The sequence below is a fragment of the Hymenobacter sp. BT559 genome (assembly GCF_016427535.1).
Lineage (GTDB): Bacteria > Bacteroidota > Bacteroidia > Cytophagales > Hymenobacteraceae > Hymenobacter.
Window position 1 is genome coordinate 223105 of the sequence record NZ_JAELXV010000007.1, and the last position, 43667, is coordinate 266771.

38 protein-coding genes (1 of these 38 running past the window's edge) are annotated in these 43667 nt (G+C 59.7%); 15 read left to right on the forward strand and 23 right to left on the reverse strand.

Translation table 11 applies throughout. The annotated features are described in order from the left end of the window. Nucleotides 1-1590 carry the end of an FG-GAP-like repeat-containing protein gene (locus tag JAO77_RS20925; protein ID WP_198992384.1) on the forward strand. It extends 2805 nt beyond the left edge of the window, so 1590 of the gene's 4395 nt are visible here — the last part of the coding sequence; its start codon lies beyond the left edge, outside the window; it ends in the stop codon at nt 1588-1590. 53 nt (nt 1591-1643) lie between these two features. Further along, nucleotides 1644-1856, forward strand: coding sequence for a PID-CTERM protein-sorting domain-containing protein (locus JAO77_RS20930; RefSeq protein WP_198992385.1), 213 nt, complete (start codon nt 1644-1646; stop codon nt 1854-1856). An 85-nt stretch (nt 1857-1941) separates the two neighbouring features. Here the strand turns inward: JAO77_RS20930 and JAO77_RS20935 are convergent, their stop codons facing one another. The 6 genes from JAO77_RS20935 to pheS all read right to left on the reverse strand — a co-directional run bounded on the left by JAO77_RS20935 (nt 1942) and on the right by pheS (nt 9278). Further along, a complete protein-coding gene (locus JAO77_RS20935; protein ID WP_198992386.1) occupies nt 1942-2988 on the reverse strand; it encodes a UDP-glucose--hexose-1-phosphate uridylyltransferase in 1047 nt (348 codons plus the stop codon). A gap of 23 nt (nt 2989-3011) precedes the next feature. Beyond that, the gene (locus JAO77_RS20940) at nt 3012-3950 is read right to left on the reverse strand and encodes a hypothetical protein (RefSeq protein WP_198992387.1); all 939 of its coding nucleotides are present in this window, start codon (nt 3948-3950) and stop codon (nt 3012-3014) included. A 42-nt stretch (nt 3951-3992) separates the two neighbouring features. Next, complete coding sequence (gene bshC, locus JAO77_RS20945; protein WP_198992388.1) at nt 3993-5612, reverse strand: bacillithiol biosynthesis cysteine-adding enzyme BshC; 1620 nt, start codon at nt 5610-5612, stop codon at nt 3993-3995. Nucleotides 5613-5802: 190 nt separating this feature from the next. Beyond that, nucleotides 5803-6615: a phytanoyl-CoA dioxygenase family protein gene (locus JAO77_RS20950; RefSeq protein ID WP_198992389.1), complete on the reverse strand. Its 813-nt coding sequence runs from the start codon at nt 6613-6615 to the stop codon at nt 5803-5805. 143 nt (nt 6616-6758) lie between these two features. Next, nucleotides 6759-8075: a 30S ribosomal protein S12 methylthiotransferase RimO gene (gene rimO, locus JAO77_RS20955; protein ID WP_198992390.1), complete on the reverse strand. Its 1317-nt coding sequence runs from the start codon at nt 8073-8075 to the stop codon at nt 6759-6761. Nucleotides 8076-8234: 159 nt separating this feature from the next. Next, on the reverse strand, nt 8235-9278 hold the full coding sequence (gene pheS, locus JAO77_RS20960; RefSeq protein WP_198992391.1) for a phenylalanine--tRNA ligase subunit alpha: 1044 nt from the start codon (nt 9276-9278) through the stop codon (nt 8235-8237). Between the two features lie 152 nt (nt 9279-9430). Here pheS and JAO77_RS20965 point away from each other — a divergent pair, with 152 nt between their 5' ends. Both JAO77_RS20965 and JAO77_RS20970 read left to right on the forward strand, forming a co-directional pair. After that, entirely contained in the window at nt 9431-9865 is a 435-nt protein-coding gene (locus JAO77_RS20965; protein ID WP_198992392.1) for a hypothetical protein, read from the forward strand. Between the two features lie 125 nt (nt 9866-9990). Further along, nucleotides 9991-10293 (forward strand): hypothetical protein, encoded by a 303-nt coding sequence (locus JAO77_RS20970; RefSeq protein ID WP_198992393.1) that lies wholly within the window; start codon nt 9991-9993, stop codon nt 10291-10293. Nucleotides 10294-10374: 81 nt separating this feature from the next. Here JAO77_RS20970 and JAO77_RS20975 read toward each other — a convergent pair whose 3' ends face one another. After that, entirely contained in the window at nt 10375-11658 is a 1284-nt protein-coding gene (locus JAO77_RS20975; RefSeq protein WP_198992394.1) for a M16 family metallopeptidase, read from the reverse strand. Nucleotides 11659-11870: 212 nt separating this feature from the next. Between JAO77_RS20975 and JAO77_RS20980 the strand changes: the two genes are divergently transcribed. From JAO77_RS20980 to ytxJ, 4 genes are all read left to right on the forward strand, one after another. Beyond that, complete coding sequence (locus tag JAO77_RS20980) at nt 11871-13916, forward strand: alpha-ketoacid dehydrogenase subunit alpha/beta (protein ID WP_198992395.1); 2046 nt, start codon at nt 11871-11873, stop codon at nt 13914-13916. A gap of 139 nt (nt 13917-14055) precedes the next feature. Beyond that, on the forward strand, nt 14056-14724 hold the full coding sequence (locus tag JAO77_RS20985; RefSeq protein WP_198992396.1) for a hypothetical protein: 669 nt from the start codon (nt 14056-14058) through the stop codon (nt 14722-14724). Nucleotides 14725-14745: 21 nt separating this feature from the next. Further along, on the forward strand, nt 14746-15033 hold the full coding sequence (locus tag JAO77_RS20990) for a hypothetical protein (RefSeq protein ID WP_198992397.1): 288 nt from the start codon (nt 14746-14748) through the stop codon (nt 15031-15033). Nucleotides 15034-15057: 24 nt separating this feature from the next. After that, the gene (gene ytxJ, locus JAO77_RS20995; RefSeq protein WP_198992398.1) at nt 15058-15405 is read left to right on the forward strand and encodes a bacillithiol system redox-active protein YtxJ; all 348 of its coding nucleotides are present in this window, start codon (nt 15058-15060) and stop codon (nt 15403-15405) included. A gap of 81 nt (nt 15406-15486) precedes the next feature. Here ytxJ and JAO77_RS21000 read toward each other — a convergent pair whose 3' ends face one another. Further along, nucleotides 15487-15903: an OsmC family protein gene (locus JAO77_RS21000; RefSeq protein WP_235998535.1), complete on the reverse strand. Its 417-nt coding sequence runs from the start codon at nt 15901-15903 to the stop codon at nt 15487-15489. A gap of 104 nt (nt 15904-16007) precedes the next feature. On the opposite strand from JAO77_RS21000, the gene JAO77_RS21005 reads away from it, so the two are divergent. Next, nucleotides 16008-16853, forward strand: a complete 846-nt coding sequence (locus JAO77_RS21005) for a hypothetical protein (protein WP_198992399.1) — start codon at nt 16008-16010, stop codon at nt 16851-16853. Between the two features lie 93 nt (nt 16854-16946). Continuing rightward, on the forward strand, nt 16947-17846 hold the full coding sequence (gene lipA / locus JAO77_RS21010; RefSeq protein WP_370550318.1) for a lipoyl synthase: 900 nt from the start codon (nt 16947-16949) through the stop codon (nt 17844-17846). Between the two features lie 147 nt (nt 17847-17993). Here lipA and JAO77_RS21015 read toward each other — a convergent pair whose 3' ends face one another. Then, nucleotides 17994-18617: a DUF4136 domain-containing protein gene (locus JAO77_RS21015; protein WP_198992401.1), complete on the reverse strand. Its 624-nt coding sequence runs from the start codon at nt 18615-18617 to the stop codon at nt 17994-17996. Between the two features lie 280 nt (nt 18618-18897). Next, complete coding sequence (gene gcvP / locus JAO77_RS21020) at nt 18898-21822, reverse strand: aminomethyl-transferring glycine dehydrogenase (RefSeq protein WP_198992402.1); 2925 nt, start codon at nt 21820-21822, stop codon at nt 18898-18900. A 215-nt stretch (nt 21823-22037) separates the two neighbouring features. On the opposite strand from gcvP, the gene JAO77_RS21025 reads away from it, so the two are divergent. After that, nucleotides 22038-23534: a nicotinate phosphoribosyltransferase gene (locus JAO77_RS21025; RefSeq protein ID WP_198992403.1), complete on the forward strand. Its 1497-nt coding sequence runs from the start codon at nt 22038-22040 to the stop codon at nt 23532-23534. A gap of 8 nt (nt 23535-23542) precedes the next feature. Here the strand turns inward: JAO77_RS21025 and JAO77_RS21030 are convergent, their stop codons facing one another. The 13 genes from JAO77_RS21030 to JAO77_RS21090 form a co-directional block, all read right to left on the reverse strand. After that, nucleotides 23543-24121, reverse strand: coding sequence for a DUF4240 domain-containing protein (locus JAO77_RS21030; RefSeq protein ID WP_198992404.1), 579 nt, complete (start codon nt 24119-24121; stop codon nt 23543-23545). 98 nt (nt 24122-24219) lie between these two features. Continuing rightward, entirely contained in the window at nt 24220-25317 is a 1098-nt protein-coding gene (locus JAO77_RS21035) for an AIR synthase-related protein (RefSeq protein WP_198992405.1), read from the reverse strand. 175 nt (nt 25318-25492) lie between these two features. Beyond that, on the reverse strand, nt 25493-26989 hold the full coding sequence (purF, locus tag JAO77_RS21040; protein ID WP_198992406.1) for an amidophosphoribosyltransferase: 1497 nt from the start codon (nt 26987-26989) through the stop codon (nt 25493-25495). An 85-nt stretch (nt 26990-27074) separates the two neighbouring features. Next, a complete protein-coding gene (gene purN / locus JAO77_RS21045; RefSeq protein WP_198992407.1) occupies nt 27075-27674 on the reverse strand; it encodes a phosphoribosylglycinamide formyltransferase in 600 nt (199 codons plus the stop codon). After that, nucleotides 27675-28967, reverse strand: a complete 1293-nt coding sequence (purD, locus tag JAO77_RS21050) for a phosphoribosylamine--glycine ligase (protein ID WP_198992408.1) — start codon at nt 28965-28967, stop codon at nt 27675-27677. It lies immediately after the preceding gene. A gap of 92 nt (nt 28968-29059) precedes the next feature. Further along, a complete protein-coding gene (locus JAO77_RS21055; RefSeq protein ID WP_198992409.1) occupies nt 29060-29977 on the reverse strand; it encodes a phosphoribosylaminoimidazolesuccinocarboxamide synthase in 918 nt (305 codons plus the stop codon). Nucleotides 29978-29987: 10 nt separating this feature from the next. Beyond that, nucleotides 29988-30860: a phosphoribosylformylglycinamidine synthase subunit PurQ gene (locus JAO77_RS21060; RefSeq protein ID WP_198992410.1), complete on the reverse strand. Its 873-nt coding sequence runs from the start codon at nt 30858-30860 to the stop codon at nt 29988-29990. Nucleotides 30861-30896: 36 nt separating this feature from the next. Beyond that, nucleotides 30897-33965, reverse strand: coding sequence for a phosphoribosylformylglycinamidine synthase subunit PurL (locus tag JAO77_RS21065; RefSeq protein ID WP_235998536.1), 3069 nt, complete (start codon nt 33963-33965; stop codon nt 30897-30899). 119 nt (nt 33966-34084) lie between these two features. Next, a complete protein-coding gene (pyrE, locus tag JAO77_RS21070) occupies nt 34085-34708 on the reverse strand; it encodes an orotate phosphoribosyltransferase (protein ID WP_198992411.1) in 624 nt (207 codons plus the stop codon). Nucleotides 34709-34836: 128 nt separating this feature from the next. Then, on the reverse strand, nt 34837-35592 hold the full coding sequence (pyrF, locus tag JAO77_RS21075) for an orotidine-5'-phosphate decarboxylase (protein WP_198992412.1): 756 nt from the start codon (nt 35590-35592) through the stop codon (nt 34837-34839). A 717-nt stretch (nt 35593-36309) separates the two neighbouring features. Beyond that, on the reverse strand, nt 36310-37098 hold the full coding sequence (locus tag JAO77_RS21080) for a S1/P1 nuclease (protein ID WP_198992413.1): 789 nt from the start codon (nt 37096-37098) through the stop codon (nt 36310-36312). Nucleotides 37099-37351: 253 nt separating this feature from the next. Continuing rightward, nucleotides 37352-38758 (reverse strand): carbohydrate porin, encoded by a 1407-nt coding sequence (locus JAO77_RS21085; RefSeq protein ID WP_198992414.1) that lies wholly within the window; start codon nt 38756-38758, stop codon nt 37352-37354. Nucleotides 38759-38874: 116 nt separating this feature from the next. Further along, a complete protein-coding gene (locus tag JAO77_RS21090) occupies nt 38875-40923 on the reverse strand; it encodes a M13 family metallopeptidase (RefSeq protein ID WP_198992415.1) in 2049 nt (682 codons plus the stop codon). Nucleotides 40924-41061: 138 nt separating this feature from the next. On the opposite strand from JAO77_RS21090, the gene JAO77_RS21095 reads away from it, so the two are divergent. The 4 genes from JAO77_RS21095 (at nt 41062) to JAO77_RS24420 (ending at nt 43068) form a co-directional block, all read left to right on the forward strand. Beyond that, nucleotides 41062-41502 carry a hypothetical protein gene (locus tag JAO77_RS21095; protein ID WP_198992416.1) on the forward strand — a complete coding sequence of 147 codons (441 nt, stop codon included), beginning with the start codon at nt 41062-41064 and terminating at the stop codon, nt 41500-41502. A 122-nt stretch (nt 41503-41624) separates the two neighbouring features. Further along, the gene (locus JAO77_RS21100; protein ID WP_198992417.1) at nt 41625-41873 is read left to right on the forward strand and encodes a hypothetical protein; all 249 of its coding nucleotides are present in this window, start codon (nt 41625-41627) and stop codon (nt 41871-41873) included. Between the two features lie 118 nt (nt 41874-41991). Then, nucleotides 41992-42495 (forward strand): GNAT family N-acetyltransferase, encoded by a 504-nt coding sequence (locus JAO77_RS21105; RefSeq protein ID WP_198992418.1) that lies wholly within the window; start codon nt 41992-41994, stop codon nt 42493-42495. 141 nt (nt 42496-42636) lie between these two features. Then, nucleotides 42637-43068, forward strand: a complete 432-nt coding sequence (locus JAO77_RS24420) for a carboxypeptidase-like regulatory domain-containing protein (protein WP_198992419.1) — start codon at nt 42637-42639, stop codon at nt 43066-43068. Nucleotides 43069-43667: the final 599 nt, after the last annotated feature.

A 43667-nucleotide genomic window follows, 5' to 3' on the forward strand; every position in this document is an offset into this window, starting at 1 on the left:
AGCACCGTGCGCTTGAGCAATCCGCTGAGCATAAGCCAGGTGCTGACCGTGGCGGGCCGCGGCAACTTCGACCTCAATGGCCAGGCGCTCACGCTGCTTTCCGGCAGTGCCGGCTCGGCCCTGGTTGTCAACTCGGGCACGGGCATTGTGAGCGGCGGCACGGCTACTGTGCAGCGCTACCTCGACCCCGCTTTTAACACGGGCATGGGCTACCGCCACTACAGTGCGCCGGTAAGTGGCTCGACGGTGGCCGACCTAGCCACTACCACGGGCTTTGCGCCGGCTGTAAACGAAGCTTATAACCTGTCGGCCACGCCGGGCATGGTTATGCCGTTCCCCACTGTATATGGCTACGACCAAAGCCGCTTGGCGTCTACCACCAGCAACTACTCCGCATTTGACAAGGGCTTTTATTCGCCCAGCGACTTAACCGACCTGCTTGCCGTAGGCCAAGGCTACGCCGTGCAGATTGGGGCCGACCAGCTCGTGGACTTCACGGGTCAGCTTAACTCCGGTACTAAAACACTGACCCTAGGTCGCAACAACGACGCCACGGCGGCCGATGCGGGCTGGGCGCTGGTGGGCAACCCCTACCCGGCTCCGCTCGACTGGAGCCAAGTGGACGCCGCCGACCGCACCAACCTCGATGGCAGCATCTACGTGGTGCAAAGCACCGGGCCCTACACCGGCTCGTACCGTGCGTATGTCAACAACGTATCGACCAGCGGCACTAATAGCCCGCTCATCGGCACCTGTCAGGGCTTCTTTGTGCGGGTGAGCAGCGGCCAAACCAGCGGCACGCTCACCTTCCGCAACAGCCAACGCGTGACCGACTACGCCAGCCAAGCGCCTGTGTACCGCCCCACCGCCGACCTGCGCCCCCTGGTGCAGCTCGAGCTGCGCACCAGCACCGGCCAGGCCGACGGCCTAGCTGTGTACGCCGAGGCCGGCGCCACGCCCGGCTTCGATACTCAGTACGATGCCGGTAAACTCGTGAACTCGACGGGCCTGAACCTGGCCAGCGTATCGGCCGCTAACGAGTCGCTTGCTATCGATGGCCGCCCCGCCTTCACCGCCGCTACAGTAGTGCCGCTCACGGTAGGCGTGCCCGCCGCCGGCACCTACACGCTGGCCGCCGCGGCCCTCCACAACCTACCCGCCGGCCTCGATGCCTACCTCACCGATGCCCACACCGGCCAAACAGTGCGCCTAGGTCAGCAAAATAGCTATTCTTTCAGCGTTACGGCCACGGAGGCTACAGCCCTGCTCACGGGTCGCTTCACGCTCACCTTCAAGGGTGCTGCGCCGCTCGCCAGCACCCCCGCGGTGCCTGCCGTGACCGAAGTAGCCGTTTACCCCAACCCCGCCAGCGAGCGATTTAAGGTGTCGATGCCCGCGGTAGCTGGGGCCAGCCAGGTGCAGGCCACGCTGCTCAACACACTAGGGCAGGTGGTACGCCGCCAGGCGGCTGCACTGCCGGCCACCGGCGCCACCCTCACGGTTGAGGCTGCTGGCCTGCCCACCGGGGTGTACACCCTGCGCCTACAAGCCGGGGCTACCACTATCGCTAAGCGCGTTATCATCAAGTAACTTATCTCGTGAGCTGGCTCCGGCAGGGGCCGGCTCTTTAGCCAATCTTTTCTATGCGCAAGTTTATTTTTACGGTAGTAATCCTCATCACCTTCACGGGCTTGCTTAGCTCTGTGGTGCGGGCCCAGGCGCCTACTACCACCGGCCCCGCTCCGACTACCCCCGCGCCCGCGGCGGTACCGCTCGACGGTGGTTCGTCGCTGCTGCTCGCGAGCGGCGTCGCTTATGGCCTGCGCCGCTTGCGGCAGCGCCGCCAGCGGGCCTAGGTTGCCAGCTTCTTATCCTTCACTAAAAAGCCCCTCGCCAGTTTATGGCGGGGGGCTTTTTGGTAGGCTTTAGGCCAAGGCGCTCTTACTGGGCAGCCTGCTTGTAGTGCACGGCTGGTAGGGCGCGCAGGCGCTCGGCGGCCTGCTCGGGCGTGATGTCGCGCTGGGCATTGGCCAGCAGCTCGTAGCCCACCATAAATTTCTTGACCGTGGCCGAGCGCAGCAGGGGCGGCAAAAAGTGCATGTGCAGGTGCCACTCGGGGTACTCGCAGCCATCGGTGGGCCGCTGGTGGAAGCCAGCCGAGTACGGGAAACTCACCTCAAACAGGTTATCGTACTTGATGGTGAGCTGGCTCAGGATGTCGGCCAGGCCGTCGCGCTCGGCTTCAGTGAGCTGAGTGAGGTCTTGCACGGCGCGGCGCGGCAGCACCAGCGTTTCGAAGGGCCACACCGCCCAAAAGGGCACCAGCACCACCCAGGTGTCGTTTTCGACCACGAAGCGGGTTTTGGTTTTCTCCTCAATGGCGAGGTAGTCGGCCAGCAGGGTGCGGCCGTGCTCGTCGAAATAAGCCTTCTGGGCGCGGGCCTCCCTGGCGGGCAGGTCGGGCACGGTGCGCTCGCTCCAGACTTGGCCGTGCGGGTGTGGGTTCGAGCACCCCATCACGAAGCCTTTGTTCTCGAAAATCTGTACGTAGTTGATGGCCGGGTCGGCCCCTAGGGTCCGAAACTCGTCAGTCCAGGTATCGACTACGCGGCGGATTTCTGACACTGGCATTTCGGGCAGGGTCAGGTCGTGGCGCGGTGAAAAGCAGATAACGCGGCAGTGGCCGGTTTCGGCCTCGGCGCGCAGCAGGCCACCTTCCTCGTAGGTGCCGGTCTCGCCCTGTGGCAGCAGCGCCGCAAAGTCGTTGTCGAACACGAACTGGTGCTCGTACTTGGGGTTCACGTCGCCGCTGGTGCGGGTATTGCCGGGGCAGAGGTAGCAGGTGGGGTCGTAGGCGGGGCGGGCGTCGGCCTCGTCTTTTTCCTGCTGGCCCTGCCAGGGGCGCTTGGCGCGGTGCGGCGATACCAGTACCCACTCATCGAGCAGGGGGTTGAAGCGGCGGTGGGGTTGCTCCGTGAAGTCGAACATGAAGGTGGGGCGTTGAGCGGTAGTTAACTAACAGAAGGATTGAGTTTTCTGACGGCTTGCGGCGTAAGCCCGAAATAGGCCCAAGGATAAATAGTTATTCGATTTCCCAGTGCCTGTAAAAATTGGTTTCGGATGGCTGTCTGCTCCAAGTTCTCACTCAGGCAGGCAACGTAATTGTTAAAATAGATACTGGGAAGCGTATCGTCAATTCGTGGATTTTTAGCTAGTAGCTCTTTGATACGATGCTGGTTCTTGCTTCGCATCTCCTGCTTAACAATGTTGGTTTCCTCATCTACTATAAACTGCAGCTCAACCAAATACATGACCTGTAATAAACTGCGCAGATTTGGGTCAGAGGCTTCATCGACAAAATCCTCTAGCGCCTCCTCATCACCAAACCACTTTGGAGTGAGAACATTGAAGTAAAAAATATGCGCCAGTAAATTGGTGGGCTGCATTGCGACGCACTGCTCATAGGCTGCCCGAGCTAGTTCGGGGTTGCCCAAACCCATTGCTACCCGCACAAGCCGGGCTGCCGCCTGCGCCTGCAATACCGGGGTAGCAAACGGCTGCATCAATTGCGCATGCGCCTGCGCTAGGTAGTGCGAAAACCCATCTATCTGCTGCTGCGACAATTCTCGCGCGTAAGCACCGCTTCTAGCTTCCCAGGCTCGAAATGTAGCGTGTACGGCCGCTACCAATCTGCGCAGTTCAGATGTTCCACTTTTTTGGTACTGCCCCAATAGGGGGTCGTAGTAATCGCTCAGGCACAGGCCATCGAGTAGGCGCGTTAACTCATCGGGCGCTAATCCAAGGGCTACTTTTTCGAAAGCCTGCCACTGCTTTTGCTCAAGCATTGGTTTAACAGCCAACGCATCAACGAGCCCAAATGACAAATCATTAGTCGCGGCAGCTGAACCGGAGCCTGTGAAAAGCGCACGCAGAGACTGGAAGAAAGCCAAGAGATGGGAACGAAATAGGGTATACTCTGGCCCAAAACTAGGTTATTCCTCCTCCACCACCGCAAATACCAGCGCTAACGGCTCGAAGCACTGCATTAGCTGGTCGATGAAGCCGGGGTTGTTGAGGAGCACGCTCAGCACATTGTCGGTGCGTTCCTGAAGGCCGCCTTCAGGGAAAAGCTTGTCTTTGAGCGCGGTAAGTTGCGAGTAAGCGGTTTCGTGCTTGGCTTCCGACGCCTTGGCGAGGCGCTTTTCGAGGCCGGCGAGGCTGCCGGCGGCTTTTTGGGCTTCGGCAGCCACGGCTTTTACCAGCGTAGGGTCGAGGCGCTGGGCTAGGTCCTGCACTTGCTGGTAGGCGGCGGCGAGGGCCGTTTGCTGGTCAGCGAGATTTACTTCTTCTTGGCCGAGTTGGGCGCCGACTTGCTTCTTTAGCTCACCTAGGGGCTTAAAAATATCGAGCGTGCCCAGGCCCAGCTTACGCAGCTTACCGGCGTTGGCGCGGCTTAGGTACATGGCCGAGTTGCGGGGCAGCACAATGGGGTACGGCACGCCTAGCTGTTCAAACACGCCTTTCAACTGGAACCAGTACGCCACCTCGGCCCCGCCGCCGATGTAGGCGAGGTTGGGCATCAGGATTTCCTGGTACACCGGGCGCAGCACCACGTTGGGGCTAAAGCGCTCGGGCTCGCTATCGGCCAAGGCTAGTAGCTCGGCCTGCGAGTGGCAGCGGCTGGTGCCGCGCACGGTTACTTGGGTGCAGTCGGCACCGGGGGTGGCGTCGGGCTCCAGGCGCTCGCGCTTGCCTTCGTCGGTGAGGAAGAATAGGTTGAGCGGGCGCGAATACACCTGCGGCTTGTAGCCGGCGGCCGTGAGCGGGGCGTTGGTAGCCTGCACCGCTTGGTTGGAAAGCTGGCCCTGAATCTCTTGCTTCAGCAGCGGCTTCAGCGCCTGCTTGAGGGCGGGACGGTCGGCATCGAGGCAGACGAGACCATAGTCGCCAAAGAGACTGGTAGCTAGCTTGCGGGTGGCTTCGCTGAGCGTGGCGCTGCTGGCGTAGGCATCTTTAAACGCGGCCGGTACCTCGGGCGGTAGCTGGTTCAGGATTTCCTCAGCTAGGCCATCGAGCGGCAGGCGGCCCACCGGGCCACCTAGGCTGCCTTCGCCGGGCCCAGCCCAGCTCAGCGTTTTGCCAAACAGCTGGAAGTGGTTGATTTCGGCAAAGTCGTGGTCTTCGGTGGCCAGCCAGTACACGGGCACAAAGTCGTACTGCGGGTATTCGGCCTTGAGCTGCTGGCTAAGTTTTATGGCCGTAATTATCTTGTATACAAAATATAGCGGCCCTGTAAACAGGTTGAGCTGGTGCCCGGTGGTGATGGTAAAGGTCGTGTCCTTCGCCAGCAGGGCGAGGTTAGTGGCCACGGCAGGTGGCACTTCGCCGCCTAACTCAGCGTACTGCGCCCCTAGGTCGGCTACCAGGCGCTGCCGGGCTTCGGGCGAATAGGCAGCTTGTTTTTCTTCTAGCTGCGCCCGAAAAGCAGCCAGTTCAGGCCGGCGATTATAAAAAGGAGCCAAGGCCGGCGAAGCGGCAATGTAGTCAGTGAGGAGGCCCGAAAAGGCGCCGGTAGCGGCGTAGGGCAGGGTAATACAATCGGCAGCAGCCATGAGCGCGAGGAAAAAAGGGCGCGAAATTCTGCCAAGAACCCGGCACGGCCCGAAAAGTTAGTTGCGCCCAATTGTAGCGTGGACTTTGTAGCCCGCGCACGAGTGCGATGAGTAGCTATGTTAGCACCCTCCTACTTGGCGCCGATACTCGCTGTGCTTGTGCGCGGACTATAAAGTTTACGCTACTTCTTTAAGCGCCCCAGAAGCGCATTTCCAGTGAGATGCGCGTTTCATCTTCGTTTAAATTCACCGCCCCGCCGTGCAGCAGGTACGGCGAAAACAGTAGTACTTCGCTCGGCTCTGGGTTGGGCCGAATAATATCGAGCGGCTCAGCGCTGCCCAGCACGCCCGGCACCGTGAAGCGTACTCCGTTGCTGACGGCCCCGCCGGCTGTGCGCAGGGTGCGGTTTTCGGGCCAATGATGCGAGCCCGGTACCAGTGTCAGCGACGATTGTGCCGTGCTACCGGCTACGGGCACGTAGATATTCAGGCAGTTGTGATAGTCGGGTATCCACACATCGCGGTGCAGCGGGTTATTATCGGCCCGGCCTGGCCGGATAATGCGCAAGTGGAAAAATCGCTCGTTATCCCAGGGGTTGAGCGCCCGCACGGGCCGGCCGCACAGCTCGCCCACACGCTGCTCGAGCACGCTGGCGGGCAGCGGCAGAAAATCGGCCTGCTGGTACTCCTTGGTGCGATTTACCACGGCCAAGTGCAGGTCGCGGTCGTCGCCCACCACGCGGTGGTAGTGCGCCACGTCGAAATCGGCGGGTACCGGTCGGCCTGCATCGGCTAGGGCTTGGCGCACTAGCTGAGCGAGTCCTTCGCGCAGGGCGACTTGCTCAGCGGCGGGCAGAAAATCGGCTACGGTATAGCCGTCGGCGGCCCAAGTGGTACCGGCCGAAAGGTCTTCGTCTGAGGCCAGTAGCACCCGGTCGTCGGTGAGGCCGGCCTCGCCCTGCACATCGTAGGTAAAGGTTTGCTGATTGATTCTGACCTGCATAAAACCTTGTTTACTTACTTATAAAAAAGATTGTCATGCTGACGAAGGAAGCATTATCTACAAGCCAGTGCTGCCGTGATAAGATGCTTCCTTCGTCAGCATGACAAACGTAGGAACAGATGCAAAAAGTAGTGGTGCGATGACTAGCGCACTACCTCGCCATAGAGGTCAAAGTCAGACGCGCCGGTTATGTGCACATTGGCGAAGCTGCCCTGCGGGATATGCAGGTCGTTGGTAGCTAGCACCAGCACTTCATTGTCCACTTCAGGCGAGTCGAACTCGGTGCGGCCTACGTAGTAGCCGCCTTCGAGCCGGTCGAAGAGCACCTTATAGGTCTGGCCCACGCGCGACTCGTTGTAATCCAGCGAAATCTGCTGCTGAATCTCCATGATGCGGTCGGCGCGCTCTTGCTTCACTTCGGCGGGCACGTCGTCTACTAGGGTGTGCGAGTGGGTATTCTCTTCGTGCGAGTAGGTGAAGATACCTAGGCGCTCAAACTTCGATTCCTGCACAAACTCGCACAGTTCCTCGAAGTCGGCCTCCGTTTCGCCGGGGTGGCCGGCGATGAGCGTGGTGCGTAGCGCGATGCCTGGCACCCGGTCACGAATCTCGCGCACCAGCTCCTTGGTGCGGCGGCTGGTGATGCCCCGACGCATGGTTTTCAGCATGTTATCCGAAATGTGCTGCAAGGGCATGTCTAGGTAGCGGCAGATGTTGTCGCGCTCGCGCATCACGTCCAGCGCCGCCAGCGGAAACTGCGAGGGGTAGGCGTATTGCAGGCGTATCCAATCCACGCCGCTCACGTCGCTGAGGCGCTCCAGCAGCTCGGGCAGCTTGCGCTCGCCGTAGGCTTGCAGGCCATAGTAGGTGAGGTCCTGGGCGATGAGAATCAGCTCTTTGGTGCCCATACCTACCAAGCGTTTAGCCTCGGTTACGAGGTCTTCCATGGGACGGTCTACGTGCTTGCCGCGCATCAGCGGAATGGCGCAGAACGAGCACGGGCGGTTGCAGCCCTCGGCTATTTTGAAGTAGGCGTAGTGCTTGGGCGTGGTCAGCAGGCGCTCGCCTACTAGCTCTTTCTTGTAGTCGGCCTCCAGCACTTTCAGCATCTGAGGCAGCTCTAGGGTGCCGAAATAGGCATCTACCTGCGGAATCTCCTCCTCTAGCTCGTCTTTGTAGCGCTGCGAGAGGCAGCCTGTTACGTACAGCTTTTCGAGCTTGCCAGCTTCTTTCTCATCCGCGTAGCGCAGGATAGTGTCGATGCTTTCCTGCTTGGCGTTGTCTATAAAGCCACAGGTATTGATAATGACGATGTTAGCATCCGGCTTCTTGGCTTCGTGCGTTACCTGGAAGTCGTTGGCCCGCAGCTGGCCCATGAGCACTTCCGAGTCCACGAGGTTCTTGGAGCAACCTAGGGTGATAACGTTGACCTTGTTTTGTTTAAGCGTTCTAACTTTCATAAAGCACGGAAGTCTGCCCGGTTCAGTGCGGGCAACATTGAAATAACTAGCGAAAAGAGCCTGCAAATTTACGACTCCCAAACAGTTAAAGCCTCGAACCAACCACGCTAGGTAGTTAGTTCGAGGCTTTTAGAAAGTAACTGTAGCGACTTAGGTGCTTTATAGCGCCTCAAACTGGCGCAGGAAGCGTACGTCGTTCTCGGTGAAGAGGCGTAAATCTTTTATCTGGTACTTGAGCATAGTGATGCGCTCGATGCCCATACCCCAGGCGTAACCGGTGTATTTCTCCGAGTCGATGCCGCAGTTTTCGAGCACGTTGGGGTCTACCATGCCGCTGCCGCCGATTTCGACCCAGCCGCTGCCTTTGCAGATGTTGCAGCCCGCGCCCTTGCAAATGAGGCAGGTGATATCAATCTCGGCGCTGGGCTCGGTGAAGGGGAAGTAGCTGGGGCGGAACCGGATGTTGATGTCCTCGCCAAACATCTCGCGCACGAAGTAATAAATCGTTTGCTTGAGGTCGGCAAAGCTCACGTTCTCATCAATATACAAGCCCTCAATCTGATGAAAGAGCATGTGCGCCCGCGCCGAAATGGCTTCGTTACGGTACACGCGGCCGGGCATCACGCGGCGGATGGGCAGCGGCTCGTTTTCCATCACGCGCACCTGCACGGTGCTGGTGTGCGTGCGCAGCAGGTGCGGCTGGGCTACCTCGGCGCCCGGCGCGGGCTCCACGAAAAACGTGTCCTGCATGTCGCGGGCCGGGTGGTTTTCGGGGAAGTTGAGGGCCGTGAAGTTGTGCCAATCGTCCTCAATCTCGGGGCCTTCGGCCACCGCAAAGCCGATGCGGGCGAAGATGCGCAGCATCTGCTCGCGCACCAGCATCAGCGGGTGGCGGGTACCTAGGGCGTTGGGCACCGTGGGCAGCGTGTAGTCGAAGGTGGCGTCGGCGGGCTGGTTGGCCGTGGCGGCTTCGAGGGCGGCCTGGGCCTCGTCGAAGCGGGCCTGGGCCTGCTGCTTGAGGCCGTTGAGTTGCTGGCCCACGGCGCGCTTCTGCTCGTTGGGCACGGTTTTGAGCTGGTCGAAGAGGTCGGCCAGGCGGCCTTTACGGCCTAGGTAGAGTAGGCGAAACTGGTCGAGGGCAGCGGCGCTGCTCACGTCGGCGGCGGCCACCTCGGCGGCCAGGCTCGAAATAGATTCCTGCATGATGCTGGCAAAGGTACGGCGGCCCGCGCCGGCCTAGGAAGGCCCCGGCGGCAATACCAATTTATCCGTATAGCACGTTGGCTGAAAACTGGCATTGCCTTTGCAAAAGGGTAATCAGTTCCCTTCTCCCCACACTTATTTTTCTTTTCACTATGGTACGCCAACTGCTCCTCCCCTTGCTCGGCCTGGCTCTGCTCACCGCCGAAACCGCTGCGGCCCAATCGCAGCCTGTCAACTCGGCTTCGCCCGCGTCGGCCGCCAAAACGGCTCGCACCACGCCCCGCGCCGGCCGCACCCTCACGGCCCGCGAGCGCAAGCAAGCCGAGGCCGCTGCCAAAGCTGCCGCCAAAAACCAGGTTGTAGCTATGGCTACCCCCGCCGAACAAGCCAACTGGAGCGGCTGGAGCAATGACCCCGTAAACCTGCCCGATGACGGCACGCTGTACCACCCCCACAACAACGTGTCGGCGGCCCCCGGCATGCCCCTCAACCAAGTAAGCCACGGAGTATCTACCGATTACCATGGCCGCCCCCTGCGTCGCCCCACCACTACTGCGTCGGGCACTACGCTTCCCACATCACGCTAAAGCGCACCTAGCTGCCAGTAAGTTACAACGGCCACGGACTTAGCCTTCCGTGGCCGTTTTGCGTACAGAGGGGCCTAGGCAGCTGGTTAAGCTGGCTTAGCAATTCGCCTTATTTCCTCTTGTTTATGCTTCGCTCTTTTTGTTTTGCATTGCTGGGCCTAGGCCTACTTGCCGCGCCAGCAATGGCCCAAACCACGCCCACCAAGGCTAAAGCCTCGACAGCCAGTGCGGCGAAGACCAAAGCGGCCGCTACCGTGCGGCGCACCAACCGGCTGAACGACGCCGCCGAAAGCGACAAAGGCCAGTCGGGCTACGCAGCCCCCGGCGAGCCCATCACACCGCCCGGTGTTAATGGCAAGAATACGCCACCCTACGATGGCCCCGCCGCGCCTACCAAAAAAGGCACTACGCTGGCTACGCCCAAGTAGTCTTTCGCCCAACTAAAAAGCCTACCCTTCCGACGTCCTAGGGCATCGGAAGGGTAGGCTCTTTAGTTGGGTGCCTAGCGATTACACAGCCGCCGCTTCGGCATCCTCTTCTACCTCAACAGACTCCGGATTAGCCGAGCGGTAGTAAAGCGTGCTGCAGTTTTCGGGGCGCAGCACCAGCTCCGCCGCTTGCCGAATGTCGGTCGGCGTCACGGCTTGCAGCAGCGCGGGCTCCTCGTTTACGAGGTTGGCATTGCCGAGCAGCTTGCCGATGGCCAAGGCCAAGGCGCGATTCAGCAATTCTATTTCGCCGAAGACTAGGCCGGTTTCAGCTTGATTTTTTACTTTGTCTAGCTCGGCAGCGGGCACTTCGGCTTGCAGCAGCTCGGCCACTACGGCCTCTACGGCGCGGTCGGCGTCTTCGAGCGCCACCCCAGCATTGAGCTTGCCGCTGATGACGAACAAGCCCGGGTCGAGGGCGCCCGTGAGCGAAGCTGAAATATTGTTGAACAAGGCCTGCTCTTTCACAAGCCTCTGGTGCAAGCGGCTCGACTTACCCCGCCCTAGAAGGTCGCTCAGCAAGTCTACGGCGTGGTAGCGCGAGTCGAGGCGGGCGGGCATGTGGTAGGCCTTGTACAGGGCCGACAGCGGCACAGCGGCCGTGGTTTCGGCGCGGCGCGCTTCCGTTTGGATGGGCTCCTGGGGCAGTTGGCGCTCGTAGCGCGGGCCACCTTCGATGGGACCAAACCACTTCTCGGCTAGGCGCTTCACTTCGTCAAAGGCTACGGCCCCGGCCACCACCAGCACCGCATTTTGCGGGGCATAGTGCTTGCGAAAGAAGGCGCGCACATCAGCCATTTCGGCTTCTTCGATGTGGCTTATTTCCTTGCCAATGGTGTTCCACTGATACGGGTGCGTATTGTAGGCCAGGGGCTTAAGTTTCAGCCACACGTCGCCGTAGGGCTGGTTGAGGTAGCTCTGCTTAAACTCTTCTACTACCACTTTGCGCTGCACGTCGAGGCCGTTTTGCGAGAACGCCAGGTCGAGCATGCGGTCGCTTTCGAGCCAAAAGCCCGTTTCGATGTTAGCAGCCGGCAGCGAGAGGTAGTAGTTGGTGATGTCTTGCGAGGTGAAGGCGTTGTTTTCGCCGCCCACTTTTTGCAGCGGCTCGTCGTAGCTAGGCACGTTCACGGACCCGCTAAACATCAGATGCTCAAATAGGTGGGCAAAGCCCGTACGGCTGGGGTTTTCGTCGCGCGAGCCTACGTCGTAGAGCACGTTGAGCACGGCCAGCGGCGTCGTAAAGTCTTCGTGCACCAAACAGCGCAGGCCGTTGGCTAGGGTAAACTCTTGGTGGTGTATCATTTACAAGATAATAGATAGCGTGTCGGAAGGCACCTAGGGAAGTCGCGAAAAGATAATAACAGCGCCTGCGGGCGACTAGTTGCGCGAGCGCGGCCACTTAGCCGCTCCCCGCTGCCCGAACTTACGGCGTACCCCTCAATCCTGGTCGCCTTAGGTGCAAGGAAAATGCAGCCGTTACCTTCGCGCTGGCTAATTGCCCCCTGCCTCCTCCCATGACGTCTGCCCCCGCCACCCTCACCTTCGACCGCCGCGATTATTCCAACGACGTGCTCAAGCAGCTCTACCGCGAGTTGCTGCGCCCGCGCCTCATCGAGGAGAAAATGCTGATACTGCTGCGCCAGGGCCGAGTCAGCAAGTGGTTTTCGGGCATTGGGCAAGAGGCAGTGTCGGTGGGTAGCACCCTGGCTCTTCAGGAGGATGAGTATATTTTGCCGCTGCACCGTAACCTAGGCGTGTTTACGAGCCGCGGGGTGCCCCTGGGGCAGCTGTTTGCGCAGTGGCAAGGCAAGAAAACGGGCTTCACGAAGGGCCGAGACCGCAGCTTTCACTTCGGCAGCCACGCCCACCACATCGTGGGCATGATTTCGCACCTAGGGCCGCAGCTGGCCGTGGCCGACGGCATTGCGCTGGCCGACCTGCTCGATGAAAAGCCCCGCGTGACGCTCACCTACTCGGGTGATGGTGGGGCTAGCGAGGGCGATTTTCATGAGGCGCTGAACGTGGCAGCCGTGTGGCAGCTGCCCGTCATTTTTCTGGTCGAAAACAACGGCTACGGGCTTAGCACGCCCAGCAGCGAGCAGTTCCGGGTTAAGTCGTTCATCGACAAAGGCCCCGCCTACGGCATCGAGGCTGTGCAAGTCGATGGCAACAACGTGCTGGAGGTGTACCACCTTATCAAAACGCTGGCCGAAGACCTACGCCAGCGCCCGCGCCCGGTGCTGGTCGAAGCCCTCACGTTCCGGATGCGCGGCCACGAAGAAGCCAGTGGCACCAAGTACGTGCCCGCCGAGCTGCTGCAAGAATGGTCCCAAAAAGACCCGGTTGAGGCCTACGAAAAATGGGTGCTGGCCGAAGGCATCGTGAGCGAAACGGCCCGCATGCAACTCCGCGAAAGCATCAGGCAGGAAATAGAAGACGCGCTGCAAGAAGCCGATACGGCCCCATTGCCCCTCCCCGACCCCGCCGAAGAACTGGCCGATATGTACGCGCCAGTATCAATTAACAATGAGCAATTAACAATTAACAGCAGCCAGCCGCTCGTTACCGGCGACCAGGAGCCTGCTACTGCAGACCAAGCACCATCTCTGCGTTTCCTCGACGCTATTTCGGACGGGCTGCGGCAGAGCATGCAGCGCTACCCCGAGCTGGTGCTCATGGGCCAGGACATTGCCGAGTATGGCGGGGTCTTTAAGATTACCGAAGGCTTTGTGCAGGAGTTTGGCAAAGGCCGTGTGCGCAACACGCCGCTTTGCGAGTCGGCCATTGTGGGGGCGGGCCTAGGGCTCAGCATCCGGGGCAAGAAGGCGATGGTCGAGATGCAGTTTGCCGACTTCGTGACTTGCGGCTTCAATCAGATAGTCAACAACCTAGCTAAGAGCTACTACCGCTGGGGCCAGAATGCCGATGTGGTGGTGCGCTTGCCTACTGGCGCGGGCACCGCCGCGGGGCCCTTCCACTCGCAAAGCACCGAGGCGTGGTTTACGCACGTGCCGGGCCTGAAAGTGGTGTACCCCAGTAACCCGCACGATGCCAAGGGGCTACTGTGCGCCGCCTTCGAAGACCCTAACCCCGTGCTGTACTTCGAGCACAAGCTGCTGTACCGCGGCCTGAGCGGGCCAGTGCCAGCTGCGTACTACACCACGCCCATCGGGCAGGCCGCACTGGTTACGGAGGGCCACGAGTTGAGCATTATCACCTACGGCCTGGGTGTGCACTGGGCCAAGGCTGCCTGCGACGAGCTCGGCATTATGGCCGATATCCTAGACCTGCGCACGCTGCTGCCCTGGGACACTGAGGCCGTGGCCCGCACCACCCGCAAAACTGGCCGCGTGCTCATCCTGCACGAAGACACCCTCACGGGTGGCCTAGGTGGCGAAATTGCGGCCTGGCTGGCCGAGCACTGCTTCAGCAGCCTCGATGCGCCCGTGCGCCGCGTGGCCTCGCTCGATACGGCCGTGCCTTTTGCGCCCCTACTAGAAGCCAGCTTCTTGCCGCAGCAGCGGCTGCGCGAGCAGCTGCGCGCCCTGCGCGCGTACTAGGGTGTTAGTGAGTGCCTAGTTGTTAGTACTTGGTGCTTAGCGATAGTTACGCATACCAACAACCAGGCACTAAGCACTAATAACTATCTATTACCCGTTGCGCTTCGTACCTTCCAGCTCACGCACTTTCTTTGCTTCCGTGAAATCGCTTCTACGCTCGGTATTACCGCTTTTGCTCGGCTTACTGGCGAGCTGCTCGGTGTACGATAATGTCTTCCATCCGCGTCGCCTTCCCTCGCCCAGCATGACGGCCGAGGCCAAGGCCAAGTACCGTGCGGCCGAAAAAGCGCGCCACAAAGGCCAGGTGCTGAAAACGGAGGAAATCACGACCAGCGCCACCGACGCTAACGCCGCGGGCGCCTCCAAGGACAAAGCCGACAATAAGTTGACTTACAATGAGCTACCCGAAGGTACCAAGCTAAAGTACGACAAGCAGTTGCTCGTTAAAAAGCCCAAGCTCAAGCGCCGCCAGTATCACCATTACGAAACCAGGCCCTTAAGGCCGCGCGAAGCCAGCCGCGAAAACCGCCGCCTGCGCAAGCACTCCAAGGGCAAGGGCGACCGCTCTCGCCCTACCAAGGACGATGCCGCGCCCCTAAGTCAGCCTACCGATGCCCGCCCCATTGACGAGCCCACGCTCGCCCCGCCTACTAAGGCACCCAAGGTGAAAGAAACCAAGGCACCCGAGCCCAAAGTGAAGGAGCCAAAAGCGCCGAAGGTCAAGGAAGAGAAGGCGCCCAAGGAGAAAAAGGCCAAGAAAGCGCTGGTGCCGAAGCCCGACCCCACGCAGGAACGCCCCGACTATTAAGTCTTTTTCCCCACCTCGCCCATGCTTATCCACCTAGCTTTTGCGCTGCTGCTGGCTACGCCCGCCCAAACGCAACCTAGCACCCCCGGCCAGCTGCGCGCCGCCAACCGCCGGGCCCTGCGCGAGGCCCGCGCCACCGATGCGGCCTACAAAGACAGCCACTTGGATGTGTCGCGCCGCCAGCTCAAGCGGGGGGCGTCGGCGCCCGTGGTGGGGGCGGCCGACGAGCCGCGTTTCGACCGCGATGGCACGCCGCACGTAACCGAACCCAAATACCCCGGCTTGCAGTTACGTAAGCCTAAAAAGTAATTTTTCTCGTTTTTAGTTTTAGTTATGGCTACCTCTTGGCTTCCCCTTACGCAACCCGACCAACTAGCTGATATTGTGCGCGAATCGCACGAGCATCCGGTTCTTATCTTCAAGCACAGCACCACCTGCTCTATCAGCGCCACGGCCAAGGCTAAGCTTGAGCGCCAGTGGCCCGACGCCGCCCTGCCCGAAGGCACGGCGCTCTACTACCTCGATTTGCTGCGCTTCCGCCCCATTTCCAACCAAATTGCGCAGGAATTTGGCGTGCAGCACGAGTCGCCCCAGCTGCTGCTCATCCAAGATGGCAAGTGCACTTACGATGCCTCACACATGGGCATCCGCCTCGCCGACGTAGCCGACGCCGTAAGCTAATTATCAATAAACAGTGAGCAATGGACAAGGTGCAGATGGAATAAGTAGCTTGCACTTTGTTCATTGCCCACTGTTCATTACTTATTGATAGCTAAAGCGAACCTCCTGCCGAATTTCGGGGTTCAGGCTCAGCGCCACGGGGCAGGTATGGGCCACGCGCTCCAGCAGGGCGCGGTCGCTCTCGCCGAGGCTGGCGGGCAGCTGCAGGTCTACATCGAGCTGCACTATGCGCCGCGGAGCATCTTGGCTCATCGTTTTTTTCACCTGCATGGTGCTGCCTTTCAGGTCAAGCTGATGGCGCTCGGCCACAATAGCCATTGTGGTCAGGATGCAGGTACCTAGGGCCGTGCCCACCAGGTCGGTCGGCGAAAAGGCTTCGCCCCGGCCGTGGTTGTCCACGGGCGCGTCGGTTTGAATGCTGGTGCCCGAGGCCACGTGCGTGGCTTCGGTGCGGAGTTGCCCTTCGTAGCGGGCAGTGGCGGTAGGAGCGGTCATCATACCGCGAAGCTACTTACTTGCTGCCAACTGCCCGAAAAGTCATTTTTCTTCTTTCGTTATTTTCAGTCGCAACACACGCCAACTGCACTATTTTTGACTTACTTATGAAGAAACTCATGACTATTGGAGGGCTGGTGGGCCTGGGGGGCTTGGCAGCGAGCCCAGCCTGGGCGCAAGCGGTGGCGCAGCCCGTGCCCCCGCCGCAGCCCGTGCTTACGGTAGTGCCCGCGGCCGCACCGTCCGACGAGCAGTCGTACCAGCGCGAAACGGTGTTTGGCGTCAACTTCAACACCCAGGGCGGCCTCATTGGGGGTGTCAACGTGCGTTCGGCCCGGACGATGACGAACAACACGCTCTGGTTTTGGAGCCTAGAAGGCGTTTTTTTTAAGAACCCCAAGGAAGAAAGCGTCATTAGCGACTTCGGGGGCACGTTCACGGCCTACAAAACCAATTATGCCTTTGCACTGCGGCCCTCCGTGGGCATTCAGCGCATTCTGTTTCATAAAGCCGCAGAGGCTGGCGTGCAGGTAAACGGACTGCTGAGCGCGGGTCCTTCCATAGGCCTGCTGATGCCCTACTACATCAGCTACGACTACACGTATGCCCAAACGGGCCGGCCCAGCGCCAACGACGTGATTGTAAACGAGCAGTACGACCCCGGCAAGCACACGGCCCCGCAGGCCATCGTAGACCGGGCGCCGTTCTTTGCGGGCATCAGCAAGACTCAAGTGGTACCGGGCGTGCACATACGTGGCGGCCTCAGCTTCGAGTACGGCCGCTACCGCGATGCCGTGGCCGGCGCCGAGGTTGGCTTTTTGCTCGAAGCCTATACCAAGCGCCTTGTTACCCTCGACTCATCGACGCCCGCCGCTCCGGTATCACCCGATGTGCTGAACAAGCAGTTCTTTCCGTCGGTTTATCTCACGCTTTACCTGGGCCACCGCAGCTAGCCCCACCTAGGGTCCTTACCTGCGCACTACTACCACCAAGCCCTGGCACTTTGCCGGGGCTTTGTTGTTTAACTTTACACTATGGATACGATGCTGCTTTCCCTGCCCATTATTCAGCCCCAGCCCGAACCCGTGGCTCCGGCTCGCCCGCGCAAGCCCGACTGGCTGCGCGTGAAGCTGCCCATTGGGCCCGACTATGCCGCCGTGCGCAAGCTGGTGGATGAGCACAAGCTGCATACTATCTGCGAATCAGGCAATTGCCCTAACATGGGTGAGTGCTGGGGCGCGGGCACGGCCACCTTTATGATACTCGGCAATGTGTGCACGCGTTCGTGCTCGTTCTGCGCCGTAGCCACCGGTCGCCCCTCCGAGCTCGACCTCGACGAGCCCCGCCGCGTGGCCGAGGCCATCAGCCTCATGAAGGTGAAGCACGCTGTACTCACCTCCGTAAACCGCGACGAGCTGAAAGACCGCGGCGCCAGCGTGTGGCGCGACACCGTGGTGTTTACCAAGGAGCTGAGCCCCGAAACGACCATTGAAACGCTGATACCTGACGTGAAAGCCAACTGGGCGGCGCTGGAGGTCATGATTTCGGGCGGCCAGGAAGTGATTTCGCACAACATGGAAACCGTGGGCAGCCTCTACCGCCTCGTGCGCCCACAGGCCAAGTACGACCGCAGCCTCGAGCAGATTCGGCGCACTAAGCTGGCCGGCCACCGCACCAAGTCGGGCATCATGCTAGGCCTGGGCGAAACCGCCGACGAAGTGCACCAAGCCATGGACGACCTCGTGGCCAACGGCCTCGACATTCTGACCCTAGGGCAGTACCTGCAGCCCACCAAGCGCCACCTCGAAGTGGCCGAGTTCATTCACCCCGACACCTTCGCCCGCTATAAGGAAGAAGGTCTGCGCCGCGGCCTCAAGTATGTGGAGAGCGGCCCGCTGGTGCGCTCTTCGTACCACGCCGAGCGCCACGTCAACGTGCCTATTTAACAAGCTTGTTAGCCTCTAGCTCCTGGCCTCTGTAGCAGGCACGGCTGGTCCCAGCCGCTTACCCAGTCATCAGCCATATCAGAAAGCAAAAAGCCCCGCCAAATTTGGCGGGGCTTTTTAGTACTTGTCCACTAGTCAAGCTCTCGCTTAGCGAATAGCTTGGCGGCGACGCTCGTCGGTGGGCGGGTAGTTGCCGAGCACGCTATTCACGATGCGATAGGTTTCTTCTTCCGTAATCGTGTTTTTATCGAGCTGGGCCTGACCGGTACCACGCCATGCCAATTCTTTGCGCTTAGCGTCTACAATATCAATAATGACGGTGCCAGCTTTGTAGTTATACGAGCCGCCATAAGGATAGCCGTAGCCATACCCGCCGTAGCCGTAGCCATAGTAAGGGTAGCCGTAGCCAAAGGGGCTACCACCCACACGCTGCTGCTGGTTTTCGATGCGTACGCTATAAGCCACGAACACATCGGGAGTAGCGTTGCTTGCTACTTCGGTGAGGCCTTTGGCACCTAGGTCCTTCGTTACGGCATCGCGGATGCGCTGGTCGGTAAAGGACTCATAGCCGCGGGCCGGGCCGCCTTCCGTGTCGTTGGCTTGCTTAGGGTACCAAGCCCAGGTTTTGTAAGCACGGAAATTAACGGCATGGTCAAAATCGCTGGTCGAAGCCACGTTGGCCGTGGTGCAGGCGCCCATCCCGAAGGTTAGCGCCAGGCCCGTGACCGCCAGGGCGGCCGGGCGGGCCAGAAAACGAGTTATGCGGTTCATAAGGCTAAAAATTAATGAGATAATCCTGCTTTGCGGAGGTACTGACTTAACGCCACCCACCTAGGCAATGTTCCAAAAAAAGTAGGCAAGCCGACTACTTTTATTAGCTACCCGGCCAAACTACAACACGCCAGGCCGAGTGCTTGCGCGAACTCAGTCTGGCGTGTGTTAGATGGTTGTTTGACTGCGCAGGTTTAACGCGAAAGAAGGCGTTGTATTGCGCTCATAAAATCATCTGTCATGCTTCGCAAGCTCAGCAGGACAGACGATTTTGGTCTACTTAATACGACGGACCTTTATCCGTCGAAACCAGTTGCTCTGGCTCGTCGGCGTATTCTTCCAGCGGCGTGCACGAGCAAATGAGGTTACGGTCGCCGTAGGCCGAGTCAATGCGGCTGACGGTGGGCCAGAACTTGGCATTGCGCACGTAGGGCAGCGGGTACACGGCCTGCTCACGCGAGTAGGGGCGCGTCCACTCCTGCGTAAGCACAATAGCGGCAGTGTGGGGCGCGTGCTTGAGCACGTTGTCCTTGGCGTCGGCGCGGCCTTCCTCTACCTCCGTGATTTCCTTACGGATAGCAATCATGGCGTCGCAGAAGCGGTCCAGCTCCTCCTTGCTCTCGCTTTCGGTAGGCTCAATCATGAGCGTGCCGGCTACCGGGAAGCTCACCGTGGGCGCGTGAAAACCGTAGTCCATCAGACGCTTGGCAATGTCTTCGACCTCGATACCAGCCTTTTTGAAGTGGCGGCAATCAAGAATCATCTCGTGGGCACAGCGACCCTGCGCACCGGTGTAGAGCACCGGGTAGTGCGCCTCCAGGCGGGCCTTGATGTAGTTGGCGTTCAGAATAGCCAGCTCAGTAGCGCGCGTGATGCCCGCGCCGCCCATCATCGAAATGTAGGCGTAGCTAATGGGCAGAATGCTCGCCGAGCCATACGGCGCGGCCGATACAGCTCCGCTGTCGCGGCCTTCTACCGGCACTACTACGTGGCCAGGCAGGTAGGGAATGAGGTCCTCTACCACGCCGATGGGGCCCACGCCGGGGCCGCCACCACCGTGCGGAATGCAGAAGGTTTTGTGCAGGTTGAGGTGGCACACATCGGCCCCGATGCTGGCGGGCGAGGTGAGGCCCACCTGGGCGTTCATGTTGGCGCCGTCCATGTACACCCGGCCGCCGGCCTGGTGAATGAGCTCGCAGATTTCAATAATCGTTTCCTCGTACACGCCGTGCGTGCTGGGGTACGTTACCATGAGGCACGAGAGGCGGTCGGCGTGCTGCGCGATTTTGGCGCGCAGGTCGTCCATATCCACGTTGCCTTCGTCGGTGCTTTTCACCACCACTACCTGCATGCCCGCCATCACGGCCGAGGCGGGATTGGTGCCGTGGGCCGAGGCCGGAATGAGCGCCACCGTGCGGTGGTTGTCGCCGCGGCTGAGGTGGTAGCCGCGGATGGCCAGCAGGCCGGCGTACTCGCCATTGGCGCCCGAGTTAGGCTGAAGGCTGACGGCGGCGAAACCAGTCACCTCGCAGAGCCAAGCTTGCAGGTCGCGGATGATTTGCTGGTAGCCTACCGTTTGGTCGGCCGGGGCGAAGGGGTGTAGCTGACCGATTTCGGGCCAGGTCACCGGTATCATCTCGGCCGTAGCGTTGAGCTTCATAGTGCACGAACCCAGTGGAATCATGCTGTGCGCGAGGCTCAGGTCTTTGTTTTCGAGCTGCTTCATGTAGCGCAGCAACTCGTGCTCGGCGTGGTGCGTGTTGAAGACCGGGTGCGTGAGGTACTCGCTGGTGCGCTGCAGGCTTTCGGGCCAGGTCAGCGTCAGCTCGGCCTCGGCGGTAGGGGCGGCCGTGGTGGCTACCTCCTTACCTAGGACCTTAGCGAAGATGTCTACGATGTCGCGCACGTCGTCGAACTCCACATTCTGGTGCAGGCTGATGCCCACCAGCGTGTCCTCGTAGTAGCGGAAGTTGATGCCCGCCGCTTCGGCTTCAGTTTTCAGCGCTTGCTGCATCTCGTGGCTTTCGAGACGCAAGCTCAGGGTGTCAAAGTAATTGCTGTTCAGCTGCTCTACGCCTAGGGCCTTCAATTCGGCCTCCAGAATCTGAGCAAACAAGTGCGTGTTCACGGCGAACTGGCGGATGCCTTTCGGACCGTGGTACACGGCAAACATACCGGCCAGCACGCTCAGCAGTACCTGCGCGGTGCAGATATTCGAGGTCGCTTTTTCGCGGCGAATGTGCTGCTCGCGAGTTTGCAGCGCCATGCGATAGGCCTTGTTGCCGGCCGCGTCCACGCTCTGCCCAATAATGCGGCCCGGAATGACGCGCTTAAACTGGTCTTTGCACGAGAAGAAGCCCGCGTGCGGCCCACCAAAGCCCATCGGCACGCCGAAGCGCTGCGACGAACCCACGCAGATATCGGCGCCCAGCTCACCGGGCGAGGTCAGCAGCGTGAGGGCCAGCAGGTCGGCCGCCATTACCACAAACAGATTATTGGCGTGCGCGTTGTCGATAAATTCCTTATAGTCGAACACCGTGCCGTTGGCACCGGGATACTGCACGATGGCCCCGAACAGCGCCTCGTCGGCGAGGTCGGCCGTGCGGTGGTCGCCGATAACCAATTCGATACCTAGGGGCGTGGCGCGAGTGCGCAGCACGTCAATGGTCTGGGGCAGCACCTGCTCCGACACAAAGAACTTAGTCGCGTTTTTCTTCTTGGTTTGCGAGTGCAGCAGGTGCAGCGCCTCAGCAGCGGCGGTAGCCTCGTCGAGCAAGCTGGCGTTGGCAATGGGCAGGCCGGTGAGGTCAATCACCATCGTCTGGTAATTGATGAGCGCTTCCAGGCGGCCCTGAGCAATCTCGGCCTGGTAGGGCGTGTAAGCCGTGTACCAGCCCGGGTTTTCGAGGATGTTGCGCTGGATAACGGGCGGCAGCGTGGTATCGTGGTACCCTAGGCCGATGTAGCTCTTATACACCTTGTTCTGACCGGCTATCTGCTTGAAGCGCTTCAAGAACTGGCGCTCGGTAAGGGCCGGGGGCAGGGCCAGCGCCTGGGGCAGGCGAATGGCAGCGGGCACCGTTTCGGCGATGAGTTGGGCCAGGTCGGCGGCCCCCACGGCTTGCAGCATGGCCTGCTGGCTAGCGTGGTCGGGCGCGTTGTGGCGGGTTTCAAACACGTCGGCGGGCTTGAATCTAAACGACATAAGCTGGGATATGAGGCGAGATTAGCAATAGTAGCTTTCCACTAACAAAGGTACGGCCCGAATAGAGCGGGCCGGGCTGTTTTTATCCTATTGCGGCTGTGCATTTGCCATATTAAACGCCCGTTTATTATGCTTCGCTACGCACTGCATGGCCAAATACTGCCCCCCTACGTACCCAACAGTTTGCGAAGCAGCGCTTCGTGCTACTTGCGCCCATGACTCCTACCTCCCTCACCGGCCTCTACCGCCCCTCGCTCGCCCTGCTCACCGACCTCTACCAGCTCACGATGGCCTACGGCTACTGGCGTGCGGGCCTGCACGAGCGTGAGGCCGTGTTTCACCTCTATTTCCGTAAAGCGCCATTTGAGGGCGGTTATGCGGTAGCGGCCGGGCTGGCGCTGGCTGTTGACTACCTACAAAACTTGCGTTTTGAAGAGGAGGATATCGCTTATCTAGCTAGCTTGGAAGGCAGTACAAACACTCGCCTATTCCCTGACGATTTCCTAGCTTACCTGCGAGAGTTAACCTTCACCTGCAACGTAGACGCCGTGGCCGAAGGCACGGTAGTATTTGGCAATGAGCCGCTAGTGCGCGTGCAGGGCCCGCTGATGCAAGCCCAACTGGTCGAAACGGCCCTGCTCACTGTCATCAATTTTCAGACTCTCATCGCCACCAAAGCCGCCCGCGTACGCGATGCTGCCGGCCCCGACGCCACAGTGCTAGAGTTTGGCCTACGCCGCGCCCAGGGCCCCGATGGCGGCCTAGGGGCCGCCCGCGCCGCTTACCTCGGCGGGGCTGATGGCACCAGCAACGTGCTGGCCGGTCGGCTCTACGGCATCCCGGTGCGCGGCACGCACGCCCACAGTTGGGTGCAGGCCTTCGGTGACGAAAAACAGGCCTTCGCCACCTATGCGGCCGCCTTCCCCAACGACTCGGTGTTCCTGGTCGACACCTACGATACCCTCGACGGGGTGCGCCACGCCATCGAAGTAGCCCTCGACATGCGCCAGCACGGCCACGAGCTAGGCGGCATTCGTCTTGACTCGGGCGACTTAGCTTATCTCTCTAAAGAAGCCCGTAAGCTGCTCGACGCCGCTGGCCTGCCAAACGTCCGTATCGTAGCCAGCAACGACCTAGAAGAAAACCTCATCACCAGCCTGCGGCAGCAGGGCGCCCGCATCGATACCTGGGCCGTGGGTACGCAACTCGTCACAGCCTATAACCAAGCCGCCCTAGGTGGTGTGTACAAACTGGCAGCCCTCCGCACGCCTGACGGCCAAGGCTGGGATTTCACGCTCAAGCTCTCTGAGCAGCAGGCCAAAACCAGTATCCCCGGCATCTTGCAGGTGCGCCGCTACCTAGGCGAGCACAGCCAGCCCCGCGCCGACATGATTTACAACGTGGCCGCGGCTGAGACGCTACCCGCTACGCCCATCCTTATCGACCCCGCCGACCTCACCCGCCGCCGCCCCGTGCACCCCGGCGCGCCCTTCCGCGACCTGCTGGCCCCGGTGCTGAGCCAAGGCCAGCTTGTGCAGCCACTACCAACGTTGGAAGAGAGCCGAGAACTGGCGCGTCAGGAAGTCAATAGCCTCGATATCAGCATCCGGCGCTTTCTCAACCCGCACGTGTACCCGGTGGGCCTGGAGCAGGGTCTGCACGAGTTTCGCACGCAGCTCATGCTGGAGAAGCGGTCAGTGCGGCCGGCGTAGTTAGCCGGCTAGTTGTGTTTCGCCCAGAGCTTCGGAAGCAGCGTAGGCAATTGTTCTTCTGTCCAATCCTCGCCCTTAGTTCCTGCCGCGCTGTCGTAGTTCAATCCCCGCGCAGAGGCTACGCTTCGCGGAAAGCTTGCATCTTCCTCTTTCTTGCCAGTTTTATTCTCGTAAGCTTGGGTAGCGACGTAAAGTAGCGGTTCGAATTCTGCAATAGCTCCTTCCGTATCAATACTAGCTAGAGAATCAGGATTGCGCAGTACTTCCTCAAACACGCTTTTACCCTGGCTAATCAGCCAGCAGCGAAAATATAGGTAAGAGTCATCTGTTACGGAGCCTTCGATGATTTTCTGCGCAGCCATGATTTTGAAATCATCTGCATCCAGAAGCTGCTGCTCCAAGAGGCATTCAAATTCCACAATCCCTTCTGGTGAATACTGACCCAAGTTTTTAATGAGCAGGCTTTCAAACACCTGCTCATTACCTTTTGCTTGCTGATGCGCAAAGTCAATTACTCGCCAAAACTCTTCCTTGTTCATCTTGCCGATTGCGTGATATTCCAGCTGACTACCATCAATTGAAGGCATTATAGTAGCATTTTTCGCTGGCTCGCAGCTGCTCAACAGGCAAATTAGGATGACTACAAAACCTATTGACTTTGAGTAGCTCATGCCATCACTGAGCACTACGCATACTTCAACTCCCCTGCCCCTACGCGCAGGGTCACACCCGCCTCAGCGGTGAGGTAGCCAGCCACTTGGGCCTGGTAGCCGCTTTGGGCAAGTTGCTGCATGGTGGCTTCGGCGGCTTCGGGGGCTACTACGAGCAGCATGCCGTTGCCCATGTTCCAGTAGAGGTAAGCGGTTTCGGGGCTAATACCGCCGATTTCGCAGAGGCGCTGCATGGCGGGCAAAGGTGCAAAGAGGTTATCGAGCACCGCACCTAGGTTGTTTTTGAGCACGCGCTTGAAGTTATCGGCCACGCCGCCGCCCGTAATGTGGGCCGCGCCGCGCAGGGGCAGACCAGCATCAAGCACCGCCGTGAGGGCGGGCGCGTAGATGAGCGAGGGCGCGAGCAGAGCCTCTCCCCAGGTGGCGTACTGGTCGGCGTCGGTACCGTCGTAGGGCTGCTGGTGCCAGTTGTCACCGAAGAGACGCTGCAACGTCTTGCGGGCCAGCGAGTAGCCGTTGGAGCGAAACGAGGGCGAGCGCAGGGCTACCACGGCATCGCCGGCCTGAGCGGTGGCACCGCTCAGCGGTTGGGCCAAGCTGGGGTGCAGTACCCCAATGGCCGTGGAACACCAGTTGAAGTTCATGCGCGCGCCAGGAAAGCCACCGATGCGGTTGCCCAGTTCGGCAATTTCGCCGCCAGTAATGGCGATTTTCGCGAACTGGCAGGCATCATGCAGGCCACGCATCATCTCGTCTACCACGTCGTAGTCGAGGGTGTTCACGTCGATGATGTTCGACAAGTTGGTAGGCACGAAGCCGGCCGCGATGAGGTCGTCGGCGGTCATGGCTACCAAGTCGTACCCTAGGGTGTCGTATTTATCGAGGCGCTCGCCCAGCTCGATTTTAGTGCCGATACCGTCCGAGCTGATACCTAGGCGCTCCTGGCCAAAGCGAATTTCGTTGCTAAAGCCGCCGTCGAGGTCGCGGGCGGGCTCGCCGGGTAGGCCGGCGCGGGTAGCAAACGTCTTTTTCGACCAGTTATAAGCGTTTTTCGAAGCGGCGTTGCCGAGGTCGATGGAGTAGCCGGCGTCGGGGGTTTGGGCGTTGTTCATGCGGTTAAGGCGGGGCGCCTCACCACCCAGCTCCCTCTCCGAAAAGGAGAGGGGGAGCCAGACGGCGGAGTTATATGATTACTTAATTTCTTACAGTCTAAAATCATCCGGCTCCCCCTCTCCGAAGATGAGAGGGAGCCGGGGGTGAGGCCCCCACGTTAGGGCGGCCCCTACCTTAATGCTCGGTCGGTAGCGGCGCTTTCGCGCTCACCGAGGGCACCTTGTCCACGATGCGGTGGCTCTGGCGCTCCTCCTGGATGTGGCGCAGGTAGCGCGTCACATCGCCCGTCGGGTATTTGCCCGTAAAGCATGCAAAGCACGACCCACCGTGGCCGCGCTCCTCGGCAAATAGGTCCTGTAAGTCGCTCAAATCCTGATAAATGACTTTATCAGCTTCGATGTAACGGCAGATTTCCTCTTCCGTATAGTTGGCCGCAATCAGCTCGGTGCTCATGGCCATGTCGATGCCGTAGATGCAGGGCGACACAATGGGCGGCGCGCTCGAAATGAAGTATACCTCGCTGGCGCCCGCCTCGCGCAACAGTCGCACGATACGGCGCGACGTAGTGCCACGCACAATACTGTCGTCTACCACGGCCACCTTTTTGCCCTCCACAAAAGCGCGAATGGGATTCAGTTTCTTCTTCACTACGTCCTCGCGGCCGGCCTGGGTTGGCACGATGAAGGAGCGACCCATGTGGTTATTTTTCACCATGGCGCGGCGGTAGGGCACGCCAATGGCTTCGGCTAGGCCCGAGGCCGAGAAGTAGCCCGACGAAGGCACGTCAATTACCATGTCGGGCTTGAGACCGGCATCAACCACTTTGCGGGCGATAATCTTACCTAGGCGCACGCGCTCGCGAGCTACTAGGCGGCCGTGAATGGTTGAGTCTTCGCGGGCGAAGTAAATCTGCTCGAACACGCAGAACGCCTTGGGCACGGTGTTCTGGTTTTTATAGTGAACCTGGTAGTTGTTGTCGATAAAAATGGCTTGGCCCGGCCCCACATTCTCCACAAACTCAAAGTCGAGGTAGTCGAAGCAGGTGCTTTCCGAGGCAAACGCATATACCGGCCCCTCGGGCGTGTCGCGGCGGCCCATCACTAGCGGGCGGATACCTAGAGGGTCAGTAAAGGCCAACAGGCCATGCCCCGCAATGATAGTCACGGTAGCGTAGGCACCCTTCACCAGCTCTTGAGTCGTTTCTACAGCATCGAAAATATCGACCACTGAAATCCGGTCCAGGTCCTTCACCCGCAGCTCCGAGGCGAAGGTGTACATAATGAGCTCCAAGTCGTTAGTCGTCTTGGGCAGCACGTGGTACTTATCGTGCAGCAGCTTAGCCACATCACGAAAGTTAATAACGTTGCCGTTGTGCACCATGGCCAGCCCGAAAGGGTAGCTCGTGGTAAAGGGTTGCGCCAAATCGGAGTCATTCGCGCCCTGCGTGGTGTAGCGCACGTGCCCGATGCCGGTATTGCCAGTCAGCTTTTTGGTATGCTTGGGTTTAAAAACGTCGTTGACCAAGCCCTGCCCCTTGTGCAGGTGGAAGGCGTCGCCATCAAACGTTGCAATGCCGGCGGCATCCTGCCCCCGGTGCTGCAAGGCGGTAAGGCCGATAATCATATCGCCCACCACGCGCTCGGGGCCGTGAAAACCTACGATGCCACACATAATCAGTTAATTATGAGTTAGAAATTATGAGTTAGTAATCTTGGGAAGGATGAGTAGGGAGCGTAGAGCAACGACCTAACACTAGCTAGGCGGTGAGAGCAGACTTTGTAATTAGCGCCGCGAGTGTTTCGGCATATAAGACGTGCTCCACAGCCAAGCCGCGGCGCTGCACCTCGGCCAGGGTATCAGCTCCTACCAAATTTACAACACGCTGCGCCAGAATCGGCCCAGTATCCAGGCCTTCGTCAACCAAGTGCACGGTTATTTTGGTTTCCGTCAAGCGGTTATCGAAGGCCCACTCGTAGGCATGCAAGCCTTGGTGTTGGTGCGTATCAGCAGGGTGGATGTTAATGATGCGGCCCGCAAACGCCCGTACAAACGTGGGCGAGAGCACCCGCATGTAGCCCGCCAGCACCACGTAGTCGGGCCGGTATTCTTGCAGAATGGCTACCACGTCGCGGTCAAACTCCTCGCGCTTGCGGCCTTTCGAGCTCAGGCTATCGGTAGGCAGACCTAGGGCGGCCGCCGAGTCGATACCCGGCGCGGTGAGGTCGTTGCTGAATATCACGACTATTTCGGCCAGGCCTTGTAGCACGCCCGTTTGCACGGCCTCGGCCAGCGCGAGCATGTTGGAGCCGCGGCCAGAAAGCAGGATGGCAAGACGGGCAGGACGTTGGTCGTTCATCTAGTAAGCGCTCGTTTCGAGCAGCGGCGCGGGGCGCTGCCCAATGTCGGGGCGCACGTATTTGTCTTGAAAATAAACCTTTTCTGTCTCCGCGTAAGCTAGTTGGATAGCGGTGGGCAGGTCGGGGCCGTGGGCTACTACCACCGCCACGCGGCCGCCATTGGTGAGCAGTTCGCCGGGCTGTTCGCCTGCCTTCACGCCGCCCACAAACACTTGGGTATCTTGGCCTTGGTTGCCGATGCCGTGGATGGGGAAGCCCGTTGGGAATTGCGCTGCCGGGTAGCCACCCGAAGCCAGCACTACGCCCACAAAGGCGCCAGCGCGCTGCTTGGTTATCGTTTGGGCCAAGTTGCCTTCAAGCGTCGCCTCTATCAGTTCGAGCAGGCTGCTTTCCAGCGCGGGCAGGATAACCTCGGCCTCGGGGTCACCTAGGCGCACGTTGTATTCGAGCAGCTTGGGACCGCTCGGCGTCAGCATCACCCCAAAATAGAGGAAGCCCACAAAGTCGAACGGCTCGCTTTGGAGGCCGCGCAACGTGGGGTCAATAATATCCTGGCGAATGGCGGCCAGCGAGTTATCATCCAAAAAGGGCACTGGACAATAAGCACCCATGCCGCCCGTGTTGGGGCCTTCGTCGTTGGCAAGCAGCTGTTTGTGGTCCTGGGCCGGGGCCAGCAGCCGGATGCGGTTGCCATCGGTGAGGCCGATGAGGCTCACCTCGGGGCCGGTCAGCTTCTCTTCGAGCAGGAAGCTAAACCAGCCTTCATGTAGTTCGCGCAACTCGGTGAGGGCGGCCGTGGCCTCGGCTACCGAACTGCACACGTACACGCCCTTGCCAGCGGCTAGGCCGTCGTACTTAATAACTACGTGGCCAGCGAGTTCCTCAGCTTGCGCCTGCGCCTCGGCAAACTGGTCGCTGCGGTAGCTCCAGGCGCGAGCCGTGGCAATGCCGTGGCGACGCATGAAGTCCTTGCTCCACACCTTCGAGCTTTCCAGCGTAGCCGCCTGCCGCCGCGGGCCAAACACGCGGATGTCCGTCTCCAGGAAGTAATCGGCCACGCCCGCCGCCAGCGGTGCCTCCGGCCCCACCACAATCAGCTTGATGCCGTGCTCCTGGCAGAAGCTTTGAATGGCCGGAAAATCGGTGGCGCTAATGCTAGGCACGCTACCTGGAATGCCAGCGTTACCGGGCAGCACGTGCACGGTCGCGCCATCCTGGCGAAGCTTGGTAGCTAGAGCGTGCTCGCGGGCACCGGAACCAAGGAGGACGAGCTGGGTGGTGGAAGTTGGCACAGCGTTTAAAAGAGAGAAAAAAGGGTTTCACAGAGTAGCGGAAGGAAAGGCGTAAACTCCCCTCTTTCCGTCCTTGGCTCTGCACGATATGGCTACTTTAGTAATCCGGCCTTCACCAAGTTGCGGGTCAGGCGCTCGGTTACGTCTTCATCATCACCGGCCGTGGCTAGGGGCTGGCCCACGACGCGCTGGTAGATGTCGAGGTAGCGATTGACGGCCTCCTGCGTTACCTCGGGGGTGAGGGCGCGGGGGTAGGCCCCATCCTGCTTATTGGCAATGAGCCACTGGCGGATGTATTCCTTGTCCATCTGCTCGGCGCCCTCGGGGTTCTGGGCGTAGTCGGCGGCGCTCCAGAAGCGCGACGAGTCGGGCGTATGGATTTCGTCAATCAGAATCAGCTCGCCGTCCAGCAAGCCAAACTCATACTTGGTATCGACCAAAATGATGCCCTGCGAAGCCAGCAAGTCGGAGCCAACTTTGAACAGTTCCAGCGCCTTTTCGGCCATCTTATCGTACAGTTCCTGGCTTACCCAGCCCTCGCTCACGAGGTTTTCGGGGGTGATTTCGCGGTCCGACTCCTCCTTGGTGGTTGGCGTCACGATGGGCGTCGGGAACTGCTGGTGCTTGGTGAGGCCGTCGGGCACGGTCACGCCCGAAAACGTGCGCTGGCCGCTCTGGTAGCCGCGCAGCATCGAGCCGGTGAGGTAGTTGCGCACTACCATCTCTACCTTAATCGGTTGCGCTTCCTTCACCAGCATGGCGTTGGCGTCCACCATGCCCTTCACGTGGTTGGGGATGATGTGGGCCGTTTTCTCGAACCAGAAGTTGGCTAGGCCGTTCAGCACCGCACCTTTGTTGGGGATGGCCGTTTCGAGCACCGAGTCGAAGGCCGAGAGGCGGTCCGACACCACGATGAGGCGGGTGCTGTCGTCGATGCGGAAGCTGTCGCGGACTTTGCCGCGGTGCAACAACTGGAGCTGGGGGGTGGCGAATTGCGGGAGCGTGTTCATACCGAATAACTTACGCGTGGGTAGCAGGCGCGCTGGCTTCCTGGGTCCGGCGAATGAGGTGCGTGACAATGTTCTTGAAAATCGCTAGCCCCTCCCCTTCTTCCTTCAGCTCGCCACGGCGCTTTTTCATACCCCAATCGGGGTGGTTGCAGCCGGCCAAATAGGCCTCGGGGTGTGGCATGAGGCCAAAAATGTGGCCCGTGGGGTCGGTGAGGCCAGCGCAGTTGAGGTCAGCGCCGTTGGGGTTGAGCGGGTAGGTGCCGGTCTCCTGGTCGTCGTGGCCGGCGTAGGTCAGGCAGTTGAGCCCTAGGTCGGTGATGCGGTCGCGGGTGGCCGCGTCGGGCACTACCAGGCGGCCTTCGCCGTGGCGCACGGGCACTTCGAAGGAAGTCAGCTCGCTCAGGAAGGGCGTGGGTGTTTTCGTCTGCGCATTCACCTTGAGGCGAACCCAGCGGTTTTCGTAGCGGCCCGAGGCGTTGTGCGTCAGTGTCACTTCGGGCTGGAAATCGCCACCTAGGTTGGGCAGTAGCCCGAGCTTCACCAACACCTGAAAGCCGTTGCAGATGCCGAGCACAAACTTGCCGGCGGCCACAAACTCACGGATGTCGCTGAGCAGTGTGCGGCCCGCGTCGCCGGTCTGGCGGTAGCGCAGCTTGTTGGCCAGCACCACACCCGAGCCTAGGTCGTCGCCGAACGAGAACCCGCCCGGAAAATTCAGAATATCGAAGTCATGGATGCTCACCCGACCGTGCAGCACCTCATTGAGGTGCACGATGGTGGCCTCGCCGCCCGCTAGGCGGTAGGCGGCGGCCATTTCCTCTTCGCAATTGATGCCGAAGCCGGTCAGGATGAGGGCTTTGGGGGCCTGGGCTAGGTCTGCCATGTTAGTAGGTATCACTTGGTCCTTGCTCACTGCTCGTTAGTGCTGTAGCGCCTCGGCGGGCTCCAAGCCAATTGTTTGATTCACGGGCCCGTTGGTCCAGGCGGTGCGGAGGTCGTGGGTCGAAGCATGTAGCAGCTCCTGCGTCCCGTGCACCACACGCAGCTGGCCATCGGCCGTTACGCGGCCCAGGCGCGTAGCCCGCTGCCCTAGGATGCCTTCGAAGGCCGTCACGTCTTCCGGCGCGATGCTTACCACGAAGCGCGAGTGCGACTCGCTGAACAGTAGCGCCGTAGCCGACAAGTCGCCCGCCACGCTACCTAGGTCAAGGTCAGCACCTAGGCCATCGCGGCCGAAGGTGCTCTCAGCCAATGCCACGGCGAGGCCGCCGTCGCTCAGGTCGTGGCTGCTCTGGATGAGGCCTTGCGCGTTGGCTTCGCCCACCAGGGTGTACAATGCTTTGGCTTCTTCGAAGCGCACCTGCGGTACGTTGGCGCCCAGCTCGTTGTAGAGCTGGTAGAACTCCGAGCCACCTAGCTCGTCGTAGGTTTCGCCGAGCAGATAGATGACGTCATCGGCCTGCTTGAAGTCGGAGGTTACTACCTGGCGCACGTCTTCGACCTTGGCCGTCATCGAGTAGAGGACCGTGGGCGGCACCGAGATTTTTACCCCGTCGGCCTTAAAGTCGTTCTTCATCGAGTCCTTGCCGCTGGTGAGCGGGATGCAGTAGGCCGCGCAGGCATCGCGCAGAGCCTGGCACATCTGCACCAGCTTGGCGAGCTTCTGCTTGCCATCGGGGTTGATGGCGGGGTCGTAGACCGAATCGGGCACGCAGAAATTGTCGTTTACCGACCAGAAATTTCCATCGCCCGGCGTGAGGTTGGGCAGCTTGCCGCCCACCGAGATAATCTGCCGCACGGCCTCGTCAAACGAGCCGGCCGACATGTGGTAGGCATCTAGGTCACCCATGCGGGGCAAAATGCCGTTGCTCACGGCCACGCCTTCCCAGCTCTCAAAATTGAAGCGCACCACGGCGGCATCCTGCGGCGCCTGGCCGGTCGCGCCCATCAGGGGCTTCACCACCGTGCGGCCCTTCACCTCGTGGTCGTACTGCCGAATAACTGACTCGCGCGAGCAGATATTGAGCGAACCCATCAGCTTGAATAGCACGTCGTTGTAGTCGATTTCGGCGGGTAGCGCGGGCTCCTGGGCTTCGGGCTTCACGTACTCGGCCAGCAGGGTTTTGCGCGGCACGCCATCGTGCAGGAAGTCCAGCGAGAGGCCAGCAATGGGCTGGCTGTCAAACTTCACGTCGAGATAGCCCTCAGCGTTGAAGAAGCCGATATCGGTCAGCTCTACCTCCATTTCACGACCTAGGGCCAGCAGCTCATCCAGCTTGGCGGGCTCTACGGCCAGGGTGAAGCGCTCCTGCGACTCGCTCAGGAAAATCTCCCAAGGGCGCAGACCGGGGTATTTCAGGGGCACTTTTTCGAGCTCCACTACTGCGCCGCCCGAGATGGTAGCCAGCTCGCCGATGCTAGACGAGAGGCCGCCCGCCCCGTTGTCGGTGCTGCACCGAATGAGGCCGCGCCGCGTAGCCAGCAGCAGGAAGTCCATCGCCAGCTTTTGGGTGATGGGCGAGCCGATTTGCACGGCCGTAGCGGGCGCGGCTTCGTCCAGCTCAATGCTGCTGAAGGTCGCGCCGTGAATGCCGTCTTTGCCCACCCGGCCGCCGGCCATGATGATGCGGTCGCCGGGCAGAATCACTTTTTCCCAGCTGTCTTTGCCAGCTAGTTGCATGGGCATCACCGCGCCAGTGCCGCAGTACACGAGCGGCTTGCCACGGTAGCGGTCATCAAATACGATGGCGCCGTTCACGGTTGGTACGCCCGACTTGTTGCCGCCGTCCTCGATGCCCTTGCGCACCCCTTCAAAAATGCGGCGTGGGTGCAATTGACCGGTTAGCAATTCACCATCGTAGTCGGGGTTACCGAAGCACAGTACGTTGGTATTGAACAGCAAGCGCGCGCCGCCGATTCCAGTAGCCAGCGGGTCGCGGTTGTTGCCCAGGATGCCCGTGATAGCTCCGCCGTAGGGGTCGATGGCCGAGGGCGAGTTGTGCGTCTCGACCTTCCACACGAACAGTGACTCGGGGTTGATGCGCACCGCGCCGGCATTGTCCGAAAACACCTTGATGAGCCAGTCGTTGCCGTTGGCCCGCAGTTGGCGGTCTACCTCGGCGGTCGCGCCCTTGATGAAAGTTTTGAACAAGCCGTCAATCTCTTCTTCCGCGCCCGTTTCCAGGTTTTTGTACTTGATAACGGCGCTGAACTCCTTGTGCTTGCAATGCTCCGACCAGGTTTGGGCCAGAATCTCCATCTCGCAGTCGGTGGGGTCGGCGGGCAGCCCTAGGCCGAGGCGCTGCTCGCGCACGCTGCCTTGGTCGAAGTAGTCGCGGATGGCCTGCATTTCGGGCAGGTTGAGCGCGTACACGTTGTCCTTGCTTAGCTGGAGCAGTTGCTCGTCGCGGAGGCCCGTCAGGTTGATGGTTTCGGTGCGGGCGTCGGCCCCACCGCCGGGGCGCGGCGTGAAGTCGCGGATGCCATCGGCCACCGCGCCTACCTCAAAGCGGTTGATGAGCTTGTTGCCCAGCAGCTCTTCAGCGAGCCGGCGAAGGTCGGCGGCGGGCAGGTCTTTTTCCAGGAAAAACAGCCGCTTCGAGAAAATGTGCTGCGTGCGGGTGTCGATGGGCTCGTTGAGGAAGTCGCCGAGCGCATTCTGGGCCGAGGTGCCCTCGTCGTCCGTCACGCCGGGGCCTTTGGCCACCAAGATGTAGCTTTTGAAGCCCGCGGGCGCGGCTACCTGGTCGATAACTACCGTGTGCAGCACGGGGTCTTGCAGGCAGGCGGCGGCGAAGTCGGCTAGCTGGCTTTCGCTGAGGCCGGGGTAGCGCACGGCGTAGAGCGCCGCGCTGCGCACCTGGCCGGTGGCTAGCCCTAGGTGGCGGGCTGCGTCGGCGGCCACGCGCTGGCCGTCGCCGTCGTGCCGGCCGGGTTGGAGACTGAGGAGGATGGAATGCTGGTTGGTTTCCAAATTAACTTTTGTCATGCTGACGGAGGCGGCATCTTATCACTGCTGCATCCGTCAGATTTACTAATCACCACGTTGCGAGTGTGATAAGGTCCTTCGCAAGCGTATGCCAGGTAAGGTTGACAGGTGGTAATGGATTATTTCGCGTCGGGCCGACTGCCCGGCTTCACGGCCGGAATCCCGGCCAGGTGTTCCGGCACCGCATTAGCCGCAAATACGGCCGCCTGCACCGGCAACAGCGCAAAGTTCGGGAACGGAAGGTCAGCTTTCCCACTCGTGCGGTCAATTAAAGAGGCCACCGCGAGCACTTCGACTCCCATTTCCTTCAAAACCCGTGCTACTTCGAGGGTGCTTTTGCCAGTCGTAACTACGTCTTCGGCAATTACTACCCGCTCGCCGGGGGCTAGCGTAAAACCGCGCCGCAAGGTCATTTCACCATTCGCATCGCGCTCGGTAAAAAGCGACGGCACGCCCAGTTGCCGGGCTAGCTCGTAGCTCACTACCACGCCGCCCATCGCGGGGCCGACCACCGTGTCGGGCACTAGGCCGGCCTCGCGCAGACGCTGGGCGAGCACCGCCATCGCGGGCGCGGCCAAATCGGGCTTGCGCAAAAAGCGGGCGCACTGTACGTAAGTATCCGAGTGCAGCCCCGACGAGAGCTTGAAATGCCCGTTCAGGAGTGCGCCTTCCTCACGCAGCTGCGCTTCGAGAATAGTGGCTACTTCGACGGCGGGGAGGTCGGGGGTGAGGTGCTTATTCATTAGTCAGAAAAACGTCTGTCATGCTGAGCCTGCGAAGCATCTCGCTCGCTTCGCAGCTACTATAAAGGGTTAGCGCGTCACGCGAGATGCTTCGCAAGCTCAGCATGACAATCGTATGAAATCGTGATTTAAGCAGTTACCGAACGGTACTCATTAATCTCATTCATCAACTCCCGCGCGGCGGCTGCCGAATCTTCAGCTTGCCAGATGCTGCGCGAAGCGTTAATCAGCAGCCCGCCGCCGTCGGCTAGCAGGCCGGCTTTCATCACCGAGGCCAGGTCGCCGCCCTGCGCGCCGATGCCGGGCACCAGGAACCACTGCGTGGGGCACAGCTGCCGCAGGCTACCTAGGGCCGCCGCATCGGTAGCGCCGGCCACGAGACCGATGTTGCCGTGCGTCGTGTCGAGGTCGGCGAGTAGCTTAGCCGTAAACTCGCTCACCGGCTCGCCGCTTTGCAGCACCGCCTCCTGGATGGGCGAGTGGTTCGAGGTTTTGGCTAGGGCGAAGACGAACTTGCCGGGGCGTGCGAAGGGCACTACTGCATCGGCACCCATGTAGGGGTTCACCGTCACGGCATCGACCCCCACCACGTCGTAAGCAAATTGCGCGTAGTGCATGGCCGTGTTAGCGATGTCGCCAAACTTGCCATCCAGGATAACCGGGATGCCATCGGGCACGGCTGCCACCACCTGGCGTAGCAGTTGCGTGCCATTGCCCCGGCTTAGGAAAAAGGCCAGATTAGGCTTGAAAGCAGCGGCGTAGGGCGCGGTTTCAGCGATGACCTGCGGCAGGCGGCGCGTCACGTCTTCGTCGGAGCCAGTGGGGTCGAGGCCCACACAGAGCAGCGTATTGGCCTGGGCAACGCGGGTGAGGAGCTTTTGCATTCTTTAGTTGTCAGTTGTTCGTTGTCAGTTGTTAGTGCTTTTCAAGCCACTGTCTGACAACAGACAACGAGCAACTGACAACGATAACTTAGTAAAAACAAAAGCGCCCGGCACAACCGGGCGCTTCCTATTCAGCAGGTTAGAGCACTTTGTAATAATTTACTCGGTCGGATTTTTTGCGGGTGCTGGCAGCACGCACGCTGGCACCCGCACCAACCGGGCACAAAAAAGCCGCCTCAAGCGAATGGGGCGGCAATCGAAAAAACGAATCGCAAAAAGCAACGGAAACGGCAGCCACAGCCTTCCAGTCCTTTCGCAGAGCAGCCGATTGGGTAGCTCCGCGCATCATCCACTGGTGGTTGACTGCGTTCACGGTGCAAAATTACAAAATCCTGTTTCGGTGTAATAATTTGCCCGCAAAAAACATTTCTCGCGAAAACTTTCCCAGCTCGGTTTCGAGTGCTGAAACCCGTCAATACCACGCGCTTTGCCGCTTTTCGCCAAGCCGAAAAAATTTAAGTCCTTTTTCAGCTGGTTGCGCGTCGGGCGCTAGCGGCCGTAACTTTGGCTGTTTATTCCGCTAATGTATTAATAATGTAGCCGCTGTGTTAGCTGCTATTAGTAGCGAAACAGGCCCTCCGCTTCGAGTTGAAGCGGAGGGCCTGTATGCTTTAAAACGGAACGCAAAAAGGGAGTGCTATTCCGTTTTTCATTCGGCTACTTAAACGCCTCGTTCAGCACCGCCGCTAAGCGCACGCCGGCTTGCTGAATGCGCTGCTTCATTAGGTCGGCGTGAGCGGGGTAGTAGCGGTAGTCAGGGTTAGAGTTTTGGGCGGCCTCGGCGTAGAGCTGCGTGGCAGCGGTATACGACTCGAACAGCCACTCGGCGGGGTCGGTGCTGGCCTGCCAGGTTTTGACGAGCGGCGCGGGCACGGCCGCGTCGTACTGCTGGCCCATCTCGGTATAGGTGAGGCCCTGGTAGTCGAGCAGGCCGCTGTCCCAGAGGCTGTGCAGGTTGGTGTCCTTGCCGCGGTAGGTTAGCTTGATGTCATTGCCGCCCTTGTCTTCGGCGCGGCCGGTGTGCATAGGCTGGTGAATATCGCCCACAATGTGCACCACAAAGATGAGCGCCTCGGCGCGCTGCGCCGGGGTTTTAGCAGGGTCACGCATCTCCTTTATTTTAGCCACCAACACGTTGTAGGCGTTGGGGTTAGCCTGGCCTTTCACGGCTTGCAGGTACTGGTCGTGGCCTAGGCCCAGAGCCGTGTTCACGTAGTGCCAGGGCGCGGTTTCCTTAAACTCGGGCAGGTAACGCATCTCGTCGGGCTGAGTGCTAACGAGGGCCAGCGTTTGGGTACCTAGGAGGGCTGTTACCTGGCGGCGCGCCTTTTCAGTGAGGTGGCGGTTGGCAATGAGGCCCACGGCCCGGTGGCCATCCACGCCCCAGGCCCACAGGCGGAGCGGTAGTACTGCCAGCAAGGCCAGCGAAAAAAGAAGCTTGCGCATTCGGTAATTAAACTAAAAGACCGGCAAGGACGCCTATCGGTCTTGGTGGTTGCATGAAGAAACTGAGGTACCTAGGGCTAACTTTCCGTAGAATTTCGGCTCATTTCAAGGCTAGCCCTGGCTACGTAGCTACCAAAATCGGCCCCGGCTCGGTGTACTCAGCTGTTAGCGCTGGTGGTGGTTAGGCGCACCCCGAAGGGCGCTTGAATAACCGGGGGCGCATGGGTCTGCTTTATAAATGCAGCCCGCTGTTCTAAAACTCGACGTGTACTCGCAACGCAACTACGTGCACCGGACCCGACACCCGGCTCGTATTGTAACCAGGGTTAAAAACAATCTGGTAATCAGGGCTCAGCGCGGCGTGGTAGCGCGGGAAGTCAATACTGTAATACACCTCCCCGATGTACTCCAGGCCGTAGTCGAGCCGGCCGTCGCCTAATATAAAGCCCGAGCCGCCTGCCCCTAGGTAGGCGCGGTGCTCGGGCGAGAGGCCGTTGGCCACGGCCGCGACACCTAGGCGGTCGGTGGGGCGCCGCCAGCGGGTACCCGCGCTCGTAAGGCCTACACTCAGGCTATGGTCAATTTCAGTGAAGGCCCAGGTTTCGTTGTGGCCGTCGTTATAGCTCAGGCGGCCGAAGAGGCCCACGTTGGACGTTAGCTCCTGCTCGGCATTCAGCACCACGCCGTATTTGGTGCGGCGCTCAGCGCGCACGGCCGTGATGTCGGGGCCAGCGGAGCCGGCTTGGCTCACGGCCAGGCGGTAGTTACCCATCGCGGCTTGATTGCGGAAGCCCAGCAGACGCACAGCGCCGGGGTGGCCACCTATGCTGTAAGGCTTGGTCAGCTCTAGGGTAATGGCTTGGGCCTTGCCGTAGTGGAAGTCGAGTACTGGGCCGTTGGCATCGGTAGGCATGGCCGAGAGACCACCGCGCAGCGCAAAGCCGGGAGCCACGTATTCGAGCACCGCACCCACGGTGTAGCCACGCGTGTTAGCGGGGTAGTCCCAGCCGCCGGCACTCATCAGGCTCCAGTTGAAGAACTGCGTGCGCGGGTCGTGCGAGTAGCTGTTCTGGTCGAAGTAGTCGGCAATGCTGAACTTGCCCACGTTCAGGGCTAGGTAGCGTGTGGGGCGCGGGCCGGCCACCTGATTGTTGTCGTCCTCAAACTGCTCGGTTTCCGGGCCCAAGGCCCACAGCTGGCGCAAATACAGCCGCGCCAGATACACCTGCGGCGAGGGGTCGCCGATGCGGAAGGTTTCGCCATTGGGCGCTCCCCCGATGCCGGTAGCCCCGCTCAAGCCACTGCCGCCCGCCACCTCAGGATTGAAATACACGGCTGCGCCCTTCCATAGCTTGCGCCCAATAAAGGCGGTAGTAGTAAGCGAAAGCTTGGCCTGCTCGCGGGCCTGTAAGCTAAAATCGCCCTGGTAGCGCGGCGTAAAGTTATTGTGCCACTGCTGGATAACTGTTTGCTGAAAATGCACGCTCCACTTGCTAGCCGCGTCGTGGTCGTAGTGCACAGGCTGCTGCGCCGAGGCTCCTGCCGGCTGCCGGGTAGGAAACGTGCCGGCTGGGGGTGTCACGCCGCCCTGGGCCAGGGTGCGGCCAGCCATACTGACTAAGCTCGCCACGGCAAGCACCCGCAAAAAGTAGAAAGACATCAATCGAAAGAACAGAAGCGACGGTACGCCCTACAAAAGTAAGCCCGGCGCACAGGCCGGGCTTACATTCATCTGGTTTTCATTCTACTGTAGTGTTCATTTTCCAGCTTTAAACGCTACCATATTCTTACGCGTGCTGAGTCAGGAATGTACAGCTTTTGGCCCGGCTTCACACCAAAGGCTTCGTAGAAAGCTGGCACATCGGCCATTGGGCCGTTCACGCGGTATTGGGCCGGCGAATGCACGTCGGTGAGCAACTGCGAGGCCAGGGCTTCGTCGCGCACGTGCATTTGCCACCCCAGGGCATAACCCAAGAAGTAGCGCTGCACCGGCGTCAGGCCGTTAATTTTCTTGCCCTCTTTGTATTGCTTCGTTTTCTTAAAGGCATCCAGGCCAATGACAATGCCGCCTAGGTCGGCAATATTCTCACCGGCCGTAGCCTTGCCATTGATGTGCAGCGAGTCGAGCAGCGTGTAGCCATTAAACTGCTTTACAATAACCGCCACGCGGTCGTTGAAGCGCTTACGGTCTTCCTTGCTCCACCATTCGTGCAGGTTGCCCTTGGCATCGAACTGGCTGCCCTCGTCGTCGAAGCCGTGCGTTAGCTCGTGGCCAATGGTGCTGGCGCCGGCGTAGCCATACACCAGTGCGTCGTCGGCATCGGCGTCGAGCAGCGTGGGCACGGCGAAGGCCGCGGCAGGTAGCACAATCTCATTGTTGCTGGGGTTGTAGTAGGCGTTGTAGGTCTGGGGCGTCATGCCCCACTCGGTGCGGTCTACGGGCTTGCCAAGTTTGTTGAGCTGGTAGTTATACTGCCACTGGTTAGCGCGCATCACGTTGGCCGCCATCGAGTTGCGATCTATGGCCAGGTTGCTATAGTCCTTCCACTTATTAGGGTAGCCCACCTTGGGTGTGATTTTGTGGAGCTTATCCAACGCCACTACTTTGGTGGGCGCGCTCATCCAGTCCACGGTTTTGATGTGCTCGGCAAACGACGAAACCACATTTTTCACCAACGTGTCGTAGCGGGCCTTGGCCTCGGGCTTGAAGTATTCTTTCACAAAAAGCTGACCTAGGGCATCGCCTAGGGCGTCTTCCTCCATGTCGAGCACGCGTTTCCAGCGGGGGCGCATGGCCTTGGCGCCGCGCAGCGTGGTGCCGTAAAAATGGAAGTTCTCGTCCACAAACGGCTGGCTGAGCGTGGGCGCAAACTCACGCGCCACTTGCCAGGTGAGGTAGGCCCTCCAGTCGTCTACGGGTTTGGTTTTGAGCAACTGGCCCACCGTCTGGTAAAACTCGGGCTGGCCCACAATCACGCTATCCACGCTGGTGGCGCCCATCTGAGCAAACCACGTTTTCCAGTCGAGGCCGGGCGTCAGCTTGTCGAGCTGCACTAGGGTCATCTTGTTGTAGTTTTTGTAGGGGTCACGCAGGGCTTCTAGCTTGCGCGACGACTTAGCTAGCGCCGTTTCGAGGGCCATCACCCGCACCGCATTAGCGTTGGCCGTGGTCGAATCCTGACCTAGGAGCTTGAACGTATTGGCCACGTGTCGCACATACGCTCGGCGGATGTTCTTAGTGCGCGTGTCGGTGTTGAAGTAATAATCACGATTGGGCAGCCCTAAACCGCTTTGATGCAGGTACAGCGCCATCTTATCACTGTTCTTGTCATCTTGCGCCACCCGCGGGCCAATGAGCGCCCGCACGCCCAGCGGAATTTCATGAGCAATGACGCCCGGCACGTCGGCCGTCGTCTTTATAGCCGCAATGCGGTCCAACTCGGGCTTGATGGGTGCAGCACCTAGCTTATCGGCTTTCAGCGAGTCGATACCTACGGCCCAGAAATCACCTATTTTTTGCTGGTTGCTACCAGCCGCGGCGTTTGCCCTAGCCGCGTCGATGCTGGTTTGGCGCAGGCGGCCATATACCTCCTTCTGCACCTCAATGCCAATCCCCGAATTACTCTCTGAGGCTGGAATTGGGTGGTTCTTAATCCAGGTACCGTTAGCGTAGCTAAAAAAATCATCGCCTGGCGCTACCGTTGTGTCGAGCGCGGCATATAGCAAATCGGGCTTGCCAGTGGCGCCCGCCGTATTGGTCGAGCTAGCATGGCAGCCCACCGTTAGGGCGGCCAGCAGCGGCAGCGCCCACAAGTTTTTGTTCATTGAATAGAAAGAGTGTTTGCCTGGCCAGCAGCGCCGCCCGCTAGCTAAATAGCCAAAGCTACTAGTAGGTTGCGCGCATCGCCTAAGAGGCGGCACTTTGCGTAGGACAGTTGCACCATTTCCTTTAGCTGAGCCGGTATGTCGCTCCCGCATTTGCTTTTGCTCAACTTCGCCCTAGCAGCCTACCTTACCGGCGTCATTTGGGTAGTGCAGCTCGTCACCTACCCAGCCCTAGTCCTCGTCGGCAAAGAAGAATTTCTCCGCTATCACGCTGCTCATACCCGCGGTATGGGTTGGGTGGTAGGTGCACCCATGGTAGCCGAGCTAGCCTTGGCAGGCTGGCTAGCCTGGACGTCCTACACGGTTTGGGGCGCGGGGCCTGCCCTAGGGCAAGCTGCGCTGGTAGTAGTGGTATGGGCAGTTACTTTTTTTATTTCGGTTCCGTTTCATGACCGGCTCGAAGCCGGGGGCTACAACTACATTGCCCTCGACGGCCTTTTGCGTACCAACTGGCTGCGCACCCTGGCCTGGACCGCCCGTGCTGGTTGGCTCGGCTGGCTGCTCAGTAAAGCCCTCTGAGCCGAGTATCCCAGAGGCTACCCACTACTCATCATCACACCTAAACTGCTGCTACTACGTAGTTCAGTCCGGCATTACTCTTTGCTTTGCGTAACTTGCAGCCTTAATTCCGGCTTTCTTTCATGATGACGAAACGTTTCCTGCCCGCGCTGCTTGCTTCGGCGGTTCTCTTGCTGACTGTGCCCGCCTGCGGCCCCTCAACCAACGATGGCGACGATGATGTAGCCACCACGCCGCTGCCGCCCCTGCCCCCCGCCCCTGACACTACTAAGGGTGCCCAAGCAGCTGCGCCAGCCGCTAATGACCCCACGCGCGAGCTAACGGCCCCCAACGCCACTGAGGACATCAAAAAAATGCAGCCGCAGATGTAATCGGCTTTGCTTTGCCAGACATGAGCAATGGGCAGGTGCGCTAGTTCTTCCTATTAAAAGGGAGCCTAGGTGCCTGGCCATTGCTCATTCTTATTTATATCACCTTGCCTTTCTGATTGTGACACCCAACTCCTACCAGCTGCGCCGCGGGCGCGAAGCAGACCTACCGCGGGTACTCGCGCTCATCCAAGAGCTTGCCGCTTATGAGCGCGCACCTGAAGCCGTAACCAACACCCTAGAAATGATGCACCACGATGGGTTCGGACCAGCACCCATATTTGGCTTCTTCGTCCTCGAAAATGGCGAGGAGCTCCTAGGGCTGGCGCTCTACTACACCGCTTACTCTACTTGGAAGGGCCGCATGCTTTACCTCGAAGACCTAGTAGTGACTGAGGCCGCTCGCCGGGGAGGCTATGGCCGGCTGCTCTTCGACGCCGTAGTCGCCGAGGCTCGCCGCACTGGTGCCCAACGCCTCAAGTGGCAGGTACTTGATTGGAACGAGCCAGCCATTAATTTTTATAAGAAGCTAGGGGCTGAGCTCGATACTGAATGGCTTAACGGCAACCTTTCGGCCGAGCAGATTGCAACTTATACCCTAAGTGCAGCTACTGCCACACTTTAGTGTAACGGCTCACCTACTCCCTAGGAGATTACGTATTAGTATAAATTACTTGGCAAAGTACTTGTTAGTAAGCACTACAGTTCGTTGCTTAGTACCAGCTAGCGAATTTAACCTCTTGTCTATTGCACATATCCTTCGTCGATGAAATACATTTTCCTCCTCCCATTGGCTTGTTCATTAGTGCTACACGCCTTTTCGGCGTCCGCCCAAGCCACCCGCCCTATCACTCCCGGCCAAGAGCCTACAGGGCCAGTACCAGTCCAGCTAGCCTGCCGCTCCTTTAGCGGGCATGTCAAGTCTACGACTGGTACTCCACTAGTAGGTGCGACCATCATGGTTAAAGGCACCTACGTAGCGCGAACCACTAACGACGAAGGATATTTTACCTTTGACCTGCCCTCTGTTCCTACTCAGGCCCCGCACCTCATGGTTAGCTCGGCGGGTTTTGCACCTCAAGAGTTTTTAATTACTAGCTGTGAGCCACTAGCTATAGAACTCCAAATACTAGAAGGCACGCGCATCAAGCAACGTGGTAGGCACAAGGGCTTTATTAAACAAGCTGGCAAAGGCTAAACGCGGAAAGGTTCTCAATGCTCGAGTTTCATGAACCTTTTATAGTGGACACCACCTTCCGGCTGCCAGGCTTAGGGCTACTAGTATCACCCGCAAAACCAATACCTCATTGGCTAGCCACTCATAGTTTACACACAGCACTGCTTATAATATTACCTGGCACACAGCCTACTATTAAAGTAATGGGTACAATAGAAGAAGTTGTACATGATAACCAAGACCCACAACGCGTACTTATATTAGACCTTAATCTTGATTCCGCAATTTATTCAGGAGATAGACTGATAGTTAGCGAAGCACCATCGGAGCTGTATTAACTATAGAACAGTCATTCATCAATAAAAAGCCCCTTGCTCCACAATGAAGCAAGGGGCTTTTTATTGATGAATGACTGTTCTATACCTAAATAAGAATCCAACAACAGGACTAATCTCTTAAGATTTCGCAACATTCCATTGCAAGAGCACCTCATCCAAGAGGTGAGAGGCGGGACAGGCTAAAATGCGGAGAGCCCCCTGCCGAGCGCTGGTCAAAGCGCAGGGGCAGGGGGCTCTCTCGTTGTAAAGTTGGCGGCGACCGACTCTCCCACCGGTGAAGGC

What these genes read in the sequence shown, in the direction of transcription:
- JAO77_RS20930 (WP_198992385.1), top strand. Translation starts at nt 1,644, where the DNA reads ATGCGCAAGTTTATTTTTACGGTAGTAATCCTCATCACCTTCACGGGC.
- JAO77_RS20935 (WP_198992386.1), bottom strand. Translation starts at nt 2,988, where the DNA reads ATGTTCGACTTCACGGAGCAACCCCACCGCCGCTTCAACCCCCTGCTC.
- bshC (WP_198992388.1), bottom strand. Translation starts at nt 5,612, where the DNA reads ATGGCTGCTGCCGATTGTATTACCCTGCCCTACGCCGCTACCGGCGCC.
- JAO77_RS20950 (WP_198992389.1), bottom strand. Translation starts at nt 6,615, where the DNA reads ATGCAGGTCAGAATCAATCAGCAAACCTTTACCTACGATGTGCAGGGC.
- rimO (WP_198992390.1), bottom strand. Translation starts at nt 8,075, where the DNA reads ATGAAAGTTAGAACGCTTAAACAAAACAAGGTCAACGTTATCACCCTA.
- pheS (WP_198992391.1), bottom strand. Translation starts at nt 9,278, where the DNA reads ATGCAGGAATCTATTTCGAGCCTGGCCGCCGAGGTGGCCGCCGCCGAC.
- JAO77_RS20965 (WP_198992392.1), top strand. Translation starts at nt 9,431, where the DNA reads ATGGTACGCCAACTGCTCCTCCCCTTGCTCGGCCTGGCTCTGCTCACC.
- JAO77_RS20970 (WP_198992393.1), top strand. Translation starts at nt 9,991, where the DNA reads ATGCTTCGCTCTTTTTGTTTTGCATTGCTGGGCCTAGGCCTACTTGCC.
- JAO77_RS20975 (WP_198992394.1), bottom strand. Translation starts at nt 11,658, where the DNA reads ATGATACACCACCAAGAGTTTACCCTAGCCAACGGCCTGCGCTGTTTG.
- JAO77_RS20980 (WP_198992395.1), top strand. Translation starts at nt 11,871, where the DNA reads ATGACGTCTGCCCCCGCCACCCTCACCTTCGACCGCCGCGATTATTCC.
- JAO77_RS20990 (WP_198992397.1), top strand. Translation starts at nt 14,746, where the DNA reads ATGCTTATCCACCTAGCTTTTGCGCTGCTGCTGGCTACGCCCGCCCAA.
- ytxJ (WP_198992398.1), top strand. Translation starts at nt 15,058, where the DNA reads ATGGCTACCTCTTGGCTTCCCCTTACGCAACCCGACCAACTAGCTGAT.
- JAO77_RS21000 (WP_235998535.1), bottom strand. Translation starts at nt 15,903, where the DNA reads ATGATGACCGCTCCTACCGCCACTGCCCGCTACGAAGGGCAACTCCGC.
- JAO77_RS21005 (WP_198992399.1), top strand. Translation starts at nt 16,008, where the DNA reads ATGAAGAAACTCATGACTATTGGAGGGCTGGTGGGCCTGGGGGGCTTG.
- JAO77_RS21015 (WP_198992401.1), bottom strand. Translation starts at nt 18,617, where the DNA reads ATGAACCGCATAACTCGTTTTCTGGCCCGCCCGGCCGCCCTGGCGGTC.
- gcvP (WP_198992402.1), bottom strand. Translation starts at nt 21,822, where the DNA reads ATGTCGTTTAGATTCAAGCCCGCCGACGTGTTTGAAACCCGCCACAAC.
- JAO77_RS21025 (WP_198992403.1), top strand. Translation starts at nt 22,038, where the DNA reads ATGACTCCTACCTCCCTCACCGGCCTCTACCGCCCCTCGCTCGCCCTG.
- JAO77_RS21030 (WP_198992404.1), bottom strand. Translation starts at nt 24,121, where the DNA reads ATGCCTTCAATTGATGGTAGTCAGCTGGAATATCACGCAATCGGCAAG.
- JAO77_RS21035 (WP_198992405.1), bottom strand. Translation starts at nt 25,317, where the DNA reads ATGAACAACGCCCAAACCCCCGACGCCGGCTACTCCATCGACCTCGGC.
- purF (WP_198992406.1), bottom strand. Translation starts at nt 26,989, where the DNA reads ATGTGTGGCATCGTAGGTTTTCACGGCCCCGAGCGCGTGGTGGGCGAT.
- purN (WP_198992407.1), bottom strand. Translation starts at nt 27,674, where the DNA reads ATGAACGACCAACGTCCTGCCCGTCTTGCCATCCTGCTTTCTGGCCGC.
- JAO77_RS21055 (WP_198992409.1), bottom strand. Translation starts at nt 29,977, where the DNA reads ATGAACACGCTCCCGCAATTCGCCACCCCCCAGCTCCAGTTGTTGCAC.
- JAO77_RS21060 (WP_198992410.1), bottom strand. Translation starts at nt 30,860, where the DNA reads ATGGCAGACCTAGCCCAGGCCCCCAAAGCCCTCATCCTGACCGGCTTC.
- JAO77_RS21065 (WP_235998536.1), bottom strand. Translation starts at nt 33,965, where the DNA reads ATGACAAAAGTTAATTTGGAAACCAACCAGCATTCCATCCTCCTCAGT.
- pyrE (WP_198992411.1), bottom strand. Translation starts at nt 34,708, where the DNA reads ATGAATAAGCACCTCACCCCCGACCTCCCCGCCGTCGAAGTAGCCACT.
- pyrF (WP_198992412.1), bottom strand. Translation starts at nt 35,592, where the DNA reads ATGCAAAAGCTCCTCACCCGCGTTGCCCAGGCCAATACGCTGCTCTGT.
- JAO77_RS21080 (WP_198992413.1), bottom strand. Translation starts at nt 37,098, where the DNA reads ATGCGCAAGCTTCTTTTTTCGCTGGCCTTGCTGGCAGTACTACCGCTC.
- JAO77_RS21085 (WP_198992414.1), bottom strand. Translation starts at nt 38,758, where the DNA reads ATGTCTTTCTACTTTTTGCGGGTGCTTGCCGTGGCGAGCTTAGTCAGT.
- JAO77_RS21090 (WP_198992415.1), bottom strand. Translation starts at nt 40,923, where the DNA reads ATGAACAAAAACTTGTGGGCGCTGCCGCTGCTGGCCGCCCTAACGGTG.
- JAO77_RS21095 (WP_198992416.1), top strand. Translation starts at nt 41,062, where the DNA reads ATGTCGCTCCCGCATTTGCTTTTGCTCAACTTCGCCCTAGCAGCCTAC.
- JAO77_RS21100 (WP_198992417.1), top strand. Translation starts at nt 41,625, where the DNA reads ATGATGACGAAACGTTTCCTGCCCGCGCTGCTTGCTTCGGCGGTTCTC.
- JAO77_RS24420 (WP_198992419.1), top strand. Translation starts at nt 42,637, where the DNA reads ATGAAATACATTTTCCTCCTCCCATTGGCTTGTTCATTAGTGCTACAC.